Origin of the sequence: Pseudomonas sp. NFACC24-1, from assembly GCF_900115235.1 — a bacterium.
Lineage (GTDB): Bacteria > Pseudomonadota > Gammaproteobacteria > Pseudomonadales > Pseudomonadaceae > Aquipseudomonas > Aquipseudomonas fluorescens_AA.
Map to the genome: position 1 here is coordinate 57,672 of NZ_FOVS01000022.1, position 56,809 is coordinate 114,480.

Sequence of the window (56,809 nt, forward strand, 5' to 3'; positions counted from 1 at the left end):
CTGTCCCTGGACCTGCTGGAGCGCCTGTGCTTCGAGCCGCAGCTGACCGGCTGGAACGGCATCGGCTTCGTGATCCAGGCCTACCAGAAGCGTTGCCCGTACGTGATCGATTACGTCATCGACCTGGCCCGGCGCAGCCGCCACCGCCTGATGATTCGCCTGGTAAAAGGCGCGTACTGGGACAGCGAGATCAAGCGCGCCCAGGTCGAAGGACTGGAAGGCTATCCGGTCTACACCCGCAAGGTGTACACCGACGTGTCCTACATCGCCTGCGCGCGCAAACTGCTGTCGGTGCCGGAAGTCATCTACCCACAGTTCGCCACGCACAACGCCCATACCCTGTCGGCCATTTACCACATCGCCGGTCAGAACTATTACCCGGGCCAGTACGAATTCCAGTGCCTGCACGGCATGGGTGAACCGCTGTACGAACAAGTTGTAGGCAAGGTTTCCGAAGGCAAGCTGAACCGTCCGTGCCGTGTGTACGCCCCGGTCGGCACCCACGAAACACTGCTGGCCTACCTCGTACGCCGCTTGCTGGAAAACGGCGCGAACACCTCGTTCGTCAACCGCATCGCCGACCAGTCGATTTCCATTCAGGAACTGGTGGCCGATCCAGTGGCCAGCATCGAGCAGATGGCAACCCTGGAAGGCGGCTTCGGCCTGCCGCACCCGCGCATTCCGCTGCCGCGCGACTTGTACGGCAGCGACCGCGCCAACTCCAGCGGCATCGACCTGGCCAACGAGCATCGCCTGGCGTCGCTGTCCTGCGCCCTGCTGGCCACTGCCCATAACGACTGGAGAGCCGCGCCGATGCTCGGTTGCGCTGCCAGCGAAGAAACCCCGGCAGCGGTGCTGAACCCGTCTGATCACCGCGATGTGGTCGGCCATGTGCAGGAAGCCACGGTTGCCGACGTCGACAACGCCATTCAGTGCGCCCTCAACGCCGCACCGATCTGGCAGGCCACGCCACCGGCCGAGCGCGCCGCGATCCTCGAGCGTGCCGCCGACCTGATGGAAGGCGAGATCCAGCCACTGATGGGCCTGCTGGCCCGCGAAGCCGGCAAGACCTTCGCCAACGCTATCGCGGAAGTGCGTGAAGCCGTGGACTTCCTGCGGTATTACGCGGTGCAGGCACGCAACGATTTCACCAACGACGCCCACCGCCCTCTGGGCCCGGTGGTCTGCATCAGCCCGTGGAACTTCCCGCTGGCGATTTTCAGCGGCCAGGTCGCCGCCGCACTGGCCGCCGGCAACCCGGTTCTGGCCAAGCCCGCCGAGCAGACGCCGCTGGTGGCGGCCCAGGCGGTGCGCCTGATGCTCGAAGCCGGCATTCCGGAAGGCGTCCTGCAACTGCTGCCGGGCCGTGGCGAAACCGTTGGCGCCCGCCTGGTCGGCGACGATCGGGTCAAAGGCGTGATGTTCACCGGCTCCACCGAAGTCGCCCGCCTGCTGCAACGCAACATCGCCGGTCGCCTGGACAACCAGGGCCGGCCGATCCCGCTGATCGCCGAGACCGGCGGCCAGAACGCCATGATCGTCGACTCCTCGGCCCTGACCGAACAAGTGGTCATCGACGTCGTGTCCTCGGCCTTCGACAGTGCCGGCCAGCGTTGCTCGGCCCTGCGGGTCCTGTGCCTGCAGGAAGATTCCGCCGACCGCGTCATCGAAATGCTCAAGGGCGCCATGGCCGAATCGCGCCTCGGCAACCCGGAGCGCCTGTCGGTGGACATCGGCCCGGTGATCGACGCCGAAGCCAAGGCTGGCATCGAGAAACACATCCAGGCCATGCGCGACAAAGGTCGCACCGTCTACCAGATGGCGATCGCCGACAGCGACGAGTGCAAGCGCGGCACCTTCGTGATGCCGACCCTGATCGAGCTGGAAAGCTTCGACGAGCTGCAGCGGGAGATCTTCGGCCCGGTGCTGCACGTGGTGCGCTACAAGCGCAAGGAACTGGGTCAGTTGATCGACCAGATCAACGCCTCCGGCTACGGCCTGACCCTGGGCGTGCACACGCGCATCGACGAAACCATCGCCAAGGTCATCGACAACGTCCATGCCGGTAACGTCTACGTCAACCGCAACATTGTCGGCGCCGTGGTCGGTGTACAGCCGTTTGGTGGCGAAGGCCTGTCGGGCACCGGTCCCAAGGCCGGTGGCCCGCTGTACCTGTACCGCCTGCTGTCGACTCGTCCTACCGACGCGATCCAGCAGTCCTTCGTCCGTGGCGACGCCTTGGTTGCGCCGGACCTGCGCTTGCGCGATGCCATGAGCAAACCGCTGACCGCCCTGCAAGCCTGGGCCGACAGCCAGAAGCTCGCTGAACTGAGCGCCCTGTGCGTGCAGTTCGCGGCCCAATCGCAAAGCGGCATCACCCGCCAGTTGACCGGCCCGACCGGCGAACGCAACAGCTACGCCATCCTGCCGCGCGAGCACGTGCTGTGCCTGGCCGACGTGGAAGGCGACCTGCTGACGCAACTGGCGGCCGTACTGGCCGTGGGCGGCTCGGCCGTGTGGCCGGAAACCGACACCAGCAAGGCCTTGTTCACCCGCTTGCCGAAAGAGATTCAGGCACGCATCCAACGGGTTGCCGACTGGACCAAGGACGATGTGCTGTTCGACGCGGTCCTGCACCACGGCGACTCGGACCAATTGCGGGGCGTTTGCCAGCAAGTGGCCAAGCGTGCCGGCGCCATCATCGGGGTGCATGGTTTGTCCCAGGGCGAGACCAACATTGCGTTGGAGCGTTTGGTGATCGAGCGGGCCTTGAGCGTCAATACCGCGGCCGCAGGTGGTAACGCCAGCCTGATGACCATCGGCTAAACCCGCTGTAGACCAGGCACCTGCAATGGGTGCCTGGCAATCCAATCCCTGTGGGAGCGAGCTTGCTCGCGATAGCGGTGGTTCAGTCAGGAATGTTGTCGACTGGGACACTGCTATCGCGAGCAAGCTCGCTCCCACATTTTGATTAGCGTCACCCTCGCTCCTCCATCACTCAAATCAATCATCCTGTTCAGCCTCCATTGCCACGCCTAGACTCGGCCCATTCCAAAAAAAGGTAGGCCGCCATGTCCGAGACGCTGCTCAGTTCCCGCAATCTGGCTTTCGAGCTGTATGAAGTCCTCGATGCCGAGGGCCTGACCCAGCGCGAGCGGTTTGCTGAACACAATCGCGAAACCTTCGACGCAGCCCTCGGCACGGCCCGCAGCATCGCCGAAAAATTCTTCGCGCCCCACAACCGCAAGAACGATGAAAACGAACCACGCTACGAGAACGGCCAGGCGATCCTGATTCCCGAGGTAAAGCCGGCGGTGGATGCCTTTCTGGAGGCCGGCTTTCTCAATGCCGCGCGCAGCTTCGACGCCGGAGGCATGCAGTTGCCGACGCTGCTGTCCCAGGCTTGCTTCGCCCACTTCCAGTCGGCCAATGCCGCATCGACCTCTTACCCGTTCCTGACCATGGGCGCGGCGAACCTGATCGAAAGCTTCGGCAGCGATGAGCAGAAGCAACGTTTCCTGCAGCCGATGATCGACGGCCGTTTCTTCGGCACCATGGCCCTGACCGAACCCCATGCAGGTTCTTCGCTGTCGGATATTCGTACACGGGCAGAGCCTGCGTCCGATGGCACCTATCGACTCAAGGGCAACAAGATCTTCATCTCCGGCGGCGATCATCCCCTGTCGGAAAACATCGTGCACATGGTCCTGGCGAAATTGCCGGACGCGCCGCCGGGCGTGAAGGGCATTTCGCTGTTTATCGTGCCCAAGTTCCTGGTCAACGACGATGGCAGCCTCGGCCCGCGTAACGACGTGCTGCTGGCCGGGCTGTTCCACAAGATGGGCTGGCGCGGCACCACGTCGACCGCGTTGAACTTCGGCGACAACGGCGAATGCGTCGGTTACCTCGTAGGCAAGCCGCACCACGGCCTGAGCTACATGTTCCAGATGATGAACGAGGCGCGCATCGGCGTCGGCATGGGTGCGGTGATGCTGGGTTACGCCGGCTACCTGTATTCCCTTGAATACGCCCGCGAACGTCCGCAGGGCAGGGTGCCCGACAGCAAGGATCCGACCACCGCCCCGGTGGCGATCATCCAGCACGCCGACGTGCGCCGCATGCTCTTGACCCAAAAAGCCTACGTCGAGGGTTCGTTTGACCTGGGCTTGTACGCAGCACGGCTGTTCGACGACACCACCACCCTGGACAGCGAAGCCGAGCGTCGGCGCGCCCATGAACTGCTGGACCTGCTGACCCCCATCGTCAAATCCTGGCCCTCGGAGTTCTGCCTGAAAGCCAACGAACTGGCGATCCAGATCCTGGGCGGTCACGGCTACACCCGCGAATACCCGGTAGAGCAGTATTATCGCGACAACCGCCTGAACCCGATCCATGAAGGCACCCACGGCATCCAGTCCCTGGACCTGCTGGGGCGTAAGCTGGCGCAGAATGGCGGCGCCGGGCTCAAGCAGTTGATCCGCCTGGTGGCCGACACCACCGAACGGGCCCAGGCGCACCCATCATTGACGCCATTACGTCAGCCGCTGGAAGCGTTGGTGGCGCGCCTGCAAACCGTCACCCTGGGCCTGCTGACGGATCTGGCCCAGGGCAAGGTCAACAGCAGCCTCGCCAACTCGGCGCTGTACCTGAAAGTGTTTGGGCACATGGTGATCGGCTGGCGCTGGCTGGAACAGGCGATTCGTGCCGAGGAAGGACTGGCCAGGGGCAATGCCGCGGACAGCGGCTTCTATAAAGGCAAGCTGCAAGCGGCGCGCTACTTCCTGACCTGGGAAGTGCCGGGTTGTCACCATGAGCTGGCGATTCTCGAGGCGCGGGATGATACGTGCCTGGGGATGCGGGATGAGTGGTTCTGAGGCAAGACTCGTGGCGCGGCTGAGATCCAATCGCGAGCAGGCTCGCTCCCACAGTGGATCGGCGGTGGACACAACTCTGTGCCCACAGAAATATCCTGTGGGAGCGGGCTTGCTCGCGAAAGCGGCGGATCAGACCAATCAATTGTGACTGACATACCGCCTTCGCGAGCAAGCCCGCTCCCACATTAGATCACCACCAACCCTGGGTCCTAAAAGACTTCAGGCCTGCTGGATCGTCTTGGCAATCACCTCGACCGTGGCGCTGACTTGCTCTTGGTAACGGTCGAGTTCCGCCTGATGGCTCTTCTGCATTTCGATCTGTTGCGAACACAGGTTCATGGCCGCCAATACCAGCAGGCGGTCACCGATCAGCGTCGGGTATTTCCTTTTCGTGTCGGCCAGGGCGGCCTTGAGCATCGAAGCGGCGTCCAGCAGGGCCTGTTCCTGCCCGGCCGGCGCTTTGATTGAATAGTCTTCTCCCAGGATCGAGATGACCGTCACCCCATCGACGCCGTGCTTCATGCGCTGACAGGACCGGCGCTGGCGCGCTCGATCAGGGCCTGGATGCGGGCGGCGGTGGCGCCGTGCAGCTCTTCCTGTTCCATCAGGCTCAGTTGCAGGCTTTCGTTTTCATCCTTGGCCCGGGCAAGTTCGGCGCTCAGGGTTTCGTTCAGGCCGGTGAGGTGCAGGTTCTGTTGCACCAGGTCGTTGACCAGTTGCTCCAGTTGGCTGAGGGATGTTTCCAACATATTGATTTCCAGGCTTTTCCAAGGGGCGCGTACGATAAAGAAAAGTCACCGCCGATGCCACGCTTTACACGGTGGCGGTGCTTGGCTCGCGAGCTGTAGAGACTGCGATTCAAGCATCGGGTTCCTACCCTTCGTCGCGTGGCAGGCCTTGTCCTGCGACAAAAGCCCACAACGCCTCAAGACTTCAGGCCCATGACCGATAAGCCAGCTAACAGCAGTCTCAGCCCCGCACGGACGCCTCTATTTTCTTTCGGTATTTTCCATGTCCCTACGTAATATGAACATCGCGCCGCGGGCGTTCCTGGGGTTTGCCTTGATTGGCGCCCTGATGCTGGCCCTTGGGGTATTCGCCCTGACCCAGATGAGCAAAATCCGCGGGTCTGGCGAAATCATCGCCCAGAACAGCGTGCCCAGTATCAAGGCCCTGGATGAGTTCACCCAACTCACCCTGCGCCTGCGCGTCTTGTCCTATCGCTTGCTGGTCAACCGCGAGCCGGACATCCAGCAGAAAACCTACGATCTGCTGGAACAACGCGGCCAACAGATCCGCGTGGCCCAGGCCGCCTACGAAAAACTCATCAGCGCTCCGGAAGAACGGGCCGCCTACGATCAGTATGGGCAACTGCTCGGGCAGTACCGCCAGCTCGAAGAGCGCATGAAAACCCTGTCACGCAACAATCAGGTCGATGAACTGCGCACGTTGCTCAACACTGAACTGCTGAGCAACTCCGATGCCATCAATGTCGCAATCGGCCGCTTGCTGGAGATCAACAACCTGCAAGCCGAGGCGCTCAATAAGGGCGCGGCGCAACAATATTCAAGCGCTTTCATCTGGGTGGTCACCCTGCTGGTCATCGCCACCGGCCTGACCCTGCTGTTCGCCTGGCTGCTGACCAACAGCATCACCAAGCCGATCGCCAACGCGTTGGATGCCGCCGAAGAAATCGCCAAGGGCAACCTGACCCGGCCGATCACCGTGGACGGCAGCGACGAAGCCGGTCGCCTGCTGCGGGCGATGTCGACCATGCAGGAAAAACTGCGCGATACCTTGCAACGGATCTCCGGTTCGGCCACACAGCTGGCGTCGGCGGCCGAAGAGCTCAACGCCGTCACTGACGAAAGCGCCCGGGGCCTGACCCAGCAGAACAACGAAATCGAGCAGGCCGCGACAGCGGTCAACGAGATGACCAGCGCCGTGGAAGAGGTCGCACGCAACGCGGTCAGCACGTCGGAAGCGTCGAAGCACGCCACCACATCCGCTGGCGACGGCCGCGACCTGGTGCAGGAAACCGTCGGCGCCATCGAACGCATGAGCGCCGACGTACAAAGCACCGCCACGCTGATCGGTAACCTGGCCAATGAGTCCCGCGATATCGGCAAAGTGCTGGACGTGATCCGCGGCCTGGCCGACCAGACCAACCTGCTGGCTCTGAACGCCGCCATCGAAGCCGCCCGTGCCGGTGAGGCCGGTCGTGGTTTTGCCGTGGTGGCCGACGAAGTCCGCGCCCTGGCCCACCGTACCCAGCAGTCGACCAGCGAAATCGAACGCATGATCGGCAGCATCCAGAGCGGCACCGAACACGCCGTGGACTCGATGCGCAACAGCACCGAGCGCGCCGAGTCGACCCTGAACATCGCCCGCGGTGCCGGCCTGTCCCTGGACACCATCAACACGGCCATCGTCGAGATCAACGAACGCAACCTGGTGATCGCCAGCGCCGCCGAGGAACAGGCCCAGGTGGCCCGTGAAGTGGATCGCAACCTGGTGAACATCCGCGACCTGTCGGTGCAATCGGCCACCGGCGCCAACCAGACCAGTGCCGCCAGCGCCGAACTGTCGCGCCTGGCCGTGGACCTGAACAGCATGGTCGGGCGGTTCAGCCTTTAAGGCTTCACCTGCCTTTGAGGCGAGAGCGTCCTGTGGCGAGGGGATTTATCCCCGCTGGGCTGCGAAGCAGCCCCCAACCGTGCTGCCATGCAACCAGAAGGCGAGCGCTTCGCACTCGAACGGGGATAAATCCCCTCGCCACAAGGGCTATGTCCAATCCATTGCTGTTAATCAATAGTGAGGGGCTTGTTCAGCCCCCAATCCCAAACCTTTTTTGACAGCATCACATTTCAACAGGTTAGAATCGCTGGCACGCAGACTGCATGGTCAGTCTGTGCCCGCCCCTCAGTTTTCCCGGAGTAACGCCTTTGACTGCAACGACCATCAACAGCCTGTTCTTGATCGGCGCGTTGCTGGTAGGTGCGAGCATCCTGGTCAGTTCCCTTTCGTCCCGCCTGGGCATCCCGATCCTGGTGATCATCCTGGCCGTGGGCATGGTGGCCGGTGTCGACGGCGCCGGTATTCTTTTCGATAACTACGCCACGGCTTATCTGGTCGGCAACCTCGCCTTGGCCGTCATCCTGCTGGACGGCGGCTTGCGCACGCGGGTCTCGAGCTTCCGCGTGGCGCTGTGGCCGGCGTTGTCCCTGGCCACGGTCGGTGTGTTGATCACCACCGGGCTGACCGGGTTGGCGGCGGCCTGGCTGTTCAATCTGAACCTGATCCAGGGCCTGCTGATAGGTGCCATCGTCGGCTCGACCGATGCCGCGGCGGTGTTCTCGCTGCTGGGCGGCAAGGGCCTGAACGAGCGGGTCAGCGCCACCCTCGAGATCGAGTCCGGCAGCAACGACCCCATGGCGGTGTTCCTCACCGTCACCCTGATCGGCATGCTTGCCAGTGGCGAAACCGGCCTGCACTGGAGCCTGCTCGGGCACCTGCTGCGTGAGTTCGGCATCGGTTCGGTACTCGGCCTGGGCGGTGGCTGGCTGATGCTGCAGCTGGTCAATCGCATCAATCTGGCCAACGGCCTCTACCCGATCCTCGTCATCAGTGGCGGCCTGGCCGTGTTCGCCCTGACCAACGCCCTGCACGGCAGCGGTTTCCTGGCGGTGTACCTGTGCGGCCTGGTGATCGGCAACCGCCCGGTGCGCAGCCGCCACGGCATCCTGCACATGCTCGATGGCATGGCCTGGCTGGCCCAGATCGGCATGTTCCTGGTGCTGGGGCTGCTGGTCACGCCCCACGACCTGCTGCCAATCGCCCTGCCGGCCCTGGGCCTGGCGCTGTGGATGATCCTGTTTGCCCGTCCGTTGTCGGTCATAGTGGGCCTGCTGCCGTTCAAGGCGTTCCATGGTCGCGAGAAAGCCTTCATTTCCTGGGTCGGCCTGCGCGGCGCGGTGCCGATCATCCTGGCCGTGTTCCCGCTGATGGCCGGCCTGCCCCACGCCCAGCTCTATTTCAACCTGGCGTTCTTTATCGTGCTGGTCTCGCTGCTGGTACAGGGCACGAGCCTGCCATGGGTCGCCAAGTTGCTGCACGTGACCGTCCCGCCCGAACCGTCGCCGATTTCCCGGGCGGCGCTGGAAGTGCACGTCACCAGCGAGTGGGAGCTGTTCATCTATCGCCTGGGCGCGGAAAAGTGGTGCATCGGCTCGCCCCTGCGCGACCTGAAAATGCCCGAAGGCACCCGCATCGCCGCCCTGTTTCGTGGCCAGCAACTGCTCCATCCGTCGGGTAGTACGGTATTGGAAGTCGATGATTTGCTGTGTGTTATCGGCCATGAACACGATTTGCCGGCCCTTGGAAAACTGTTCAGCCAAGCGCCGCAACGGGGCCTGGATCTGCGCTTCTTCGGCGACTTCGTACTCGAAGGAGACGCCCAACTGGCCGCGGTTGCCGCGCTGTACGGGTTGAAGCTGGACGGCATTGATCCGGACATGTCCCTGGGCCGCTTCATCGCCCAGAAAGTGGGCGGCGCACCCGTGGTCGGTGACCAGGTGGAATGGAACAATACCCTGTGGACCGTCGCGGCCATGGACGGGAACAAGATCGGCAAAGTGGGCGTCAGATTCCCCGAAGGAAGTCGCCCGGGTCCCGGCTTGTTCCTCTAAACTGCTCCCACTCTCATTTGCTTGACCGGTCTCTATGCCTATCCTGCGCTCCTTTTTCGCCACCGCCCTGCTGGGCCTGAGTCTCTCCGTCTGCACGCTGCAAGCCGCTGATCTTCCCACCAGCGCTTCGGTGCAGGCCAGTCTGGACAAGATCGCCGACCGCAAACTGCCGGAAGCCGACCAGAAAGCCCTGCAGGCCGTCTTGCAGAGCACGCTGACCCAACTCAACAACAAGGCCGACTACGAACAGAAGCTGCAGGCGCTCAAGCAGCAACTGGCCACTGCGCCCAAGCAGAACATCGAGAACCAGCGCGAACTGGCGCGGCTCAAGGGCACCACGGTGGTGCCGGTGGCGCAACGCTATGCCAACCTGCCGATTCCCCAACTCGAGCAGATGCTCACGGATCGCTCCACCCAGCAGAGTGATCTGCAAAAAGCCCTGGCCGATGCCAACAGCCTGATCATCACCGCCCAAACCCGTCCCGAGCGGGCCCAGGCGGAAATTTCCAACAGCCAGACCCGCATCCAGCAGATCAATGCCACCCTCAAGGCCGGCAGGGACGCCGGCAAGACCCTGAGCGGCGAGCAGCGCGACCAGCTCAACGCCGAGTCGGCGGCGCTCAATGCGCTGATCCCACTGCGCCGCCAGGAACTGGCCGGCAATAGCCAACTGCAGGACCTGGGCAACGGCCAGCACGATCTGCTGATGGAAAAAATCGCCCGCATGGAGCAGGAAATCCAGGACCTGCAGAACCTGATCAACCAGAAGCGCCTGGCCCAATCCCAGGAGACGGTGACCCAGCAATCCATCGAAGCCCAGAAAGCTGGCGGCAGCAGCTTGCTGGCGACCGAAAGCGCGGCCAACCTGAAGCTCTCCGACTACCTGCTCAAAAGCACCGACCGCCTCAACGAGGTCACCCAGCAGAACCTGCAGACCAAGCAACTGCTGGACAGCGTGACCCAGACCGACGCGGCCCTGGACGAGCAGATCAGCGTGCTCAAGGGCAGCCTGCTGCTCTCCAAGATTCTCTACAAGCAGCGCCAGACCTTGCCGCGCCTGAAGCTCGACCAGAATCTGGCCGACCAGATCGCCGACATCCGCCTGTACCAGTTCGAAGTCAGCCAGCAGCGTGAACTGCTGAACAACCCCAGCGCCTACGTCGACAGCCTGCTGGCCTCCCAGCCCTCGGAACAAGTCACCCCGCAACTGCGCAAGACCTTGCTGGAACTGGCCCTGACCCGTGTTGACCTGCTGGAACGGCTGAACCGTGAGTTGAGCGCAGTGCTCAACGAATCCATCACCTTGCAGCTCAACCAGAAACAACTGCTCAGCACCGCTCAGAACCTGCGGGCGACCCTCGAAGAGCAGATGTTCTGGATCCCCAGCAATAAACCGCTGGATTTCGAATGGATGCGTGCCGTGCCGACACGCCTGGAAAAACAGATCGACTCGTTGCCCTGGGCCTCCAGCCTCAGCGAGCTGGCCGATGGCCTGACCCAGCGGCCACTGCTGTTCCTGCCCCTGGCGCTGCTGATCGGTGCGCTGCTGTGGCGGCGCAAGCATCTCTATGCCCGCCTGAACAAGGTTCACCAAGACGTGGGCCACTTCAAGCGCGACAGCCAGTGGCACACCCCTCAGGCGATCCTGATCAATATCCTGCTGGCCATGCCCGTGGCCCTGGGGCTGACTCTCTGCGGCTATGCCTTGCAGATCGACGCCCGCGGCCAGAACGCCAACCTCGGCGCGGCGCTGCTGCAGATCGGCCAGGCCTGGCTGGTGTTCTACACCGCCTATCGAGTGCTGGCGCCGGGTGGCGTGGCCGAATTGCATTTCCGCTGGGAGAAACCCCAGGTCGAATTCCTCCAGGGCTGGATCCGCCGGCTCGGGCTGGTGGTGCTGGCGTTGGTGGCTGTGGTGGCCGTGGCCGAGTTGCAACCCTCGACCCTGGCCGATGACGTGCTCGGCATGCCGGTGGTGCTGACCTGCTACGCGCTGATGGCGTGGTTACTCAGCCGTCTGTTGCTCAGCAGTCCGACCCACAAGAACACTTCGTTGTTCCGCAAGGCGGTCGGGGTGCTGTTCACCGCGCTGCCGATCGCGCTGTTCGTGGCGGTGTGCTTCGGCTACTACTACACCGCGCTGAAACTCAGCGATCGATTGATCAACACCCTGTACCTGCTGATGTTCTGGCTGGTGATCGAGGCGACCTTCGTCCGCGGCCTGTCGGTGGCGGCGCGGCGCCTGGCCTACCAGCGCGCCCTGGCCAAGCGCCAGGCGGCCAAGGAAGCCGGCGATGGCGAAGCGGTGGTCGAGGAGCCGACCCTGGACATCGAGAAGGTCAACGAACAGTCCCTGCGCCTGATCCGCCTGGCCCTGCTGGGTGGTTTCATCGCCGCGCTGTATTGGGTCTGGTCGGACTTGATCAGCGTGTTCTCGTACCTGGACAACATCACCCTCTACGAATACACCAGCGGCACTGGCGCCAACATGAGCATGGTGCCCATCAGCATCGGCGACATGCTCGGGGCGCTGATCATCATCGGCATCACCTTCGCCCTGGCGCGCAACCTGCCGGGCCTGCTGGAAGTGTTCGTGCTGTCGAAGCTGAACCTGGCCCAGGGCAGTGCCTATGCCACCACCACGCTGCTGTCCTATGTGATCGCCGGCGTCGGTTTCGTCACCACCCTGTCCACCCTGGGCGTGAGCTGGGACAAACTGCAATGGCTGGTGGCCGCGCTGTCGGTGGGCCTGGGCTTCGGCATGCAGGAGATCTTCGCCAACTTCATCTCCGGGATCATGATCCTGTTCGAGCGCCCGGTGCGCATCGGCGACACCATCACCATCGGCAACCTGTCGGGCACGGTGAGCAAGATCCGCATTCGTGCGACCACCATCACCGACTTCGACCGCAAGGACATCATCGTCCCGAACAAAACGTTCATCACCGGGCAACTGATCAACTGGTCGCTGACCGACACCGTCACCCGGGTAACCCTGAAACTGGGCGTGGACTATGGCTCGGACCTGGACCTGGTGCGCGAGTTGCTGCTCAAGGCCGCCCGCGAGAACCCACGGGTGCTGAAGGAGCCGGAGCCGATCGTGTACTTCCTGAACTTCGGTGAAAGCACCCTCGACCACGAGTTGCGCATGCACGTACGCGACCTCGGTGACCGCAACCCGGTGCTGGACGAAATCAATCGTTTCATCAATCGGGAATTCAAGAAGGAGCACATCAACATCTCCTTCCGACAGATGGAAATCTATCTGAAGAACATGCAAGGCCAGGAATACAAACTGGTGCCTGCCGAGCCCGACAAAAAGACCATCACGCCCGTGCCGTCGGCTGTCGCCAGCATCAAGCCGGTGCCTGAGCCACCGCAAGGCAAACTCGACTGATTGCGGGTTGCCTGCGGGCGTCCCGCCGGAGACGGCCATGAAAACCCTGGAAACCCTGACCTTCGATAACCGCTTCGCCCGCCTGGGCGACGGTTTCTCGACCCACGTGCTGCCCGAGCCCATCGACAACCCACGGCTGGTGGTCGCCAGCCCGGCGGCCATGGCGTTGCTGGACCTGGATCCGGCAGAGGCCGAGGCATCGCTGTTCGCCGAGATCTTTGGCGGCCACAAGCTCTGGGCCGAAACCGAGCCACGGGCGATGGTGTATTCCGGGCATCAGTTCGGTCACTACAACCCACAACTGGGCGACGGTCGAGGATTGCTGCTGGGCGAGGTGTACAACGAGGCCGGCGAGCACTGGGACCTGCACCTCAAGGGTGCCGGCCAGACGCCGTTTTCACGGATGGGCGACGGGCGCGCGGTGCTGCGTTCCTCGATCCGCGAATTCCTCGCCTCCGAAGCCCTGCACGCCCTCGGCATTCCTACCACCCGGGCCTTGTGCGTGATCGGCTCTGACACCCCCGTGTGGCGGGAAAAACAGGAGCGCGCCGCCATGGTGCTGCGCCTGGCCCCCAGCCATGTGCGCTTCGGGCATTTCGAATACTTCTACTACACCAAGAAACCCGAACTGCAGGCGGCCCTGGCCGAGCACGTGTTGAACCTGCATTTTGCCGAGTGCCGCGAGCAACCGGAACCGTACCTGGCGATGTTCCGCGAAATCGTCGAGCGCAACGCCGAGCTGATTGCCAAATGGCAAGCCTACGGTTTCTGCCATGGCGTGATGAACACCGACAACATGTCGATCCTGGGCATCACCTTTGACTTCGGACCGTTCGCCTTCCTCGACGACTTCGATGCCAACTTCATCTGCAACCACTCCGATGACCAGGGTCGCTACTCCTTCAGCAACCAGGTACCCATCGGCCAGTGGAACCTCAGCGCCCTGGCCCAGGCTCTGACACCCTTCATCAGTGTCGAAGCCCTGCGCGAAACCCTGGGGTTGTACTTGCCGCTGTACCAGGCCCATTACCTGGACCTGATGCGCCGCCGCCTCGGCCTGACCTGCGCCGAGGAAGATGACCAGAAGTTGCTGGAACGCCTGCTGCAATTGATGCAGAACAGCGGCGTCGACTACAGCCTGTTCTTTCGCCGACTGGGCGATCAATCCCCCGAGCAAGCCGTCGCGACCCTGCGCGATGACTTCGTCGACCTCAAGGGCTTCGATGCCTGGGGCGAGCTTTACGTCGCTCGGGTCAACCGCGAAGGCCCCGTCGATCAAGACCAGCGTCGCACCCGCATGCACGCCGTCAACCCGCTGTACGTGCTGCGCAACTACCTGGCGCAAAAAGCCATCGACGCCGCCGAGTCAGGTGACTACGACGAAGTCCGCCGCCTGCACACCGTGCTGAGCAAGCCGTTCGAGGAACAACCGGGCATGGACAGCTACGCGCAACGTCCGCCGGAGTGGGGCAAGCACCTGGAGATCAGTTGTTCGTCGTAACGCGGCGCCACGGCTGAAAATAAACCGCCCGCCCAACCCATCACTGTTCGGACCGCAGACATGACTACCCTGTGGCGAGGGGATTTATCCCCGCTGGGCTGCGCAGCAGACCCAAGACAAGCAACGCGGTGCAACAGATAAACCGCGCCAGCCGGGTTACGACTGCTTCGCAGCCGAGCGGGGATAAATCCCCTCGCCACAAAAGCAGGTCGGTATTTCACAGCGCTACACCGAACCATCAAATAAAGGTTTCCACCGATACACCGAAGCGCTCGGCCAACCAGCGGATCTGCCTCAAATTGAGCTGACGCTTACCGCTCAATACCTCCGATACCACCGACTGGGTACCAACGCCCGGCAAGTCGCTCTGGCTCATGCCATGTTCACGCATCAGGTAACGCAGCGCCTCGACACCGCTCGCCTTGGGCATTGGCCGGTGCTGCTGGTCCCATGCCTCGATCCATTCACCGATGATATCCACCAGACTCATCAGCGGATGGGCTTCTTCTTCGCCAACCAACTCCAACAATTCATCGAGTGCTGCGACCAACCGGTCGTAATCCTCTTCGCTCCTGGGCTTACGCAGCAGGGGCGACACAAACTCCCAATGGGCGGCGACTTGTTCGATCAGTGCACTCATCCCTCCTTGGCCTCCCAAATACGTTTCTCAGTGATCACATGCATGCAACGTCCTTATCGCATTTTGCTATGGGGAAGTTAAACACAAATCTGGCGCATCGCAAATTGCGATAGCGCCAGTTAGACAAATGGTTAGCTCTTGCTGGTTTCCAGCCTAGTCGCCGAAAGATTTAGGTCTCGGTAAGAAATGTGAGCAGATATGAGTCCTGCTCACCCAACCTTATCGTTCCCCTGCTCAGGCGTCTCGATCCCCGGCTCCGCCTCTTCAACCCTCTTCTCCTTGGGTTTGGCCGCTGGTTTTTCCTCGGGATAGCCGGGCATGCCGCGGGCGTCTTCGGGAGTCAGTTCGTCCCGGTCGTGGCGACGGTCGGTGGCGTAGGATGGGGCGGCGTTGGGGTCTTCGTCGCGGCCGGCGGTGCCGAGGACGAAGCCGTCGTCATTGGGGTTGTCCACTGCTTGGGGAGTGGCTGGGTCTTGAGGATGGCTCATGGGACCTCCTGAGTCTGCAAACAGATACGTGGTGTCTTTTTGAGGCCCTGACAGCTTTTCAGTGCGGCGCACCTGATGAATGGCAGCCTTGATAAACGTCCTTGGAAAAGCCTGGAGTGTGAGTCCCTGTGGGAGCGGGCTTGCTCGCGAATGCGGCGTATCAGACACATAGATGTTGACTGGCACACCGTCTTCGCGAGCAAGCCCGCTCCCACAAGGAGAATCCGCAGGCATGGCTGCCTCCACGCTACGCCATATCACTCTGGCTGAATTCCTCAGCCAGAAAATCAATCAGCGTACGCACCGACGGCAGCAACCCGCGTCGTGAGGCAAAGATCGCATGAACGATCCCGCACTTGGGCGTCCAGCCCGGCACCAGTTCCACCAGTCGACCGGCAGCTATGTCTTCGCGTACCACTACGGTGGGCAGGTGAGCGATGCCGATGCCTGCCAGCACGGCGTGACGCAGGGCCAGCAGGTCGTCGGTGACCATGCGCGGTTCATGGCGGATCAACGCGCGGCTGCCGTCCGGGCCGAACAATTCCCACTGGTATTCGCGCTGCGCCCCACCCCAATGCACGCTCGGCAGACCGTTGAGGTCCGCCGGCGAAGCGGGTGAAGACAAGCGCTCAAGGTAAGCCGGGCTGCCCACCAGGCACTGGGTGCTGTTGCTCAGCACCTTCATGACCATGTCGGTATTTTCCAGGGGCGGAAAGCGCACCCGCAAGGCTATATCGAACCCTTCATGAATCAAGTCGACCCGGCGGTTGGTGCTTTCGATGAACAACTCCACCCGCGGGTACTTGAGCATGTAGCGGGTCAGCATCGGCCCGACCCAGCTATTGAGCAATGCCGTCGGGCAACTGAGGCGCACCAGCCCCTGGGGCTCGGAACGGTTGCGCTCGATCACCTCGGCCGCGCTCTCGGCCTCGACCCGCATCGCCAGGCAGCGCTGGTAATAGGCCTGGCCGATCTCCGTCAACGTGCAATGGCGGCTGGTGCGATGGAGCAAGCGTACACCGAGCCGATCTTCCAGTTGGGCGATACGCCGGCTGAGCTTCGACTTGGGCATGTCCAACGCCCGTCCCGCGGCGGCGAAGCCACGGTGCTCCACGACCTGGGTGAAGTAGTACAGCGTGTTGAGGTCTTCGATGATCGTTCTCCAGATAGAACGCTAAGGCGGATTTTTGCAGTCTAGCGCATCAAAGGTGCCAGTTTTAATCTACACCCATCGAAACGCAACACGGATTGAAGCCGGAGCGCTTCGACCGGATGAGTCACTGATCAATCGCTACACCGACATTAAAAACCTTAACCACGCCGAAACCTTCGGCAAACAAAACTTAATGAGGGCTACGCCATGACCACTTCCTACAACCGTCTCGACAAAGATAACGCCGCCGTTCTGCTGGTTGACCACCAGGCCGGCCTGCTGTCCCTGGTCCGCGACATCGACCCGGACCGCTTCAAGAACAACGTGCTGGCCCTGGCCGACCTGGCGAAGTACTTCCAACTGCCGACCATCCTCACCACCAGCTTCGAAACCGGCCCCAACGGCCCGTTGATGCCGGAGCTCAAGACCCTGTTCCCGGACGCGCCATACGTCGCTCGTCCTGGCCAGATCAACGCCTGGGACAACGAAGATTTCGTCAAGGCGATCAAGGCCACCGGCAAGAAGCAACTGATCATCGCCGGCGTGGTCACCGAAGTCTGCGTAGCCTTCCCGGCACTGTCGGCCCTGGCCGAAGGTTTCGACGTGTTCGTGGTCACCGATGCATCCGGCACGTTCAACGAACTGACCCGTCAATCGGCCTGGGACCGCATGTCGTCCTCCGGTGCACAACTGATGACCTGGTTCGGCCTGGCCTGTGAACTGCACCGCGACTGGCGCAACGACGTGGAAGGTCTGGCGACCTTGTTCTCCAACCACATCCCGGACTATCGCAACCTGATGACCAGCTACAACACGCTGACCAACGCTAAGTAACAGCGACGTAGTACAAAATGTGGGAGCGGGCTTGCTCGCGAAGGCGGTGTATCAGTCGACATCTATGTGTCTGATACATCGCCTTCGCGAGCAAGCCCGCTCCCACAGGGTTTTGTGGTGGTTTATGTATAGTGCTCAATCTGTGCCAATGATTTTTCCGGGAGACTGACCTGATGCTGATCCCCTGCCCCCATTGCAACGGGCTCAACCGCATACCCGCCGAACGCCTGGGCGACCAGCCCAAGTGCGGGCGCTGCAAGGCCCAGGTGTTATTGAGCAAACCGTTCGAACTCAAGCAAGGCGACTACGCCAGCCAGATCAAGGGCGACCTGCCGTTGCTGGTGGATGTGTGGGCCGATTGGTGTGGGCCGTGCAAGTCCTTCGCCCCGGTGTTCGAACAGGCCGCCGCGCAGTTGACGGGCAAATGCCGGTTGGCCAAGCTCGACAGCGAGGCCAACCAGCAACTGTCGGCGCAGTTGGGGATCCGTTCGATTCCCAGCCTGATTCTGTTCAAGGACGGCCGGGAGGTGGCGCGCCAGAGTGGGGCGCTGCCGTTGCCGCAGTTGATGAGCTGGTTGCGCAGCCAGGGAATTTGAAACAAAACACTCATGTGGGAGCGAGCTTGCTCGCGATGGCGGTGTATCAGTCAATATTGCATCGACTGGCAGACCGCTATCGCGAGCAAGCTCGCTCCCACATTGGATTTGTACAGGCCTGCCAGTCAGGCACTTTCCAGCAATCCATGCAGTTCCACGAACTGCTGGGTCAGCTTGTGCCGCGGGTCAAGGTGGATCAGCGGCAGGCTGGCCTGGTGGGATTCGCGCATGCGCACCGAACTGCTCAAGTACACCGGCAATACCGGCAGGCCTTCGGCGATCAGTTCGTCGAGAATCTGCTGCGGCAGGCTGGCGCGGGCCTGGAACTGGTTGACCACGATGCCTTCGACTTCCAGGCCTTCGTTATGGTCCTCCTTGAGTTCTTCAATTTCCGCCAGCAGGCCGTACAAGGCCTGACGGGAGAAGCTGTCGCAGTCAAAGGGAATCAGCACCCGATCAGCGGCGATCAACGCTGAAACCGCATAGAAATTCAGCGCTGGCGGGGTGTCCAGGTAAATCCGGTCGTAATCCTCCTCCAGCTCTTCGAGCAATTTGCGCAGCTTGTTGATCTTGTGCTTCGCCTCGAGCTTGGGCTGCAGGTCCGTCAGCTCCGCCGTGGCGGTGATCACGTGCAGGTTGTCGAACGGCGTTTCGTAGATATCCACCTTGTTCTTTTTCGAGAAAGGCCCGGACGACAGGGTCTGCTTGAAGAAGTCGGCAATGCCCATGGGGATATCGTCGCCGGTCAGGCCAGTCAGGTATTGAGTGGAATTGGCCTGGGCATCCAGGTCCACCAACAGCGTGCGATAGCCCTCGCTGGCGCTGACAGCCGCCAGATTGCAGGCGATGCTGGACTTGCCTACGCCACCTTTCTGATTGAACACCACACGCCGCATGTCAAAACCTCCGTGTATCAAAGATTCCCGAGTGTAGTAGCCCGCGACACTGCTTAGCTACCTTCTGCGTAGAAGGACTACTGCAACAGTGGCATTTCCCACGACTCAAACGTCAATTGTGCCCGGATAAAGACTGAAACTACCGACAGACAAGCCCGTGACGATCGCGACAATGGTCCAAGCCAGGCATCGAGTGGACCGACTCGTACAGATTGCTGGGCAAAATGTAACCAGTATTTGCTACAAGCCAACCGCACCGGGATAATGCGCGCCACTTGGGTCGCAAGGCCATGCAGGGTAGGACGCGGGTCAAACCACTGAACCGTGACAATAAAAGCCCCGCAGGGGTGGGATGAGTTTTGATCAATTTCAATATCGCCCAATGGCGCGCGTGGGCCCCTGGGCTCGAAAGCGTGGACGACTGGCAGGCCTGGAGCCGACAGCCGGTTGTATTGCCGGCCAGCGATGCCGCCCCTGACGTATCGTTCCTGCCCGCCATGCAGCGTCGTCGCCTAAGCCGCCTGGCGCGGATGGCCTTCAGTGTCGGCTGGCCACTGGCCGAGGGCCAACGGGACCTACCGTTGGTCTTTATTTCCCGCCACGGCGAAACCCCGCGCACGTTTGAGATTCTCAAGGACCTGGCGGCCAACCAACCCTTGTCGCCAACCCAGTTCAGCCTGTCGGTGCACAACGCCGTAATCGGCCTGTGGTCGATCATGCGCGGCGAAACCAGCGAAATGACCGCCCTGGCCGCCACCGGCGACGGCTTGGAACACGGCATGCTGGAGGCCGCCGCCTTGTTGAATGAAGGCGTGCCGGCGGTGTTGCTGGTGATCACCGAAGAACAACCGCCGCAAGTCTACGCACCGTGGGTCGATGACGTGCCTTTCCCCTATGCCGTGGGCCTGCTGCTGACGCCGGGCGACGACTGGCAACTGGAGCTGTCCGCGCAGGCCGGCCAACGATCCGGCGGCGACTGGCCCCATGCCCTGGACCTGTTGCGTACCCTGCTGAACAACGAAACCACCTGCCAACATGCCTGGAAGAATCGTGTATGGACCTGGCAACGCAACCGGTGACCGGTAAACATCGCGACGCCTATTACTGGCGCCTGGTCGCGACCGCCGCAAGCTTCGCCCTGTTCGGGCTGGGCGGGCTGTGCCTGCGCTTGCTGGTATTTCCGTTGCTGGCCTGGCTGCCCGGTGATGCCCAGGCCCACCGACAAAGGGCTCGTCGCACCGTCGGGCGGTTGTTCTGGTTCTTTATCCGGTTCATGGCCCGTACCGGCGTGCTCACCTACCAGATCGATGGCGCCGAACGGCTCGGGCGCCCCGGGCAGATGATCATTGCCAATCACCCCTCGCTGATCGACGTGGTGTTCCTGATCGGGCTGGTGCCCAACGCCAACTGCGTGGTCAAGCAAAGCCTGTGGGACAATCCCTTTACCCGTGGGCCATTGCGTTCAACCCAGTACATCAGCAACGACGGCAGCATGGACATGCTCGATGCCGCCAGCGATACCCTGCAAGATGGCCAGACACTGATCGTGTTTCCCGAAGGGACGCGCACCCAGCCAGGCCAGGTGCCGGCCTTTCATCGGGGGGCCGCGGCCATCGCCCTGCGGGGTGCGAAAATCCTCACGCCCGTCACGATCAAGGTCAACCCCACGACCCTGACCAAGGCCGAACCCTGGTATCGCATCCCCCGGCGCCGCGTGCACTTCAGTTTTCACGTCGGGGCCGATATAGATCCACAGGCGTTCGCCGCGCTCGGCCCGCCGCCCCAGGCTTCGCGCAGGCTCAACGATTTCTTGCATCACTATTTCATCAAGGAGCTCGCCGAAGATGAGCGATCTGCACCGTGACATCAAACAGCTGATCATCGACGCCCTCGGCCTGGAGGATATTGGAGTCGACGACATCGGCGACCACCAGACCCTGTTCGGCGAAGGCCTGGGCCTGGACTCGGTGGATGCCCTGGAGCTAGGCCTGGCGATCCAGAAGGAGTACGGCATCAAGATCGACGCCGACGCCAAGGACACCCGTAACCATTTCAGCAACGTGGCAAGCCTTGCGGCCTTCGTCACTGCAAAACGCCCCTGAGACCGGACCATGCAAACTCGTGACGATATTTTCAACACCCTGCGCGATGCTCTGGTCGAGCTTTTCGAGCTGGACCCTGAGCGCGTGACGCTGGAATCGAACCTGTACCAGGACCTGGAAATCGACAGCATCGATGCGGTTGACCTGATCGACCACATCAAGCGCCAGACCGGCAAGAAAATCGCCGCCGAGGAATTCAAGTCGGTGCGCACCGTCAATGACGTGGTCGAGGCGGTCTATCGACTGGTTCAACCGGCCGCATGACCCGGCTGATTGGCCTCGGCCTGCTGCTGGCAGGCCTGCTGTATCCCTTTGCGGTGTATTTCGGCATGGAGCATTTCGCCCCGTGGCAGTTCGGGCTGCTGCTGGGTAGCCTGTGGCTGGCCCGGGCGTTGCTAGGCAAGGGCGGTGACGGCAGCCGCTGGATGGCGACCACGGCGATCGTGTTTTGCGTGTTGCTCGCGCTGTTCGACAGCCCGCTCCTGCTGCGCTGGTACCCGGTACTGATCAGCGGGTTCATGCTCGGGCTGTTTGCCCTGAGCCTGAAATACGGCCCGCCAATGATCGAACGCCTGGCCCGCTTGCGCGAACCGCAACTGCCGGCCAAGGCGGTGGTCTATACGCGTCAGGTCACGGTGGCCTGGAGTGTGTTTTTCCTGTGTAACGGTTTGCTCGCCGCCGCCCTGACCCTCTGGGCGCCGCTGAGCTGGTGGATGTTGTACACCGGCCTGATTTCCTACGGATTGATGGGGCTGCTGTTTGCCATTGAATGGCTCATACGACAACGAGTAAGAGGCCGCCCATGAATTGGATAACACTTGAGCGGATGTTGCTCAGGGCTCAGCCGGAACGCGCCGTCACGGTCGCTCCGGCGCTGGATCATTCGCAACTGCGGGACGCGGCGTTGCGCCTGGCGGGCGGCCTGCAAGCCCGGGGTGTGCGCCATGTGGCGGTGCATCTGGAAGATGCCGCCGACCTGGCCATCGCCCTGCTCGGTGCCTGGCACGCCGGGGTGCGCGTCCTGCTTCCCGCCGACCTGCAAGCGCAGACACGCCAGCGCTGGGCGGCGGCGGTGGACCTGTGGCTGACCGACCAGCCCGGCGACACCCATCCCGACGACTTGCGATGTGCGCCGATGGACGCCGCCGAGCTGGACCTCGATCACTGCTGGCTGAGCCTGTGCACCTCCGGCTCCAGCGGCGAACCCAAGCGCATCGAGAAAACCCTGCGGCAGTTGAGTAACGAAGTCCAGGCCCTGGAACAGTTGTGGGGCGCCGACCTGGGCCCGGCCTGCATGATCGGCAGCGTTGCCACCCAGCACATCTACGGGCTGCTGTTCCGAGTGCTGTGGCCGCTGTGTGCCGGGCGTCCGTTCATGCGCAGGCAATTGGCGTTCCCCGAAGACCTGCAACGCGCCAGCCGCGAGCAACCGGTGTTCGCCTGGGTCGCCAGCCCGGCGTTGCTCAAGCGCATGGGCGATAACCTCGATTGGCCGGCCCTGAGCAGCGTGCGCCGGGTGTTCTCCTCCGGCGGCGCCTTGCCAGTCGAGGCCGCGCAAAGCTTGCAGCGACGCCTGGGACAATGGCCGACGGAAATTTTCGGCAGCTCGGAAACCGGCGGTATCGCCTGGCGCCAGGGTGACCCATGGTGGCAGCCCTTTGCCGACGTCGAGCTGAACCAGGACAGCGACGGCGCCTTGCTGATCGCTTCGCCTTATCTGCCCGCCGGGCATGTGGAACACACCGCCGACGCGGCGCGAATCGCCGAAGATGGCCGCTTCGAGCTGCTCGGGCGACTGGACCGTATCGTCAAGCTCGAAGAGAAACGCATCTCCCTGCCCATGCTCGAACAGGCGCTGGTGGCCCACGACTGGGTCAGCGAAGCGCGGCTGGGGGTGGTGCAGGAGAATCGCGCCTCCCTCGGCGCGCTGCTGGTGTTGAGCGAGGCTGGCCTGCGGGTCTTGCGCAACCAGGGTCGGCGGGCCGTGACCGAGGGCCTGCGCCGGCACCTGAGCGAACATTGCGAAACCCTCGCCCTGCCACGGCGCTGGCGCTGGCTGCGGCAGTTGCCGCTCAACGCCCAGGGCAAGCTGCCCCAGGCCGAGGTCGAGGCGCTGCTGATGGCGCCACGCCCCAAAACCCCCGACGTGTTGGAGCAGGTCGAAACCGACGGTGAGTGGAGCCTGCAACTGGTCGTGCCGCCTGACCTTGCGTACTTCAGCGGCCACTTCCCCACCGCCCCGGTATTGCCCGGCGTGGTGCAGGTCGACTGGGCCTTGAGCCTGGGCCGCCAACTGCTGGACCTGCCGCCCCGGTTCGTCGGCATGGAGGTGCTGAAATTCCAGCAACTGGTGCGCCCCGGTGACGACATCCAACTGCACCTACGCTTCGACCGCGAGCGCGGCAAGCTGTACTTTGCCTACCGCAATGCCACGGCGGCCTGTTCCAGCGGGCGGATTGTGTTGGGGATGGCTGATGATTAATGCTCACACTGCCCTCCTGTGGCGAGGGGATTTATCCCCGCTCGAGTGCGAAGCGCTCGCCATCAGTCTGTGTCGTTGCACAGAATTTGGGGTCGCTGCGCAACCCAGCGGGGATAAATCCCCTCGCCACAGGGAGGCGGTGCACAGTGGCTCGTTGGAAGGCGGAAAATATGCATAACCCCTGCGCCGTCATCCCGGTCTACAACCACGAAACCGCCATCTCGGCGGTGGTCCAGGCGTTGCTCGCCAACGGCCTGCCCTGCGTGCTGGTGGATGACGCCAGCAACCCGGCATGTGCCGCCGTACTGGAACGGCTGGCCGAGGGCGAGCAGGTGCATCTGGTCAGGCTGGCCGTCAACCAGGGCAAGGGCGGCGCGGTCATGACCGGCTTGCGGGAAGCGTCGCGCCTGGGTTTCAGCCACGCCTTGCAAGTGGACGCCGACGGGCAGCACGACCTGGGCGACGTGAAGACCTTCATCGAGCAATCCCGTGCCCACCCGGACGCAGTGATCTGCGGCTATCCGCACTACGACGCCAGTGTGCCGAAAGGTCGCCTGTACGCGCGCTACCTGACCCACGTCATGGTCTGGATCAACAGCCTGTCCCTGCAAATCCGCGACTCGATGTGCGGCTTTCGGGTCTACCCCTTGGCACCGACCCTGGCGCTGATCGACTCGGCCAATATCGGCAAGCGCATGGATTTCGACTCGGACATCCTGGTGCGCCTGGCCTGGCGCAATCAGCCGATGCACTGGCTGCACACCCGGGTCCATTACCCTCAGGACGGGGTTTCGCATTTTCGCCTGTTCCACGACAACGTGCTGATTTCCAGCATGCACACCCGGCTGTTCTTCGGCATGCTGGTGCGCGCGCCCCTGATCCTCTGGCGACGGTGGCGGACATGAGCCTTCAGGCAGACAAGCAACATTGGGCCGACCGCCAGGAGCGCGGCAGTTTCTGGCTGATGAAACTCACCGCGCTCGCCGCCAAGGTGCTCGGCCGGCGCTTGCTGACCCCGGTGCTGTACGGCATCGTCCTGTACTTTTTCATTTTCGGCCGCAGCGCGCGCCAGGCGGCCTGGCAATACCAGCAACGCCTGGCCGACTGGAGCGCACGCCCCGAACTGCGCCCGACCCGCTGGCGGGTGTTCGGGCAATTCATGGCGTTCGCCGATTCCTTGCTCGACAAGCTCGACGTCTGGAACGGCAAGCTGAGCATCGACCAGATCGAAATCGTCGACCCGGCGCTGCTGCGCAATCACCTGCGCGATGCTCGCGGGCAAATGCTGGTGGGCGCGCACCTGGGCAACCTGGAGATGTGCCGGGCCCTGGCCGAACTGGGCGAGAAAGTGACCATGAACGTGCTGGTGCACACCAAGCACGCCGAGCAGTTCAACCGTTTGCTGGGCGAGGCCGGCGCCACGCACTTGCGGCTGATCCAGGTCAGTGAGCTGAACCCGGTGATCATGTTGCAACTGAGCGAGCGCCTGGAGCGCGGCGAATGGCTGGCGATTGCCGGCGACCGTGTACCGCTGCACGGCGGGCGCAGCGTGATCGTGGACTTCATGGGCCACCCGGCGGCATTCCCCCAAGGACCCTGGCTGCTGGCCGGCCTGCTGAAATGCCCGGTCAACCTGCTGATGTGCCTCAAGCATGAGGGGCGCTATCGCGTCACCCTCGAGCCCTTCGCCGAGGCCGTGGTGTGGAAACGCAACGACCGCGAGCAAGCGATCGCCCATTGGGCCGGCCACTATGCCGAGCGCCTGGCGCAGTACTGCCTCCAAGGCCCCCAACAGTGGTTCAACTTTTACCCTTTCTGGAAGACCGATGACGATGCCCACTCTTGAGCCGGTAACTTTCGGCGAACGCCCCCTGCGCATCGAAGATGTGCTGGCCCTGGCCAACCGTCAGGCCCCGACGCAGTTGCAGGATGACCCGGCGTTCCGCCAGCGCATCGCCAAGGGTGCGCAATTCCTCGACTCCTTGCTGGACAAGGAAGGCGTGATCTACGGCGTGACCACCGGCTACGGTGACTCTTGCGTGGTGGCGGTACCACTGCACCACGTCGAGGCCCTGCCGCGTCACCTGTACACGTTCCACGGCTGTGGCCTGGGCAAGCTGCTGGACGCCCAGGCCACCCGCGCAGTGCTGGCGGCGCGCTTGCAGTCGCTGTGCCACGGCGTGTCGGGGGTGCGGGTGGAACTGCTGGAACGGCTCCAGGCCTTCCTCGAACACGACATCTTGCCGTTGATCCCGGAAGAAGGCTCGGTGGGCGCCAGCGGTGACCTGACGCCGCTGTCCTATGTGGCGGCCACGTTGTCCGGCGAACGGGAAGTGATGTTCCGCGGCGAGCGGCGCCTGGCCGCCGACGTGCACCGTGAGTTGGGCTGGACCCCACTGGTGCTGCGGCCCAAGGAAGCCCTGGCGCTGATGAACGGCACCGCTGTGATGACCGGCCTGGCCTGCCTGGCCTTCGCCCGGGCCGACTACCTGCTGCAACTGGCGACCCGTATCACCGCGTTGAACGTCGTCGCCCTGCAAGGCAACCCGGAACATTTCGACGAGCGCCTGTTCGCCGCCAAGCCACACCCCGGCCAGATGCAAGTCGCCGCGTGGCTGCGCAAGGACCTGGCCATCGACGCGCCGACCGCGCCGCTGCATCGCCTGCAGGATCGCTATTCCCTGCGCTGCGCCCCCCACGTGCTCGGCGTATTGGCCGACAGCCTGAACTGGCTGCGCTCGTTCATCGAGACCGAACTCAACAGCGCCAACGACAATCCGATCATCGACGCCGAAGCCGAGCGCGTGCTGCACGGCGGGCATTTCTACGGCGGGCATATCGCCTTCGCCATGGACAGCCTGAAGAACCTGGTGGCCAACGTCGCCGACCTGCTCGACCGGCAACTTGCCTTGCTGGTGGACGAGCGCTACAACCACGGCCTGCCGAGCAACCTGTCCGGCGCGAGCGCCGAGCGGGCGATGCTCAACCACGGGTTCAAGGCCGTGCAGATCGGCACCAGCGCCTGGACCGCCGAGGCCCTGAAAAACACCATGCCGGCCAGCGTGTTCTCACGTTCCACCGAATGTCACAACCAAGACAAGGTGAGCATGGGCACCATCGCCGCCCGGGACGCGATCCGCGTGCTGGAACTGACCGAACAGGTCGCCGCCGCCACGTTGCTGGCGGCCAACCAGGGCGTATGGTTGCGCAGTCGCGGCGAAGACGCGCGGCCGTTGCCGCCGGCCCTGGCCGCCATGCACCAGCAACTGGCGGAGGATTTCGCCCCGGTCATCGAAGACCGCGCCCTGGAAGGCGAACTGCGCCTGTGCCTGCAACGCATCGCCGAACAACGTTGGAGGCTGCATGCGTAGCCAAGGCGTTCTGCACGTCGACACCCCCATTGTGGTGCCGTTTTTCGACGTCGATTCGATGAACGTGGTCTGGCACGGCCACTACGTCAAATACCTGGAAGTGGCCCGCTGTGCGCTGCTCGACCTGATCGGCCACAACTACAACGACATGCTCGAATCCGGCCATGCGTGGCCGGTCATCGACCTGCAACTGCGCTACGTGCGCAGCGCCGTGTTCGGCCAGGCCCTGACCGTGCGTGCCAGCCTGGTGGAGTGGGAAAACCGGCTGAAGATCAATTACCTGATCAGCGACGCAGCCACCGGCGAGCGCCTGACCCGCGCCAGTTCGGTACAAGTGGCGGTGGACATCGCCAGCCGCGAAATGCTGCTGGCCTCGCCCCGGGTCTTTGTCGAAGCCGTCGAAAGGAAACTGCCATGAAACGTTTGTCGATCTGGTTGCTGCTGTGTTGCCTGGCGCCGTTGGCCCAGGCCTTCGACCTGCAGCAGTTGAGCGACCAACTGGCCCGCCCGGAGGTGATCCACGGCCAGTTCATCCAGGAAAAACACCTGCGTGCCCTGCCCCAGCCGCTCACCAGCAAGGGCCGCTTCGTACTGGCGAAAAACCACGGCCTGCTGTGGCTGCTGCAAACCCCGCTGCAACAGGACTACCGCATTACCGCCCAGGGCATCGCCCGGCGGGATGGCAATGCCTGGCAGATGCTGCCGAACAAGAGCGCCGGCGCCGAGCAGAACCGCCTGTTCCTGACGGTATTGCAGGGCGACAGCAGTGGATTGCAACGGGATTTCGAACTGAGCCTGTCGGGCGAACCGCAGCAGTGGAAACTCACCCTGACCCCGCGCTCGGTGCTGCTCAAGCAGGTCTTCAACCAGATCAACATTGACGGCGGCGAACTGGTCCAGCGCATCGAACTGCTGGAAACCCAGGGCGACAGCACCGTGCTGCGCATGCAGGACGCCACCAGCGCGCAACCTTTGAGCGAAGCGGAGCAACATGATTTTGCCGAGTGAACGGATGCTGCCCCGGCTGTTCCTGATCCTGCTGCTGGCCGTGCTCGCGCTCGCCGGCTGGCAGTGGCGCAACGGCGCGCCGCTGTCGGCCAATCTCATGGAGCTGGTGCCGGGCACGTCGCCCGATGCCCTGGAACTGATCGCCGAACAGCGCATGCAGGAACCGCTCAACCGCGAGGTGCTGGTGCTGGTCGGGCATGCCGATCGCCAGCAAGCCATCGCCCTGGCGCAAACCCTCGGCGAGCGATGGCAAGCCAGCGGCCTGTTCGACAAGGTGCAGTGGACAATGCAGGCCGACTTGCCGGCGCTGCGTACGCAACTGCTCAACGGGCGCTTGGCAATGCTCTCGGCGGCGGACCGGCAGCAACTGATCGAACAGCCCCAGGCGTTCATCCAGCAACGGGTGCAGGCCCTGTTCGACCCGTTCAGCGGCTTCAGCCTGGTGCCGAACCAGGACGATTGGCTGGGCCTGACCGGGCGTATCCAGAACAGCCAGCCCCAACGCGGCGCGATCAAATTCGACATCGGCAGCGGGGCCCTGGTCGCCGATGCCGACGGTAAAAGTTGGGTGATGCTGCGGGCCCGTGCCCAGGGTACCGCCTTCGACATGAACCTGCCGCTGCAAGTGGCCGAGCTGCTGCAACGCAGCCGCGACCAGGCGAGCCAGGCCCAAGGGCAACTGCTGGCGGCCAGCGGCCTGCTGTACGCCGCCAGCGGCCAGCAACAGGCGTCGCGGGAAATCACCTGGGTCGGCGGTGGCGCGACGGTCGGCATTCTACTGCTGCTGTTGCTGGCCTTCCGACGCTTGCGGGTGTGGCTGGCGTTCGTGCCGGTGCTGGTGGGCATGCTGTTCGGCGCGGTGGCGTGCGTGGCCTTGTTCGGACGCATGCATGTGATGACCCTGGTATTGGGGTCCAGCCTGATCGGCGTCGCGGTGGATTACCCCCTGCACTACCTGTCCAAGAGCTGGAGCCTCAAGCCATGGCGCAGTTGGCCGGCCTTGCGCCTGACCCTGCCGGGGCTGAGCCTGAGCCTGGCGACCACCTGCATTGGCTACCTGGCCCTGGCCTGGACGCCGTTCCCGGCCCTGACCCAGATCGCGATATTTTCCGCCGCCGGGCTGGTGGGTGCCTACTTGACCGCCGTGTGCCTGTTGCCAGCGCTGCTCAACGGTGCGGATTTGCGTCCGGCCCAGTGGCCGCTGCGGCTGTGCGAAGGCCTGCTCCAGATCCGCCAGGCGTTGTTGGCACGGGTGCCGACGCCAGTGCTGCTGGTGTTGCTGCTGAGCTTCTGCGCGGGCGGCCTCTGGCACCTGACCACGAAAAACGACATCCGCCAGTGGATCGGCACGCCTCAGCACCTCACCGACGAAGCCCGCGACATCGCGCGCATCACCGGCTTCCAGCCCACCAGCCAGTTCTTCCTGATCCGCGCCGACAATCAGTCTCAACTGCTGGAGCGCCAGACCGCCCTCAACGAGCGGCTGGATCAGTTGATCGCCCTGGAAAAACTCCAGGGCTACCTGTCGCTGAACCAACTGGTGAGCCCACCCGCCGAACAGCAGAAGGTGCGTGAGGCCCTGGCCCGCTTGCCAGCTGTCTGGCAGCCGTTGCTGGACCTGGGCGTGCCGGTCGCCGCGCTGCAAGCGGAACTGGCGCAATTGCAGGCCTTGCCGGTGACCGACATCGATGCCGCGCTGGCCGGGCCCCTGGCCGAGCCGTACCGCACGCTCTGGCTCGGCCCCACCGCCCAAGGCGTGGCCGCGATGATCAGCCTGCAAGGCTTGAACGATGCCGCGCTGCTGCGGGTGCAAGCCGTGGACCTGCCGGGGGTACAACTGGTGGATCGCTTGGGCGACCTGAACCGAGTCTTCGCCGCCACGCAGGTCAGCGCCGCCGAGTTGAAACTGGCCTCCTGCGTGCTGATCGTGCTGGTGCTGATCTGGCCGTTCGGGGTCGGTGCGGCCTTGCGCATCGTCGCCCTGCCACTGCTGGCCGCGCTGTGCAGCCTGGCGAGCCTTGGCTGGCTGGGGCAGCCACTGACGCTGTTCAGCCTGTTCGGCCTGCTGCTGGTGACGGCCATCGGCGTCGATTACGCGATCCTGATGCGCGAGCAGATTGGTGGCGCAGCGGTGAGCCTGCTAGGCACTTTCCTGGCAGCGATCACCACCTGGCTGTCGTTCGGCTTGCTGGCGCTGTCCAGCACACCGGCAGTGAGTAATTTTGGCCTGGCGGTGAGCCTGGGGCTGGCTTTCAGCTTCATGCTGGCGCCGTGGGCCGGGCGTCACGAACACCCCGCATCCGCTCAAGAAGACCAACGATGATTACGGATATTCAAGGAATCCCAATGCCTGTCACTGAAACGGAATATCGCCAGGTCGTCATCATCGGTGCCGGTCCCTCCGGGGCCATCGCCGCCGCGCTGCTCAAGCGCAAGGGCCACGATGTGCTGGTCATCGAACGCCAGCATTTCCCACGGTTCTCCATCGGTGAAAGCCTGTTGTCCCATTGCCTGGATTTCGTTGAAGAAGCCGGCATGCTCGACGCGGTGAATGCCGCCGGGTTCCAGCGCAAGAACGGCGCCGCGTTCGCCTGGGGCGAGCGCTACAGCGCCTTCGACTTCGGCGATACCTTCAGCAACGGCAAGCCCACCACTTTCCAGGTGCAACGGGCCGACTTCGACAAATTGCTGGCCGACCAGGCCGCCCTGCAAGGCGTGGAAATCCGCTACGGCCAAGCGATTGCCAGTGCCGATTTCACCCTCGCCAAACCACGACTGGGCGTGCAGCGTGAAGACGGCAGCGAGTACTGCGTCGAGGCTGACTTCGTGCTCGATGCCAGCGGCTACGGTCGCGTCCTGCCGCGCCTGCTGGACCTTGAGGCGCCGTCGAACTTCCCGCTGCGCCAGGCGGTGTTCACGCACATCGAGGATCGCATCGACGCTCCGGCGTTCGACCGGGAAAAGATCCTCATCACCACCCACCCGAGCAAACGTGACGTGTGGTTCTGGACCATTCCGTTCAGCGGCGGGCGCTGCTCGGTGGGCGTGGTAGCAGCGGCGGAACATTTCGCCGGCCGCACCGACGACCTCGATGCCTGCCTGCGTGGTTTCATCGACGAAACCCCAAGCCTGGCCGGCGTACTGCAAAATGCGGAGTGGGACACCCCGGCGCGGACCATCGGCGGCTACTCGGCCAACGTCAAGACCCTGCACGGCCCTGGCTTTGCCCTGTTGGGCAACGCCGCGGAATTCCTCGACCCGGTGTTCTCCTCCGGCGTGACCATTGCCATGCGTTCGGCGAGCATGGCCGCCGATGTACTCCACCGCCAGCTCCAAGGTGAAAGCGTCGATTGGCAAAGCGAGTTTGCCGAGCCGCTCAAGCGCGGCGTCGACACCTTCCGCTGCTATGTCGAAGGCTGGTACGCCGGTACCTTCCAGGACGTGATTTTCTACACCGAAGGCTCGGACGACATCCGGCGCATGATCAGTTCGATCCTGGCTGGCTACGCCTGGGATCAACGCAACCCGTTTGTCAGTGAACCCAAGCGGCGCCTGCGCATGCTCTCGGAAATCTGCGCAAGCCCGGCGCCGAGTCAGCAACCATGAGCTACCTGAGCGACAACTACGTCGAAGAAACCCGCTTCGGCTTCTGGTTCCTGCGCAGCCACACCTGGCAGCACCACGTGTTGCGCGTGGCGATCAACGACCTGCGCAGCCTGTTCAGCACCGCGCTGCCGGCCAACCCGGTGCTGCTGGACGCCGGCTGCGGCCAGGGCAAATCATTCCAGTACCTGCGCCAGGTGTTCGCGCCACAACGCCTGATCGGCGTGGATGCCGACCCTCACAGCCTGGACCTGAGCCGGGAGGAAGCCGCGCGCCAAGGCATGAGCGTGGAACTGATCGGCAGCGACTGCGCGACCTTGGCGGTGCCCGACGCCAGCGTCGACCTGCTGTTCTGCCACCAGACGTTCCATCACCTGGTGGAGCAGGAAAAAGCCCTCGCCGAGTTCTACCGCGTACTCAAGCCCGGCGGCTATTTGATGTTCGCCGAATCCACCGAAGCCTACATCGATACCTGGGTGATCCGCTGGCTGTTCCGTCACCCCATGCACGTGCAGAAAAGTGCCGCGCAGTACCTGCAGATGATCCGCGATCAAGGGTTCCGGTTCGAAGACCGCAACGTCTCCTACCCGTACCTGTGGTGGAGCCGTGCCAGGGATTTCGGCCTGCTGGAGCGCTTTGGCCTGCGCCGGCCCAAGCCATTTGGCGAGCGTGAGGAAACCCTGGTCAATGTGGTGGCGCGCAAGCCTGGCGAAGGGGCTGCCGGATGATCCGTGGCCTGCTGATCGCCTGTGTGTTGCTGCTCAGCGCCTGCGCCAGCCAGGCGCCGCTGCCCGCCCGCACACCGACCCTGGCGTTGCCGATGCAGCTGCACATCGAGCGGACCCTGGCCGGCCAACGCCAGGACTGGCTACTGGTGATCCAGCGCGAAGACACCGGCATCCGTTGGTCGATGATGGACCCGCTGGGCATTCCCGTGGCCCGCCAGCGCCTGGTCGACGGCCAGTGGCAGGCCGACGGCCTGCTGCCACCCAATGCCGAGGCCCGGGAGTTGTTCGCCGCGCTGTTGTTTGCCCTGACCCCCGACGCCGAACTGTCCGGCAACTATCCGGCGGCCCGGCGACAGGCGTCGCAACGGACCCTCGATAATCGCTGGCAGGTGCGCTACACGCAGCCGCTGGATTTCGAAATGAGCCTGCCCCAAGGCCCCCGCTACCGCATCACACCGTTGACCGAGAACGCCCCATGACCGCCTACCTGAATGCCCTCGGGGTGATCTGCGCCCTGGGCCGCGACAAGCACACTGTCGCGCGCAACCTGTTTGCCGGCGACTGCTCGGGCGTGCGCTGCGAGGATGGCTGGGTGGCCGAACGGGCCTTGCCGGTCGCCGCGGTACCAGGCGAACTCGCGCCCATCCCCCCTGCCCTGGCGGCACAACGCAGCCGCAATAATCAACTGCTGTTGGAAGCGGGGCTGCAGATTCGCGCGGAGATCGACCAGGCCATCCAGGCCTACGGGCGCGCTCGCATCGGCATCGTCCTGGGCACCAGCACGTCGGGCATCGATGAGGCCAGCCAGGGCATTGCCCACTACCTGCGCGAGCAGCGCTTCCCCGACGGCTACGACTACCAGCAACAGGAACTCAGCGCGCCGGCCAACTTTCTTTCCGACTGGCTCGGCCTGAGCGGCCCGTCCTACGTGATTTCCACGGCCTGTACCTCCAGCGCCCGCGCCTTGATGAGCGCCCGGCGCCTGTTGGACCTGGGCCTGTGCGATGCAGTGCTGTGCGGTGGCGTGGACAGCCTGTGCAAACTGACCCTCAACGGTTTTTCCGCGTTGGAAGCGGTGTCGAACGAACGCTGCAATCCGTTCTCGGTGAACCGCAGCGGCATCAACATTGGCGAAGCGGCGGTGCTGTTTCTCATGAGCAAGACGCCAGGCGAGGGAACACCGATAGCCTTGCTCGGCGACGGCGCCAGTTCCGATGCCCACCATATCTCCGCGCCCGAACCCAGCGGTCGCGGCGCGCGCCAGGCCATGGAAAAAGCCCTGCGCTGCGCCGGCCTCGACGCCCGCCAGATCGACTACCTGAACCTGCATGGCACCGCCACGCAACACAACGACGCCATGGAAAGCCAGGCCGTGGCCGCGCTGTTCCCGGCGGGCGTGCCCTGCTCGTCCACCAAACCCATGACCGGCCATACCCTCGGCGCGGCCGGGGCACTGGAAGCGGCGTTCTGCTGGCTGGCCCTGAGCACACAAAACACTGCCCAGGCCCTGCCGCCGCACATCTGGGACGGCCAGGCCGATCCGGCCCTGCCAGCGCTGAACTGGGTCACCACCAGCACCCGCCTGAACCCGTTCACCCCGCGCCGCCTGATGAGCAATTCATTTGCCTTCGGCGGCAACAACGTCAGCCTGATTATCGGAGACGCCCCATGATTGACTGGCCGCTCGCCGAACTGCTGCCCCATGCCGGCGACATGATCCTCATCGACCGGATCCTGTCGTTCGATGACGAACAGATCCACACCCACGCCACCGTCAAGCCCGGCGGTTTGTTCAACCGCGACGACGGCGCTCTGCCGGCCTGGGTCGGCATCGAGCTGATGGCCCAGAGTGTCGCGGCCTTTGCCGGTTGCCATGCACGCCAACGGGGTGATGCCGTGGCCCTGGGCTTTTTGCTCGGCACCCGCAAGTTCGAATGCAACGTCGAGTGTTTTCCCGTCGGCGTCGAGCTGACCATCCACGGCGTGCGCTCCCTGGAAGACGACAACGGCATGGGCGTGTTCGAATGCCACATCCACGCCCCCGGCATCCATGCCACGGCCCGGCTCAATGTATTCCGTCCGCCCCAGGCTGCCCATTACCTTCATGAACCGTCCGCAACAGGAACCCCGCCATGACTGAATCCGTACTGGTCACCGGCTCCAGCCGTGGCATCGGCCGCGCCATCGCCCTGCGTCTGGCCCAGGCCGGGCACGACATCGTGCTGCACTGCCGCAGCGGCCGCGCCGAGGCCGAGGCGGTCCAGGCACAAATCCAGGCCCTGGGCCGCAACGTCCGGGTGCTGCAATTCGACGTGGCCGACCGCGCCGCCTGCAAGGCCATTCTCGAAGCCGACGTCGAAACCCACGGCGCCTATTACGGCGTGGTGCTCAATGCCGGCCTGACCCGCGATGGCGCCTTCCCGGCCCTGAGCGAAGACGACTGGGATGTGGTGATGCGCACCAACCTCGACGGTTTCTACAACGTACTGCACCCGGTGATGATGCCGATGATCCGTCGTCGCGCCGCCGGAAGGATCGTCTGCATCACTTCGGTTTCCGGGCTGATCGGCAATCGCGGCCAGGTCAACTACAGCGCTTCGAAGGCCGGTTTGATCGGCGCGGCCAAGGCGTTGGCAATCGAGCTGGGCAAGCGCAAGATCACCGTCAATTGCGTCGCGCCGGGGTTGATCGACACCGCCATGCTCGATGAAAACGTACCCGTGGAAGAACTGATGAAAATGATCCCCGCCCAGCGCATGGGCACCCCGGAAGAAGTGGCCGGCGCGGTGAACTTCCTGATGTCCGCCGAAGCCGGCTACATCACCCGGCAGGTCCTGGCCGTCAACGGAGGCTTGTGCTGATGAAGCGCGTCGTCGTCACCGGCATGGCCGGCATCACCTCGGTGGGCAGCGACTGGCCAACCATCGCCGCCAATTTCGCCGCCAACCGCAGCGGCATCCGGCGCATGGATGAGTGGGATCGTTTCAGCGAACTGAACACGCGCCTGGCCGGCCCCATCGACGACTTCCAGGTCCCGGCCCACTGGACCCGCAAGCAATTGCGCAGCATGGGGCGGGTCTCGCGCCTGGCCGTCGCGGCGGCGGAACAGGCCCTGGCCGACGCTGGCCTGCTGGGCGACGAATCGATCAAGGACGGGCGTATGGGCGTGTCCTGCGGTTCATCCACTGGCAGCACCGACGAGATCAAGGCGTTCGGCAACATGCTGCTCAACAGCGTGGCCGAAGGCCTGAATGCCAACTCCTATGTGCGCATGATGCCCCACACCACGGCGGCCAACATCAGCATCTTCTTCGGGCTGACCGGACGCCTGATCCCCACTTCCAGCGCCTGCACCAGCGGCAGCCACGGCATCGGCTATGCCTACGAAGCCATCAAGTTCGGGCGCCTGCCGTTGATGCTGGCCGGCGGTGCGGAAGAACTGTGCCCGACCGAAGCGATGGTCTTCGATGCGCTCTACGCCACCAGCCTGAAAAACGATGCGCCGCAAACCAGCCCGCGTCCCTACGACAAAGGCCGCGATGGCCTGGTGATCGGCGAAGGCGCCGGCATGCTCGTGCTTGAGGAACTGGAACACGCCCTGGCCCGTGGCGCACGGATTCATGCCGAGATCGTTGGCTTCGGCAGCAACGCCGACGGCCAGCACGCCACCCGCCCCGAACTGGTCACCATGCGCCGGGCCATGGAACTGGCCCTGGAAGATGCCGGCCTCGAACCCTCGGCCATCGGCTACGTCAATGGCCATGGCACCGCCACCGAACAGGGCGACATTGCCGAAACCCTGGCCACCAGCAGCCTGTTTGGCGAGCACATGCCCATCAGCTCGCAGAAGAGCTTCCTCGGCCACACCCTGGGTGCCTGCGGAGCGCTGGAATCCTGGTTCAGCATCGAAATGCTGAATAGCGATCTGTACGTGCACACCTTCAACCTCGATGAGGTCGACCCTCAATGCGGCCAGCTCGACTACCTGCGCAGCGAGTTCAGGTCGATGAGCAACGAATACGTGATGAACAACAACTTCGCCTTTGGTGGGGTCAACACCTCGCTGATCTTCCGCCGCTGGCGCTGAATCGGATTCAAAACCCATTACCCCTACGTCAAGGAGACCATGATGTCGTTGAAGAAAATCGCCGTGACCGCCGCCCTGCTGCTCAGCACCCTGCCAAGCCTCAGCCAGGCCCGTGATACCGCGCTGTTCCTGCCGTTCGACAAGGTCGTCGCCGAAGCCATCCGCACCGGCAAGATCGACGGCAGCGTGAAGTTCTACCTGGCCGGCAACAAACCGGCTGGCAACGTCACCGTGGTCAGCCCCGGCGCCGTGACCAACAAGAAAACCAACGCCTTCAACAAGTCCGATGAAGTGGCCTGCGAATGGGTGCTGCAATCAGCCCTGATCAGCCTGCACCAGGCCGCCAAGAACGCCGGCGCCAACGCCGTCACCAACATCGTCAGCTTCTACAAGAGCAACGAACGCAAAGACCCCACCACCTACGAATGCCACGCCGGCGCGATCATGGCCGGTGTTGCGTTGAAAGGGGATTTGGCGAAGGTGCAATAAAAAGCGCCTTTGGGGCCATTCGGGAAGCCTGGCAATTGATGCCAGGCCATCCAACAACCCTCATGCGGGAGCGAGCTTGCTCGCGATAGCGGTGGGTCAGTACCTGAGATGCTGGCTGTGCTGCCGTCATCGCGAGCAAGCTCGCTCCCACTGGGTTGGGTGCCGTACCCGGATATTGCGAACACCACAGTTCCACTGTGGGAGCGAGCTTGCTCCCGCTGGGCTGCGCAGCAGCCCCTCGTTCATGGGATGTCTTCCTTCATCCCATTCGAGTGCAGGCGATGAACATCCGCCCGTTTAAGAGCAGGCAGGAAATCCTCCGCCATCGGCACGCCTTCACGCACGATGATCAGGAAACGTTTCTGAAGCGTATTGATGATTTCGTCACCATTGCTCAAGCGACTGCCGACCAGCGCGATATTGCTATTGGCTTCCCCCGCGCCGGTGATGATCCGTGCCGTGCTGCCATCGGCATACACCACCTGGTCGCCTTTCTGCGCGGCGCACACTTTCCAGCCATTATCCAAAGTGAACGTCAACGAAGATGACACCTGCTGGATCGTTCCGCCGTAACGCGTCTGGCTGCCCTCGGTGGCCACTCGATAAATAGCGATGGGCGGATGCGCTTGGACGAATGCTTTTTGTCGATTGACGAATGCCGCGACTTCTTCGCCGTAACCCTCCAGGTGGCGTTGCTCCAAGTACAAGTCATCCAAGTGACGGAGAGATTCACGGGAGATTTCGTTGGTGTAGAGGGCATCCAAAGATGAGTGCATTTCCAGGGGCCTTATTCATGGGCTTCAGGCTGCGCCCCTTGCCGCTGGGAAGGAGCATTGAGCCGGACGATTCGGAATGATGAATAAGACGTCGCAGCACAGGTGAATGGCAATCCCAACGGCGTGGTACCTGAAACGAATAGGAAGTGTCTCAACTAGAAATGCGCGTTTTCCTACAGCCGAAAGGCACTTTCGTTTCTTTGGCAAAGCAGCCCTCACCCTGATTCAAGGATGACGCGAACAACAACCTGGCATTTTCCAAGCACAAATTGGCTACTCCACTACTCACCATCGGCGGGGACCACTCGAGAGGAACAAACGCAGGCGACTCGCGAAGCTATTTTGGCATTCCTCACAATCACTCAATGATCCGTCAGCGCTCACGTCATAGCGCTCATTGATGGTGCTTACCCTATCGCCCCTCCCCGCATGCGGTACCTATATACCACCCACCCGAACTTTTCCTGAATAGGTTGTACTGCCAACATTCCTCCAGGAAGAAAAGCAGTGGAACACACCTCCCTTACAACGTCCCATGACTTGCCGTTCGCCGACAGCGCCGCGCTGCCGGATGCCCCGCTGATCAGCCAGCTCAAGGCGTCGCAGCAACAGATGATCCGCCTGAACGACGCCATCCCACGGCCTTCCAATGTGATGAGGCAACACCTGGATTATTGGTTCAGGAGAACCTTCCCGGCCTTGGCGGGCAGCATGACGGTACACGAACTGTCCGTGCGCACGCTGCGAGAAGAGACGATCGCGCCTGTGCAGCGCACAGGCGATGAGCCGGCAACCGGTAAGACGGTGACGGACATCCGCTTGCTCGAAACCCTTTTGCTGCAAGTCGTCGCTGGCAGGATCGATCCGCGGGCGTTCTTCCGCGACCTGGACGACATCGAGATTGTCACCCATCGGGACGGCACCGCCGCGGCGCCCGTCGCCCTGAACGAGCGCGCGGTGAAAACTGAAATCAAGCGGCTGATCAGCGCCACGCCGGCGCTTTATGAACGACTGCTCACCCGTGCATTGGATGAGTTCTGGAACAAGCCGGCCGACTTCAGCCAGGACCGCAACGTCGGCGACTGGCTGACGGACGAACTCGCCAGGCAACTAAAAGCCCAGGCCGACCTGCATCGGCTGGACACGACATTGAGCCCGCAAATGCACCAGACGCTGACCGACTATGCGTTGTCGGCGCCGGACGCAGCGTCTCGTGCACAGTTGGCGGACCGGGTCAGACCCGGGGTGTTCAGCCTGGGGATCACACCCCGCCGGTGGAGCTTCAGCGTACCGGTGTCGGGCGCCGTGGCCTTGTCGCGGTATGACAACACCAGCGATTCGGGAAATGCCGTGCTGTACCGCCCGGGCCAGCCGTTGCAACTGTACGACACCCTCGTGGCGCTCAAGGCCGGCCTGGCGCAAGACGGCAACGCTGGGGATGAAGTCGACATCGCGCCTGTCACCGAGCACTTCCTCGCTCGCCTGGTCACGGAACTGCGGACAGGGCAGAAAACCGCCGTGCGCGATGCCGTGCTGGACGGTCCCGCGGCATCGGAAGAAATCACCGCCTGGATGAACAGGGTCGATGCGGCGGCGGACATCGGCCACAAGCTGGACCTGGCGAACGCCATGGAGGAGCGCGAACTGCGGCTAAACCTCAAGAGACTCAATGACTGGCTGCACGGCAACCCGCACGTTACCGCCAGCGATCGCCTGGCATGGTGGGCGGCGACGCGGGCCCTGCACAACGCCCTGACGGATCAGCCCCCGCCGCCGGACCCGGTGACGCTGGCCACCATGGACGCTCTTCGGGACCGGACCCGTCAGTTGCTCGCCGATGTCATCAAGGCGAAATACCCGCCGGTCGACCCTGAGGACGTGTCCCTGAGCATCAGAAGAACCGTGGTCGATCCCCACGCACCAACGGGTAGCTCGCCGTTCGGCTCCGGGATCTCGCAAGGCAGCGTGAGGGGAGTCGTCGATGACCGTCGCTCCCTGACGCAGTGGGCGATGTCCAACCTGACCCAGGACGAACGCCAGGCCCCTCACCCGACCGTGGAAGGGCCGCTGAGCTTCGCGCAAATTGTGGACGTCATTGAAAGGGCGAACATCGGCGCCCGGCTTCCGGTCGAGCTGCAACGCGTGGCCCGGGAACGACAGGCGCAGTGGATGGCCCTCAAAGCGCAACAGATGCGCGCCCAAGTGTGGGCCGCGCATATTTCGGGAGACTTGCGGCACGACCGGGACAATACCGGCTTGAAACTGGTACTGGCCGCACTGGACGGCCCGACCGCAGCGGTGCGCGACAAGGTCAACGGGCACGAGGTGGTGGTCCGCCAACTGCAATGGGGCGACAACGTGCTGAGGGAAGTGCTGGCGTTTGGGGTGAGGGCGACGGCGAGCCGCCCCTCGTTGACGCTTTACACACCAGGCGCCCCCGACGGCAAGACATTCAGGGACGTGGATGCGCCAAGCGCGCGGGCGTTGGAAACAACCTTGGTGCAAACACTCACAGCCACGTCGCAGATGATCCGTTGGCTCATTTCGCACCTGCCGCTGCTCGAACAGGCCAAGCAACTTGCCAGCATGGTACCGACCTCGGAGAACCTGACGCCCGAGGAAAAAATCAAGAAAGTCACACAGTCTGTCTTCGCGTGGGCCAAGGACAGGGCACAGGATGATTTCGCGAAGACCATCGCTTCGCCCATCGTCGAGGGGGATGTGTTCAAAGCGCTGCATGAGACGCAAATCGCCCATGGGATCAAGACGGTGGACATGTTGACGGTGACCCATGCCGAGCGCGACAGCACCTACGCCCAAGAGGGACGCCGCAGCGCCGTCATGTTGCTGACGGGGGCGATGTCGATGTTCCCGGCAGGCCGGCTGGGCGGCCTGCTGGGACGGGCGATCCTGCCGACCATGGCCGGCGGTGCCGCGGTGTCGGCGATAGACGATGAGAACGGCAGCCTGCAGCAGTGGACCCTTGATTTTATCGGCGGGCTGGGAGAAGTCATCGCCGAGGCGGGGCAGGACTTGATCATGGCCCGCGCCGGGCGCCGTCGCAGACAAGCACGCCCGGCGCTATCGGCGCTCCCCCCCATGACGGACCCGGAGCTGGAGCCGTACCTGCTCAAAGGGTTCGACGGCCACGGGTTGATCCACGAGGGTCGTCACCGGTACCGGGATGCAAGCGGGCAAGGCTACCTGATGCTGGGGAACGGCTATTACAAGACCGCGGTCCAGGCAGGCGAGCAAATCATCTACGCACCCAACAACCGCTCCAACCAACGGACCGTCATTTGGGAAAATGATCGTTGGCGGGTTGAAGAACGTCAGCGCCTACGCGGAGGCGGCGCGCTCCAGAGCCTGTTCAGACGAGCCCCGCAGACGCCGCGAGAACGCAATTTCAATGCATTGGTGGAAGGGGTGCTGGTCAACAATCGCTACCCCACCCTCGAAGCCGTCAACACGGCAAAGGAGATTTTCCACACCATGCCCGACGCGCTGCTCGAACGCCTACTGGACGAAAGCATGGCCGACATAGGCGCCCTCGACCTCAACGCCTATCTCTCGAAAATAAGGGACCTGACCCAGGGCCGGGGCAATCTGTCCCGGCATCAGGCCGCCCACGACGATCTGCTGGACAAGATGAACACTTGGCGAATCGTGACCCTTAGCTATAAAGACATCGAAGCCAACGCGCCTGACGTCGAACTGAGCGAAACACAAAAAATAAAAATATATGACACGATCATTTCGCACAAAAACGTGTTCTTTACCGAAGATCGAATCCAGGTGCACACCACCATCATCACCGACAACCTGACCGGCGCAGTCTTCATGACCTTCACGCCTCATAAAGGCCGAAAAAGAGTGGCCATGGACAAGATATCCAAAGACACCCGGGCCATGTTGCACGCCGTGGAAGCCAAATTGAATGCCAAGGCCCAGGCGTTATATCCGGGGGATGGCCCGCAAGAGCAGGCCGCCCGAGGAAACTACATGGTTTCGGAGGATTACTACAACGAGATGATCGCTGCGCTTCGGGAAGAGAAGCAGCGCATGCACAAGCCTGGCCTGTTGACGGAAATAAGGAACAATCGAGTGCCTTATCTCATTGTCAACAAAGGCAAGGCACAGCGAAATACCATGCTGCTCACCGGCGAAGACATTACAAACTTCACCAGTTCGCTCGCAAACTATGAACCCTTCGACATCGAAATCGTTACACAGGCCAAGTCCAACAAAGTGACAGGGACACCCCCACCCACCGCCCCCATGGTTTTACCCGCCCCGGAACTTGTGCCGGATAAATTCCAGACCCGCACCAGCCCATTGGCCGAAACACAGATGTCATACGCCAGCTTTTCCAAGGAGGCTGAAGCCAAGGTCGGGGAAATCCTGGCAGATATCCGCGCCGGCAGGATAACCACCAAGCGAATCTATCGGTACTACTGGTACACCATGGCCCAACTGTCCCCCGGCGGTGGCAAAGGCGCATGGCGCGCCGCGTTCGAACGCAAGGGCGACACCTGGATACTCCAGGGCTTTTATGATTACCACGGCAATAAGCCCGCGACGGTCTGGGAAGGATAGGTCGATCGAATCGAGGTCGAGTGGTTGGGGATCAACAGCCAGTGCCTTGCGTCAATAAATCCACAAACGCCTTCGCCATCGGCGAACGCTGGTCCTTGCGCTGAACCAGCCACACGGCCGAGACCGCCGCCGGATCGAGCAGCGGTCGATAGACCACCCCATCGATACGCATGCGTTGGTAGGACGCCGGCAATACCGATACGCCCAGCCCTGCCGCGACCAGGCCGATGATGGTCATGGCTTCGCCGGCTTCCTGGGCGAAGTGCGGGCTGAAGCCGGCGTCGCGGGCCAGGCTCAGCAGTTGCGCGTAGAGGCCACTGCCGTAGCTGCGCGGGAAAAACACGAACGGTTCCTGAGCCAACGCCGAGAGGAACAGGCCCTTTTCATCGCCCTGGGCCAGGGGATGCTTGGCGCTGAGCACGGCCACCAGGGGTTCGCGGCTGAGTTCGATTTCCCTCAGGGCGTCGGGCAGCGGCAAGGGCCGCATGATGCCGACCTCGATCGCCTCATCCAGCAATGCGTCGGCCACTTGGGTGCTGCTCATTTCCCGCAGGTTCAGGTGCACCGCCGGGAAGCGCTGACGGAACGAGAAGATCGCCTGGGGAATGGTGGAGTTGAACGGCGCCGACGAAGTGAAACCGATTTTCAGCTCACCCAGCTCCCCCAGTTGGGCACGGCGGGCCACGTCGGCGGCCTTGTCGACCTGGGCCAACACCCGTCGCGCTTCTTCAAGGAACAGCCGCCCGGCCTCGCTCAATTCGACTCGACGATTGGTGCGCTCGAACAACCGTGCGCCAATCTCCTGTTCCAGTGCCTGGATCTGCTGGCTCAACGGCGGCTGGGAGATGCCCAGGGCCAGCGCGGCGCGGCCGAAATGCAGCTCTTCGGCAACGGCGATGAAGTAACGCAAGTGACGCAGTTCCATGGGCCATCCAATAGGTCGTCAAACGTCTTAAACAGGTCGAATAATATATTGGATAGAAATATTAGCCAGCTATATGCTTTTTTCATTGCCTGCCTGATCGTGTCCTTGCGAGGTCCACCGTGAAAACTGCTGTCGCTCCATTGGCCCATGAAATTCCGCCGCGTGCGCAGGACGATGTCGTCGCCGAACTCCAGGACCTCTACATCGAGAAAGGCACGCCGATGTTCATGCGCACCGTGCTGGCACTGTTCTGCGGTGGCTTTGCGACCTTTGCCCTGCTGTATTGCGTGCAACCGATGATGCCGCTGCTGTCCAGGGAGTTTTCCATCAACGCAGCGCAGAGCAGCCTGATCCTGTCGGTGGCGACCGGCCTGCTCGCCATCGGCCTGTTGATCACCGGCCCGATTTCCGACCGCATCGGCCGCAAATCGGTGATGGTGACGGCGCTGTTCGCCGCGTCGGTGTGCACGATCGCCAGCGCCATGATGCCGACCTGGCAAGGCGTCCTGCTGCTGCGCGCCTTGGTCGGGCTGTCGTTGAGCGGGTTGGCGGCGGTTGCGATGACGTATCTGAGCGAAGAAATTCATCCCAAGCACATCGGCCTGGCGATGGGGTTGTATATCGCTGGCAACGCCATCGGCGGCATGTGCGGGCGCCTGATCACCGGGGTCTTGATCGACTTCGTCAGTTGGCACACCGCGATGCTGGTGATTGGCGGCCTGGCGTTGATCGCGGCGGCGGTGTTCTGGCGGATTCTTCCCGAGTCACGCAACTTCCGTCCCCGTTCGCTGCACCCGCGCAGTCTGCTGGACGGTTTCACCCTGCACTTTCGCGACGCCGGGTTGCCACTGCTGTTTCTCGAAGCCTTCGTGCTGATGGGCGCGTTCGTGACGCTGTTCAACTACATCGGCTACCGCCTGCTGGCCGAGCCTTATCATCTGGACCAGGCCTTTGTCGGGTTGCTGTCGGTGGTGTACCTGTCGGGCATCTACAGCTCGGCCAAAGTCGGCGCACTGGCGGACAGACTCGGTCGCCGCAAAATGCTCTGGGCGACCATCGCGCTGATGCTGGCCGGCCTCGTGCTGACCATAGCCACCCCGCTGTGGCTGGTGGTCCCGGGCATGTTGGTGTTCACCTTCGGTTTCTTCGGCGCCCATTCGGTTGCCAGCAGTTGGATCGGCCGCCGCGCCCTCAGGGCCAAGGGCCAGGCTTCGTCGCTTTATCTGTTCAGCTACTACGCCGGATCCAGCGTGGCGGGCACGGCCGGCGGCGTGGCCTGGCACCTGGGCGGCTGGAACGGGATCGGCCTGTTCATCGGTGGCTTGCTGGTGATTGCGTTGTGGGTGGCGGTGAAGCTGGCGAAATTGCCGTTGTTGCCGGGGAATATGTAGGCGCTGTCGAGCGCAACGAGGCTGCGATCTCGTCCCAGGCAATTGAGTCCGGAGCGAAAGGATCAAAATCAAAAGATCGCAGCCTTCGGCAGCTCCTACAGGGCGCAGCCGAGTCATTGGCGCAAAACCACTCGCGCGCCCAACACACCATTCTCCACTTCCAACGTCAGCGACCGCAGCACCGATCCCTCTCGCTCCTGTTGATCCAACCAATGCAGCAACGCACTCGCCTCACCACTGACGGCGAGTCGCACCGAGTCGCCGTCGACCTCCATTTGCGCCATGTCCAACCCCGCCGCTGTCGCACTTTCATTGACGCGCACCGACAAGGGCCGCGTGGCGACAGTCATATCCCGGGTGGGTTCGGCACGCTGGATCCGGGCGTTCAGTTCGGCCTGTTGCTGGTACTGGCGTTCGGCAACTTCCCGTCGTTGCCAGGTCGGTTGCCAAATCGCGGTGTAGGCCAGCGCCACCGACAACACCCCGGCAAGCCCCAGCAACAGCCCTTGTTCTCGGCGCGACAGGCTTCCCCACGTCTGTTTCAAGACCCGCCATCGATCGACGTTCATCAACTGTTCTCCAGTGTGAGGATGGCCTGCACCCGATTGCTCTGTTTGCTCGCGCTGCCCAGGGTGACGGGCAAGCCGTTTTGCTGCCCGCGTTCACGCAGTTGTTCAAGCTCGACGAAACTGTTCGCCGTCAACTGGATCTTCCAGCCTTCGCCTTCACGAAAATCGATGCGCTGCACCTCGACGTTGCTGGCGCCAATGACCTGCTCGGTCAGACGGGTCAGGCGCGCGACCTGAGTGTCGTGGCTTTGCCCGCGCCGACTCTGCAATGCCTGGAACTGCGCCGCCAGGTCGACGATCCGCTCCTGCCCGGGGTACAGTGACCTGAACCGCTGCTCACTGTGGGCATACAAAAGCCGGGTTTCGCGCTCAAGAAAACGTACGCGGGCGTCGCCGAAGGCCCAGGTGAGCACCAACATGCCCAGTGCCACCGCCGAAACGCCACGCCATGGCAGCGGTCGACGACGTCGACGGAACTCACCTTGCAACAGGTCGATGGGGCGTCCATCCGCACTCAGCAGCCATTCATCGATGCCCGGGCAATCGCGCTCTTCGTCCAGCCAGTGAATGTCCTCGGGCAAGCCGGGCTTGAGCGCCGCCAGGGCTCGCGCCGACAACGCCAGCCGCGCTGGCAGCCCTGCGCCCAACAACCAACGCCCGAACCAACGCACGCCCAATGCCTGCTCATCGGCAAGCAGGTCGGCGTCGACATGCACCGCCCGCGTATCGATGCCTTGCTCGACGAGCAGCGCCAGAAGCGCCTGGAACCGGGCGCGTTCCGTCACCATCAGCGGATAGCGGTGCTGACGGTCCCGCGGGCCGACGCTGATGTGCAGCGCCTCCAGGTTTTCACTCAGTTGTTCTTCGATGGCGAATGCCAGCGCCTGGGGCCGGGGCTGGCGTCGAGAGGGCCACGGATCGCTGCGCAACCAACTGCACATTTCCATCGGCAACAGCACATCGACGGGCCGGCCGCTCAACTCGCCGGCCGCCTCGTGCAACGGCAGGCGACGACGCTCGCCGCTGGGCGACCACACGCAGCACGGCCAGTTGGCACAAGGCGCGGACAGGCCCTCGGCGGTCAGGTAAAGCCAGGTTTTCATCAAGGAAGCTCACTGGGACTGAAGGGTAAGAAACGTCGCTGGCGAACCGTCCAGCGCCCGCTGACAGCATCACGCTCGATATCCGAGGCCAGGCGCAGACGGCTGTCGGCATGGATCACGCTCACGGTGATTCGAAACCAGCGACTGCCCACCCCCAACCCATGGCTGTTGAGGCCCGCGCCGGATAGCAACGGGTCGTTGGTAAACGCCTGCACGCTGGTGTATGGCGCCTGGAGCCGCTGGTTGACCAACGCCTGGGCGGCACCCGCCTCCATGCCATCGAGGGTCATCAGCACGCGCTGCGGGGCGGTATTGATGTTCATCCGCGCGTCCTTTGGCAGCAACGCCACCCAGGGCTCCAGGCGCCGTAGCGTCGGGCCGTCGATGCCCGGCAGCAGGCGCAGTTGACTCAACTCCTGTATCGGTCCGACCTGGGGCAACGACAGCGGCGGCAGATCCAGCAAGGCCAGCAAGCGGGTCCAGCGACCGAGGGTGACCTGATCGATTTGCCCCAGGGCCAGCAGCCCATTGAGATTCAGGCGCCCGGACAAATCCTCGATACCGATGTGCAGCTCGGCACCGTCCATTTCCATGACAGGCCCGAGCCGGGCCCAATCCTGGCTCAGGTCAACGGGCCCGGATGGCGTTATCCCACTGCCTTCCAACACCACCCGCGCCCAGTCTTCCCCAGCCAATCCCAATTGCCGCAACTGGACCTGTTGCAGTTGCTGCGCGCTGCTGTGCAACAGCAGGCGATGGCTGCGCAACAGCCCACCGACCAGCAGCAATGCCAGGCTCAACACCAGCAGCACGCTGATCAGCGCCACGCCGCGTTGGCGCTTCATGGCAACGCTTCCGGCAACAGCAGCACCCGGCGGATCTGTTCGAAACGCCCCGCAGACACGATCAACTCCAACGCCAGCGGCGCGGTACCATTCACGGTTTCAGCGCGCCAGCCCCGTTGCCGGTCGAACACGCGCCAGCTCAGGCTGCGGACGTCGTCGAGCAATATCTGTCGCTGCACAAGCGTCATGCCTTCACCGACACTCTCACGCCATAACGCGCCGCCCTTGAGCTGATAGTTCACTGTTTGCCGTTCGCTGCGAGGCTGGTCCAGTGGGTTGCGCCAATGGCTGCGCTGCAACTGCAAATGCCCGGGCGCGAGCACGACCGAGTCGGCAACCGCCTGCCACACATCCCGTTCGATCACGCCGACAGCACGCTGCAAGGCCCTGATGTCGCGCTCATGTTGACCGACTCCCTGCTGGGTCCGCACGACCCCATCGAACAACCGCCAACTGGCCAGGCCGAGCAAGGCAAAAATGGCGATGGCGATGACCAGCTCCAACAAGGTGAAACCCGCTTGCTTATTCATGATGGCTGCGGATCCAACCGGTGGTGCGGTGTGCGACGGCCGCACTGTCATCGCGGCTGACCTGGATCTCGACCTGCAACAGGCGCCCATCGCGGGCCGGGGCGATGCGCTGCTGCAAGACCCAATCGCGGCGATCCAAGTGCCGATTCAGTCGCTGTTGTCCGGGCGACGTGACCATTTCCAGGCGCAGTTCGCTCAGTTGATTGTCCGCCAGCCAGGCGCCGAACAGACGCTCCTCAAGCCCGGCGCTTTGCTTGAGCACGAACTGGCTGGCCGAAAGTACGGCCGCCGCCAGCGTCGCGAAAATCGCCAGGGCGATCATGACTTCCAACAGCGTGAAACCCTGGCAACCGGCGGCCTGCCTGCGCGCATTACTCATCGATCAGCGGCTCCCCCAGGCCATCGCTCGATACCCGGGCAACCGCCTGTCCAGCGACGTTGATGAACAGCCTGAACGGACTGATCTCGTCACTGCTGAGCATCAGCAACTGGGGTGAGCCTTGAACGGCATCGAGCGACAGGACATGACCGTCCAGCTCCAACCCGAGCGTCAAGCCCTCGGGCAATCGATGCGGCACCGACACGGTCGTCCAACCCTGGACGTCGAGTCGCAACGCCTGATAACCGCCGGGCTGCACGTGCACACCATATTCCTGCCCGTCCAGCACCGCCCGCTCGCGCAACTGCTGCACCAGCGCAATGAAGTCCCGGGCTTGCTGGCGGGCTTCACGCGCCGGGCCCGGCCCGGTGGCGAAGCGGACCATGCCCGCCAGGACGCCGATCAAGACGATGACGACCATCAGCTCCAACAAGGTGAAGCCCCGGCAACGACGCGGCATGTTCACTCGGCCCAATTGCCGATGTCGGCCGCCACCCCTTCACCACCCGACACGCCATCGGCGCCCAGGGAGTAGAGGTCATAGCCGCCATCGAGGGATTTGTGCCCAGGGTTGAGGTACTGGTAGGGCGTGCCCCAAGGGTCGACCGGCAAGCTTTTCAGATAACCCTGGGGGTTCCAGTTCCTGGCCGCAGGGGTACCGGACGGGCGTTTGCTCAACGCCTCCAGGCCTTGTTGGGTCGAGGGGTACTGGAAGTTGTCGAGGCGATACATTTCCAGGGCCGTGGCGATCGCCTGGATATCAGTGCGGGCGGCCGTGACCTTGGCCTGGTCGGGTCGGCTCATGAACTGCGGCACGACGATGGCGCCCAGCACGCCAATGATGACCACCACCACCATGATTTCGATCAGGGTAAAACCGCGTTGTTGATGGCGTGGGGGTCGGTTGCTTTGGAATTTCATCGGTCAGTTCACCAATTGGTTGAGGCTCAGGATCGGGAGGAGGATGGCCATGACGATCAGCAGCACGACGCCGCCCATCAGCACCAACATGGCCGGTTCGAAAAGGCTCACCACCAGCGCGATGCGCGCCGCGAGGCTGGCCTCCTGTTGTTCGGCGGCCCGGGCCAGCATGTTGTCGAGTTCGCCGGCCCGTTCGCCGCTGGCGATCATGTGCAGCATCAGCGGCGGAATATCACCGCCCTGCTCCAGGCCACGGGTCAGGGTCCCGCCTTCACGTACCGAACGGGCGACATCGGCCATGCGGGCGCGGATCATCAGGTTGCCGATCACCTGGGCGGCGATGTGCAAGGCCTCCACCAGCGGTACCGAGCTTTTGCTCAGGATCGCCAAGGTGCTGGCGAATCGCGCCGCTTCCATCGCCCGCAGCACCTCGCCCAGCAGCGGCAGCCGCAGCAACAAGCGGTGCCAGCGCAGGCGCCACGCCGGTTGGCGCAAGCTCCAGCGCCACAACCCGAACAGCCCGGCCAAGGCACCGAGCAGCACCAGGCCATGGCGGCGCAAGCCATCGCTCACGGCGATCAGCGCCTGGGTCAGCCAGGGCAACGGCTGACCGCTGTCGATGAAAATCTTCACCACATCCGGCACCACATAACCCAGCAGGAACGCGACAATCGCGACACAGGCCAGCATCAGGATCAGTGGGTACACCAACGCCAGTTGAATGCGCTGGCGCGAGGCCTGACGCGCCTGGGTGTAACTCGCCAGCTGTTCCAACACCTGCCCCAAGTGACCCGACTGTTCCCCCGCCGCGACCGTGGCGCAGAACAGTTCGGGGAACGCTTGAGGGAAGGCCCTCAGTGCCGTCGCCAACGCGTGACCTTCCATCACCCGGCTGCGCACCGCCGCCAGCAGGTGGGCAACGCGGCGTTTCTGGCTCTGTTGCGCCACCGCTCCCAGGGATTCCTCAAGGGGTAGGCCGGCCTGGATCAAGGTGGACAGCTGCAACGTCAGCAACGCCAGATCCGCCGGCCCCAAACGCCCCCCGGCATGGCGCCCGCCCAGGACTCGCGGCTCCTTGGCTTCGGCCAATTCGCTGGGCAGCAAGCCGCGTTCGCGCAACAACTGTCGAGCATGCCGGGGGCTGTCGGCTTCCACGCGGCCCTTGCAGCGTCGGCCCTGGGGGTTTTCGGCCTGATAATCGAAGGTCGGCATGGCGCTAATCCTCCTGGGTAATGCGCAGTAATTCGTCGACGCTGGTCAGGCCTTCCAGCACGCGCTGGCGACCGTCCTGGAACAGGCTGCGGGAGGTCTTGCGGGCCTCGGCGGCGAGCGCCTGCTCGGTGGCGCCCTGGTGAATCAGCTGCGACAGCGCAGCGTTGACATGCACCAGCTCATAGATGCCGAAGCGCCCGCGATAGCCTTTCTGGCATTGTTCGCAGCCCTGGGCCTTGAACAGCCTGGGCGCGGCATCGGCGTCGAGGCCCAAGCGCCGACACGTGGCGGCGTCGGCCACATAAGGGGCTTTGCAGGAAGGACACAGACAGCGCAACAAACGCTGGGCGACGATGCCGGCCAGGGACGACGCCAGCAGATACGCATCCACGCCCATGTCCACCAGCCGTGTGACCGCACCGACGGCGGTGTTGGTGTGCAGGGTCGAGAGCACCAGGTGCCCGGTCAGCGACGCCTGGACGGCGATTTCGGCGGTCTCGCGGTCGCGTATTTCGCCGACCATCACCACGTCCGGGTCCTGACGCAAAATGGCCCGCAAGCCACGGGCGAAGGTCATGTCGACTTTCGGGTTGACCGGCATCTGGCCGATGCCCGGCAAGTGATATTCGATGGGGTCTTCGACCGTGAGGATGTTGCGGCTCTGGTCGTTGAGGCTACTCAGCGCCGCATACAGGCTGGTGGTCTTCCCCGACCCCGTGGGCCCGGTGACCAACACGATGCCGTGGGGCTTGCCGAGCAACTGGCGCAGGCTCGCCAAGGTGTCGTCGGGCAGGCCCAGGCGTTGCAGATCCAGACGCCCGGCCTGCTTGTCGAGCAAGCGCAACACCACCCGCTCGCCATGGGCCGAAGGCAGGGTCGAGACCCGCACATCGACCTCGTGCCCGGCCAGGCGCAACGCCATCCGGCCGTCCTGGGGCACGCGTTTTTCGGCAATGTCCAGGCGCGCCATGACCTTGATCCGCGACACCAGCAGGTTCGCCAGTTCCCGGCGCGGGCGCAGCATTTCCTGCAACTGCCCGTCGATGCGCATGCGCACCGACAGGTATTGCTCGAACGTTTCCAGGTGCACATCCGAAGCGTGCTCGCGGACCGCCTCGCTGAGCAGCGCATTGATCAGGCGAATGATCGGCGCATCACCCTGCTGCTCCAACAGGTCGGTGGTCTGCGGCATCTGGTCGGCCAGGCTGAGCAGGTCCAGTTCCTCGTCCAGGCCTTGGGCCACCTGCTCGGCAGCGCTTTGGCCCTGGCGATAGACGCTGGCCAGGCGCGCGGCGAACTGCGCCGGCGCCAGGACCTGGATAGGTAGATCCCGCCCACACAGGCGCCGGACTTCAGCCACGGCAGTCAGGGGCGTGTCGCTGCGCATCGCCAGGCTCAAGGTCGGCCCCGCGCCTTCCAGCAGCACGCCCAGGCGCCTGGCGAAACCAAAGGGCAACGGCTCGCTCACAGGTCCTCCGGCTGCGATGGACGCAAGTCAAGCGCCGGCTCCTGCGCAGACGATTCGAACAACTGGCGGGCGTCCCGGGGCAACAGCAGCGAATTGTTTTTCCGCGAGCCCGGTTTGCTCAACTCCCGGAGCGCGTCGTAGCGTTGCCGGCTCACATCGGCCAGGTCCTCGCTGCTGCGCACGATGGTCGGGCGCAGGAACACCATCAAGTTGCTTTTGGTCTGGGTGTCGCGGTTCCAGCGAAACAACGCGCCCAGGTAGGGAATACTGCGCAGCAGTGGCACACCGCTTTGCTGGCTGCGGACACTGTCGCGGATCAGGCCGCCGATCACGATGATCTCGCCATCGTCCGCCAGGATCGTGCTCTTCAAGGCGCGCTTGTTGGTGATCAGGTCCGAGGAGTCCACACCGGAGACCGACGGCGCGATGTCCGACACCTCCTGCTCGACTTCAAGGCGCAAGGTCGAGCCTTCGTTGATGTATGGCTTGACCTTGAGGCTGATACCCACATCCTTGCGCTCCACAGTGGTGAACGGATTGTCCGCGCCGTTGCCGCTGGTGGCGTAGGAACCCGTCTTGAACGGAACGTTCTGGCCCACGATGATTTCCGCTTCCTGGTTATCCAGGGTCAGCAGGCTGGGGGTGGACAGCAGGTTGCTGTGGGCATTGCTCGCCAGCGCCGAGACCAGCGCACTGAAGCGATCGCCGCCCAGCCGCAGGAAGGCGCTTTCCTTGGTTTTATCCAGCTTGTTGAAGTCCAGGCCGATGATCGGGATGTCGGTTCCCGGGAAGTTGATGCTCCCTGTCGCGCTACCGCTCTTGAGTCCCCACTGCACCCCCAGCGCTTCGGAAATATCTCCGCTCACCTCGACGATGGCCGCATGAATGAGCACCTGGGCCCGGGGTTGGTCCAGCTCCCGGACGATGTTCTCGATGATGCGGACCTGGGCCGGCTCGGCGATCAGGACCAAGGCATTCTGGCTTTCATCGGCCTTGATCCTGAAGGGGCTGGTACCCGCGGTTTCCCGTTGGCCAGCGAGGGCCGGCGTGTTTTTCCTATCCTGGCCGACACCTTCCAGCACCTCGGCCAACTGTTTGGCATCGCTGTGACGCAGACGGATGACCCGGGCGTTGTCCTGGGAGGCGGCTGCCGGCACGTCAAGGGTCCGGGCCAGGTCGACCAGGCGTTGACGCACCGCTGGCGCGCCGATGATCACCAGCCGGTTGCTGCGGGCATCGGCGATCACCACCCCCGCCGTATCCCCCTCGCGCTTGCCGCCGGAGGCTTCCACGAGTGGGGCGATGTCCCCGGCCTGGGCGTGCTTCAAGCGCACCACCACGTGATTGCGGTTGCGTCCTGAATCCAATCGTTGCACCACGCCGGCGATGCGCTGGACGTTGGCGGCGGTGTCGGTGACCACCAGGGCGTTGGACGATACCGAAGGACCGACGTAACCATTGGCCGAGACCAAGGGGCGGATTAGCCCGGCGACATCGGCGGCGATGCTCGATTGCAGGTCGAGAACCCGGGTGACGAACTGCGACGGTGTGGCGCTTTGTTCGTCGGCGACACCGGCACGCGTCTTGGCATCGCTGACCGGCGTGATCAGGATCCGCTCGCCTTCGTCGATCACGGTGAAGTTATGGGCATCGAGTACCGAATAGAACAACCGCCGCACCCCTTCGCGGTCCAGGGCCTCACGGGACATGACCGTGATACGCCCCGACACCCGAGGATCGAGCACCACGGTCTTGCCCAGGATCGCGGAAAACTCTTCGACCACATCGCGCAGTTCCGCGTTGTTCATCGCCAGTTGCCACTGGGCCTCTTCGGCCTGCAACAAACCGCCGGGCGTCAGCAGGCAAGACGCGGCGAAGCAGAACAGGACGCGCGAAACACGCTCCCGGATAAAGCTGTTCATGAATTCGATCACTCTGATTGCCCGGCCACCGGGCGTAGGTATTGCGAGGAATGCGGCGCGGCATGGCCCCCGTCTTCGAGGCTCAGCCGGCGCAGCAGGGGCTTGGCTGCGGGTTGCAGGGCCAAGCGCTCTTCACGTCCGTTGCGCCACAACGTCACATGGCTGGTCTCGACCCGGCGCAGCACGCTGCCACCCGGCAAACGCTCGCCCACTTGGTAAATGCGCGGGCCGGCGGCGTCCGCCAGCAAGGCCCGCGACAAACCTTGGCCAGCGACAAAACTGGCTTGCAACGTGATCGCTTCAGCGCTGGGGGCATGGGCACCTTCGGGCGTCAGGCCGAATACCGTCGCGACGGCTTGTGCGTTGGGCAGGACAGGCGCCGGAGCGGTCGGCGAGCCGCCAACCACTGGCACATCACGGGCCACTGCCTGGCGATAACGCCACTCGTGCCCGGCCAGCAACACTCCATACAACAGCGGTACGAGCATCAGGATTGTCGTGGGCAAACGACTGCCAACCTTGAAAGAAACACTCACTTTTGCGCCCGCCGGATCATCGCGCCCGAGGGCTTGGCGAAGGTCATTCGCCGCACCACCCTGCGTCCGGAGCACTCATGCCAGGCCACTGCGCAAAGATGCAGCGCCACGAGCACGGAAAGCACCACGCAAGCCGAGGTATGGATCGTGCTGGCCCGTTCGATCAGCGCCGGATCGCTCAGCGGCTGGGGGAAGTGAACGAGTCCGAAGACACTGATCGCGCTTTTCATCATCAGGACGCCGGTCACCAGGACGACAGCAATGACCAGGTAGATCACGGCGTGTACCGCAAAGGCCAGCTTCTTGATTGGCGCAGGCGCTGTTCCATGGGACTCCAACGCGCAGACAAACAGGCAGGCTCGCCATACGAACAGCGGAATGAACAACGTCGTCAGCGACACATTGAATGACCCGATCCAGTGTTCGGTCGCAGCCGACACCGGGTTGTAAGCCACATAAAACCCGGACACCAAGGTCCACAGGATAATGACCGCCGACAGCCAGTGCAGCAGCACACGTGGCCGGGAATAATTGGAATGCATCACGCGCCCTCCTTCGAAGGCTCCAGGCAATCCCTGCGGATCGCCCGAAGCCGTGCCTATCAGGACTTACAGCTTGTCCCAGGCGCTTTGCCAGGAGGCACCGATACCCGGCTCGAAGCCGTTGGCGGTCGGGGAGTATTGCTTGCAGTAGCCGGACGCTGGGAACGGCTTGCACTCGAATACTTCGTCAGTCTTGGGTTGCAGCACCTTGGTGCCGGCGGTGTAGTCGCTGAGACCTTTAGGAAACTCGAAGTCGTACTCGATGCCCACGCCGTCACCGGTCAGGGTGACGCTCCGGGTATCCTGGCGAGTGCTGCGTCCGTCTTCGGTGGTACCCACCAGCGTCAAGGTGTGGGCACCCGGCGCACTGCGTACATCAATGCTCAGGCCGGTATTGCCTTCAGCCACAGTCTGGCTCACCGTACCGACCTGCTTGTTGTTTTCATCGAACAGCGTGGCCTGCAGGTTCATCCTGCGGTTGGTCTGTGCTGCGAACGCCATGCTGACCCGGCCTTTGTCCAGTACATATTCCGGCTGCAGGGAAGCGACCTCCATGCTGGCGCCAGGGTCTTCCTTCATGTCCAGTTGCACTTCATAGCGCTTGACGCCGCTTTCGTCCTGGGCATACAGCTTGTTGGTACCCTTGATCGGCGTGATATTGCCCTCGTCGTCACGGATACCGGCACGAATCAAAGGATGGGCCTTGTTGATGGCCTCGGCCAGTTTGAACGACCAGTTCTCGGGCTTGCCTTCGTCGGCGTTGTCGATGCTGATCTCTACGCTGTATTCGGCATTTTCACCGGTGGCGGAGAATGCCCGGGCCTTGACCTTGTCCCCCGCCAGCAGTGGAGCCGACGGTGCGATGCTGCCCACCGGCGACCAGCCGCCCGGCAAGGCGGCTTCGGCGAGGATGTTCACATCCGCCGGATTGTAGAATGCGTTGGCGGAGTCCCCGACCGTCCAGACCGCCAGGATGACGTGATGACCCGACTTGCTGTCGGGAATCACACAATTGTGCTCGGCACCACTTACCGGCACTTGATTACCGCCGTCTACCGTACAAAACGGTGCACTGTCGAACGATGCGCGCTCGAGCGGCTTGTTTGGGTTCCACCCCTCACGGGTAATGAAATATTCGTGTTTGGTCGCCAGATGTGGGGCGATGTATCGCCATTGGAACGCAATGTTGCGATCGCGGATTTCAGTCAGTTGCCAGCGAGTGGACGACTGCGCATCCAGGGCGGAAAACAGCGGGTTACTGCCGCTGGCAATCTGGCCGTCGATCGGGCCTTGCAGCGGGGCGCCGCCTGCTCCGTTCGGGAAGCCCTTGAACGTTTCACCGGTACTATGAGGTTCGTATTGCGCACCACCGCAGTTTTTGTTTTCACCTTTCTGGCATAAAAATGCCCGCGAAGGCGGCACTTCGAGGTATCCGTGGGCGAATACACCCTGGGATGTCAGCATGGCCGACAACAGAACTAACGACGATGCGCACCCCGTTAATACGCCATTCTTGTTGAAGTTGTTTTTCATATAAGTTCCAGACTATCCATCGAGATTGAAAGACGTTTTACCGTCATCTTGCAAGGCCCGCCGGATCGCTCAGTGCACGGCCTGCAAGCACCGGAACCTTATAGAAAGTTTAAGCCCCCCTATGTAGGAAAAATCTCTCAAAATAGAAGGAATGATCTGTTAATCTATTTCCCTTACATAGAAAGAGAAACTTCTTATAAATGGCAATAACTATTAAACGCTGACAAACAGTAACACCTGGCCAACTACGATCAGGCGTTAAATTGAAAGTTATAGGGCAGACAATCGGCATAGGGGACGGCCTTCATAGGCCGTTCCCCTGCCACACCACCCGGCATGCGGGTCCGCACCGGGCGGTTCGAGAGATTGAGGTCAGGAGAGACGCGGTAAACCCGTTCTGTCGAACCACGCTATATCGAGCACTCGGTTGAGTTCAAGAGCGCTATTGCGCCACCAGCAGCGAGAGCTTCCCGCCACTTTGCGAGCAGTAGCCTCACTTGCACCCAACCTGCGTAGCTCTCGATAGATCGTTGAACTACGCCGCCATTGCTTGAGCTGGATTGCTCGTAGTCGGTGTCGTATCCATTCATCTAACTCTCGCCAGATTCTGGGAGTTTGCGACAA

At 63.1% G+C, this 56,809-nt stretch carries 52 protein-coding genes (1 of these 52 running past the window's edge); 30 read left to right on the plus strand and 22 right to left on the minus strand.

The annotated features are described in order from the left end of the window. Window positions 1-2,826, plus strand: the 3' portion of a protein-coding gene (putA, locus tag BM317_RS19950) for a trifunctional transcriptional regulator/proline dehydrogenase/L-glutamate gamma-semialdehyde dehydrogenase (RefSeq protein ID WP_092475852.1). It extends 1,128 nt beyond the left edge of the window; 2,826 of the gene's 3,954 nt are visible here — the last part of the coding sequence; its start codon lies beyond the left edge, outside the window; its stop codon occupies window positions 2,824-2,826. A 245-nt stretch (window positions 2,827-3,071) separates the two neighbouring features. Next, window positions 3,072-4,874 carry an acyl-CoA dehydrogenase gene (locus BM317_RS19955; protein ID WP_092173512.1) on the plus strand — a complete coding sequence of 601 codons (1,803 nt, stop codon included), beginning with the start codon at window positions 3,072-3,074 and terminating at the stop codon, window positions 4,872-4,874. Window positions 4,875-5,093: 219 nt separating this feature from the next. On the opposite strand, the gene BM317_RS19960 is transcribed toward BM317_RS19955, so the two are convergent. Next, entirely contained in the window at window positions 5,094-5,396 is a 303-nt protein-coding gene (locus BM317_RS19960; protein WP_092475855.1) for a cell division protein ZapA, read from the minus strand. Next, a complete protein-coding gene (locus tag BM317_RS19965; RefSeq protein ID WP_053117769.1) occupies window positions 5,393-5,623 on the minus strand; it encodes a hypothetical protein in 231 nt (76 codons plus the stop codon). The genes BM317_RS19960 and BM317_RS19965 overlap by 4 nt, the downstream gene beginning before the upstream one ends. A 262-nt stretch (window positions 5,624-5,885) precedes the next feature. On the opposite strand from BM317_RS19965, the gene BM317_RS19970 reads away from it, so the two are divergent. The 4 genes from BM317_RS19970 (at window position 5,886) to selO (ending at window position 14,460) form a co-directional block, all read left to right on the plus strand. Next, window positions 5,886-7,511 carry a methyl-accepting chemotaxis protein gene (locus tag BM317_RS19970; protein WP_092475859.1) on the plus strand — a complete coding sequence of 542 codons (1,626 nt, stop codon included), beginning with the start codon at window positions 5,886-5,888 and terminating at the stop codon, window positions 7,509-7,511. A gap of 308 nt (window positions 7,512-7,819) precedes the next feature. Then, the gene (locus tag BM317_RS19975; protein WP_092173525.1) at window positions 7,820-9,562 is read left to right on the plus strand and encodes a potassium/proton antiporter; all 1,743 of its coding nucleotides are present in this window, start codon (window positions 7,820-7,822) and stop codon (window positions 9,560-9,562) included. Between the two features lie 34 nt (window positions 9,563-9,596). Further along, window positions 9,597-12,959 carry a mechanosensitive channel MscK gene (gene mscK, locus BM317_RS19980; RefSeq protein WP_092475862.1) on the plus strand — a complete coding sequence of 1,121 codons (3,363 nt, stop codon included), beginning with the start codon at window positions 9,597-9,599 and terminating at the stop codon, window positions 12,957-12,959. A gap of 37 nt (window positions 12,960-12,996) precedes the next feature. Then, on the plus strand, window positions 12,997-14,460 hold the full coding sequence (gene selO, locus BM317_RS19985; protein WP_092173533.1) for a protein adenylyltransferase SelO: 1,464 nt from the start codon (window positions 12,997-12,999) through the stop codon (window positions 14,458-14,460). Window positions 14,461-14,698: 238 nt separating this feature from the next. On the opposite strand, the gene BM317_RS19990 is transcribed toward selO, so the two are convergent. The 3 genes from BM317_RS19990 to BM317_RS20000 all read right to left on the minus strand — a co-directional run bounded on the left by BM317_RS19990 (window position 14,699) and on the right by BM317_RS20000 (window position 16,741). After that, window positions 14,699-15,100: a helix-turn-helix domain-containing protein gene (locus tag BM317_RS19990; RefSeq protein WP_092173537.1), complete on the minus strand. Its 402-nt coding sequence runs from the start codon at window positions 15,098-15,100 to the stop codon at window positions 14,699-14,701. Between the two features lie 209 nt (window positions 15,101-15,309). Next, window positions 15,310-15,588, minus strand: coding sequence for a hypothetical protein (locus BM317_RS19995; RefSeq protein WP_092475865.1), 279 nt, complete (start codon window positions 15,586-15,588; stop codon window positions 15,310-15,312). A 247-nt stretch (window positions 15,589-15,835) separates the two neighbouring features. Beyond that, window positions 15,836-16,741 (minus strand): LysR family transcriptional regulator, encoded by a 906-nt coding sequence (locus BM317_RS20000; protein ID WP_218189436.1) that lies wholly within the window; start codon window positions 16,739-16,741, stop codon window positions 15,836-15,838. 207 nt (window positions 16,742-16,948) lie between these two features. Between BM317_RS20000 and ycaC the strand changes: the two genes are divergently transcribed. Together ycaC and trxC are read left to right on the plus strand one after the other, a co-directional pair. Next, entirely contained in the window at window positions 16,949-17,575 is a 627-nt protein-coding gene (gene ycaC, locus BM317_RS20005; RefSeq protein ID WP_092475868.1) for an isochorismate family cysteine hydrolase YcaC, read from the plus strand. Window positions 17,576-17,748: 173 nt separating this feature from the next. Continuing rightward, window positions 17,749-18,171 carry a thioredoxin TrxC gene (gene trxC / locus BM317_RS20010; RefSeq protein ID WP_025211468.1) on the plus strand — a complete coding sequence of 141 codons (423 nt, stop codon included), beginning with the start codon at window positions 17,749-17,751 and terminating at the stop codon, window positions 18,169-18,171. A gap of 125 nt (window positions 18,172-18,296) precedes the next feature. Here the strand turns inward: trxC and BM317_RS20015 are convergent, their stop codons facing one another. Further along, a complete protein-coding gene (locus BM317_RS20015) occupies window positions 18,297-19,067 on the minus strand; it encodes a ParA family protein (RefSeq protein WP_092173555.1) in 771 nt (256 codons plus the stop codon). A gap of 359 nt (window positions 19,068-19,426) precedes the next feature. Between BM317_RS20015 and BM317_RS20020 the strand changes: the two genes are divergently transcribed. The 20 genes from BM317_RS20020 to BM317_RS20115 all read left to right on the plus strand — a co-directional run bounded on the left by BM317_RS20020 (window position 19,427) and on the right by BM317_RS20115 (window position 36,937). After that, complete coding sequence (locus BM317_RS20020; RefSeq protein ID WP_092173560.1) at window positions 19,427-20,146, plus strand: beta-ketoacyl synthase chain length factor; 720 nt, start codon at window positions 19,427-19,429, stop codon at window positions 20,144-20,146. Continuing rightward, window positions 20,122-20,931: a lysophospholipid acyltransferase family protein gene (locus BM317_RS20025; RefSeq protein WP_060739510.1), complete on the plus strand. Its 810-nt coding sequence runs from the start codon at window positions 20,122-20,124 to the stop codon at window positions 20,929-20,931. Before BM317_RS20020 ends, BM317_RS20025 begins: the two co-directional genes overlap by 25 nt. Next, entirely contained in the window at window positions 20,912-21,169 is a 258-nt protein-coding gene (locus tag BM317_RS20030; protein ID WP_060739511.1) for a phosphopantetheine-binding protein, read from the plus strand. Before BM317_RS20025 ends, BM317_RS20030 begins: the two co-directional genes overlap by 20 nt. Before the next feature lie 9 nt (window positions 21,170-21,178). Continuing rightward, complete coding sequence (locus BM317_RS20035) at window positions 21,179-21,433, plus strand: acyl carrier protein (RefSeq protein ID WP_030140951.1); 255 nt, start codon at window positions 21,179-21,181, stop codon at window positions 21,431-21,433. Further along, complete coding sequence (locus BM317_RS20040; RefSeq protein WP_072407257.1) at window positions 21,430-21,975, plus strand: COG4648 family protein; 546 nt, start codon at window positions 21,430-21,432, stop codon at window positions 21,973-21,975. The genes BM317_RS20035 and BM317_RS20040 overlap by 4 nt, the downstream gene beginning before the upstream one ends. Further along, window positions 21,972-23,651 (plus strand): ApeI family dehydratase, encoded by a 1,680-nt coding sequence (locus BM317_RS20045; RefSeq protein WP_092475871.1) that lies wholly within the window; start codon window positions 21,972-21,974, stop codon window positions 23,649-23,651. Before BM317_RS20040 ends, BM317_RS20045 begins: the two co-directional genes overlap by 4 nt. A gap of 170 nt (window positions 23,652-23,821) precedes the next feature. Next, window positions 23,822-24,556 carry a glycosyltransferase family 2 protein gene (locus tag BM317_RS20050; RefSeq protein ID WP_092173568.1) on the plus strand — a complete coding sequence of 245 codons (735 nt, stop codon included), beginning with the start codon at window positions 23,822-23,824 and terminating at the stop codon, window positions 24,554-24,556. After that, window positions 24,553-25,497, plus strand: coding sequence for an LpxL/LpxP family acyltransferase (locus tag BM317_RS20055; protein WP_092173571.1), 945 nt, complete (start codon window positions 24,553-24,555; stop codon window positions 25,495-25,497). The genes BM317_RS20050 and BM317_RS20055 overlap by 4 nt, the downstream gene beginning before the upstream one ends. Then, the gene (hutH, locus tag BM317_RS20060) at window positions 25,478-27,022 is read left to right on the plus strand and encodes an HAL/PAL/TAL family ammonia-lyase (RefSeq protein WP_092173575.1); all 1,545 of its coding nucleotides are present in this window, start codon (window positions 25,478-25,480) and stop codon (window positions 27,020-27,022) included. The genes BM317_RS20055 and hutH overlap by 20 nt, the downstream gene beginning before the upstream one ends. Continuing rightward, window positions 27,015-27,440, plus strand: coding sequence for an acyl-CoA thioesterase (locus BM317_RS20065; protein WP_092173580.1), 426 nt, complete (start codon window positions 27,015-27,017; stop codon window positions 27,438-27,440). Before hutH ends, BM317_RS20065 begins: the two co-directional genes overlap by 8 nt. Then, the gene (locus tag BM317_RS20070; RefSeq protein ID WP_092475875.1) at window positions 27,437-28,030 is read left to right on the plus strand and encodes an outer membrane lipoprotein carrier protein LolA; all 594 of its coding nucleotides are present in this window, start codon (window positions 27,437-27,439) and stop codon (window positions 28,028-28,030) included. The genes BM317_RS20065 and BM317_RS20070 overlap by 4 nt, the downstream gene beginning before the upstream one ends. Beyond that, window positions 28,014-30,353, plus strand: a complete 2,340-nt coding sequence (locus BM317_RS20075; protein ID WP_092475878.1) for an MMPL family transporter — start codon at window positions 28,014-28,016, stop codon at window positions 30,351-30,353. Before BM317_RS20070 ends, BM317_RS20075 begins: the two co-directional genes overlap by 17 nt. 23 nt (window positions 30,354-30,376) lie before the next feature. Beyond that, window positions 30,377-31,636 (plus strand): NAD(P)/FAD-dependent oxidoreductase, encoded by a 1,260-nt coding sequence (locus BM317_RS20080; protein ID WP_092173592.1) that lies wholly within the window; start codon window positions 30,377-30,379, stop codon window positions 31,634-31,636. Continuing rightward, the gene (locus tag BM317_RS20085; RefSeq protein ID WP_092475881.1) at window positions 31,633-32,361 is read left to right on the plus strand and encodes a class I SAM-dependent methyltransferase; all 729 of its coding nucleotides are present in this window, start codon (window positions 31,633-31,635) and stop codon (window positions 32,359-32,361) included. Before BM317_RS20080 ends, BM317_RS20085 begins: the two co-directional genes overlap by 4 nt. Continuing rightward, complete coding sequence (locus BM317_RS20090; RefSeq protein WP_060739522.1) at window positions 32,358-32,840, plus strand: DUF3261 domain-containing protein; 483 nt, start codon at window positions 32,358-32,360, stop codon at window positions 32,838-32,840. The genes BM317_RS20085 and BM317_RS20090 overlap by 4 nt, the downstream gene beginning before the upstream one ends. Beyond that, window positions 32,837-34,033 carry a beta-ketoacyl-[acyl-carrier-protein] synthase family protein gene (locus BM317_RS20095; RefSeq protein ID WP_092173604.1) on the plus strand — a complete coding sequence of 399 codons (1,197 nt, stop codon included), beginning with the start codon at window positions 32,837-32,839 and terminating at the stop codon, window positions 34,031-34,033. Before BM317_RS20090 ends, BM317_RS20095 begins: the two co-directional genes overlap by 4 nt. Next, window positions 34,030-34,497: a hotdog family protein gene (locus BM317_RS20100; RefSeq protein WP_092173609.1), complete on the plus strand. Its 468-nt coding sequence runs from the start codon at window positions 34,030-34,032 to the stop codon at window positions 34,495-34,497. The genes BM317_RS20095 and BM317_RS20100 overlap by 4 nt, the downstream gene beginning before the upstream one ends. Beyond that, a complete protein-coding gene (locus BM317_RS20105) occupies window positions 34,494-35,222 on the plus strand; it encodes a 3-ketoacyl-ACP reductase FabG2 (protein WP_092173613.1) in 729 nt (242 codons plus the stop codon). Before BM317_RS20100 ends, BM317_RS20105 begins: the two co-directional genes overlap by 4 nt. Further along, window positions 35,222-36,448 carry a beta-ketoacyl-ACP synthase gene (locus BM317_RS20110; RefSeq protein ID WP_092173616.1) on the plus strand — a complete coding sequence of 409 codons (1,227 nt, stop codon included), beginning with the start codon at window positions 35,222-35,224 and terminating at the stop codon, window positions 36,446-36,448. Before BM317_RS20105 ends, BM317_RS20110 begins: the two co-directional genes overlap by 1 nt. A 42-nt stretch (window positions 36,449-36,490) precedes the next feature. Beyond that, window positions 36,491-36,937: a hypothetical protein gene (locus BM317_RS20115; protein WP_003197008.1), complete on the plus strand. Its 447-nt coding sequence runs from the start codon at window positions 36,491-36,493 to the stop codon at window positions 36,935-36,937. Between the two features lie 242 nt (window positions 36,938-37,179). On the opposite strand, the gene BM317_RS20120 is transcribed toward BM317_RS20115, so the two are convergent. After that, window positions 37,180-37,713 (minus strand): PAAR domain-containing protein, encoded by a 534-nt coding sequence (locus tag BM317_RS20120; protein WP_092173621.1) that lies wholly within the window; start codon window positions 37,711-37,713, stop codon window positions 37,180-37,182. A 507-nt stretch (window positions 37,714-38,220) separates the two neighbouring features. On the opposite strand from BM317_RS20120, the gene BM317_RS20125 reads away from it, so the two are divergent. Then, window positions 38,221-42,309 (plus strand): dermonecrotic toxin domain-containing protein, encoded by a 4,089-nt coding sequence (locus BM317_RS20125; RefSeq protein ID WP_092475886.1) that lies wholly within the window; start codon window positions 38,221-38,223, stop codon window positions 42,307-42,309. A gap of 31 nt (window positions 42,310-42,340) precedes the next feature. Here BM317_RS20125 and BM317_RS20130 read toward each other — a convergent pair whose 3' ends face one another. After that, entirely contained in the window at window positions 42,341-43,234 is an 894-nt protein-coding gene (locus BM317_RS20130) for a LysR family transcriptional regulator (RefSeq protein WP_092173630.1), read from the minus strand. A 119-nt stretch (window positions 43,235-43,353) separates the two neighbouring features. On the opposite strand from BM317_RS20130, the gene BM317_RS20135 reads away from it, so the two are divergent. Then, window positions 43,354-44,625, plus strand: a complete 1,272-nt coding sequence (locus BM317_RS20135) for an MFS transporter (RefSeq protein WP_092475889.1) — start codon at window positions 43,354-43,356, stop codon at window positions 44,623-44,625. Between the two features lie 113 nt (window positions 44,626-44,738). Here BM317_RS20135 and gspM read toward each other — a convergent pair whose 3' ends face one another. From gspM to BM317_RS31220, 14 genes are all read right to left on the minus strand, one after another. Continuing rightward, on the minus strand, window positions 44,739-45,194 hold the full coding sequence (gene gspM, locus BM317_RS20140; protein ID WP_092475892.1) for a type II secretion system protein GspM: 456 nt from the start codon (window positions 45,192-45,194) through the stop codon (window positions 44,739-44,741). Further along, window positions 45,194-46,297, minus strand: coding sequence for a type II secretion system protein GspL (gene gspL, locus BM317_RS20145; RefSeq protein ID WP_092475895.1), 1,104 nt, complete (start codon window positions 46,295-46,297; stop codon window positions 45,194-45,196). The genes gspM and gspL overlap by 1 nt, the downstream gene beginning before the upstream one ends. After that, window positions 46,297-47,142, minus strand: a complete 846-nt coding sequence (locus tag BM317_RS20150; RefSeq protein ID WP_092475898.1) for a type II secretion system protein GspK — start codon at window positions 47,140-47,142, stop codon at window positions 46,297-46,299. Before BM317_RS20150 ends, gspL begins: the two co-directional genes overlap by 1 nt. Then, window positions 47,139-47,672, minus strand: a complete 534-nt coding sequence (locus BM317_RS20155; protein WP_092475902.1) for a type II secretion system protein GspJ — start codon at window positions 47,670-47,672, stop codon at window positions 47,139-47,141. The genes BM317_RS20150 and BM317_RS20155 overlap by 4 nt, the downstream gene beginning before the upstream one ends. After that, window positions 47,665-48,051 carry a type II secretion system minor pseudopilin GspI gene (gene gspI, locus BM317_RS20160; protein WP_092475904.1) on the minus strand — a complete coding sequence of 129 codons (387 nt, stop codon included), beginning with the start codon at window positions 48,049-48,051 and terminating at the stop codon, window positions 47,665-47,667. The genes BM317_RS20155 and gspI overlap by 8 nt, the downstream gene beginning before the upstream one ends. Continuing rightward, window positions 48,044-48,511, minus strand: a complete 468-nt coding sequence (gene gspH / locus BM317_RS20165) for a type II secretion system minor pseudopilin GspH (protein ID WP_092475907.1) — start codon at window positions 48,509-48,511, stop codon at window positions 48,044-48,046. Before gspH ends, gspI begins: the two co-directional genes overlap by 8 nt. A 2-nt stretch (window positions 48,512-48,513) precedes the next feature. Then, complete coding sequence (gene gspG / locus BM317_RS20170) at window positions 48,514-48,972, minus strand: type II secretion system major pseudopilin GspG (protein WP_092475910.1); 459 nt, start codon at window positions 48,970-48,972, stop codon at window positions 48,514-48,516. A gap of 3 nt (window positions 48,973-48,975) precedes the next feature. Then, window positions 48,976-50,184 (minus strand): type II secretion system inner membrane protein GspF, encoded by a 1,209-nt coding sequence (gene gspF, locus BM317_RS20175; RefSeq protein ID WP_092173666.1) that lies wholly within the window; start codon window positions 50,182-50,184, stop codon window positions 48,976-48,978. A 4-nt stretch (window positions 50,185-50,188) separates the two neighbouring features. Continuing rightward, the gene (gene gspE, locus BM317_RS20180; RefSeq protein ID WP_092475913.1) at window positions 50,189-51,652 is read right to left on the minus strand and encodes a type II secretion system ATPase GspE; all 1,464 of its coding nucleotides are present in this window, start codon (window positions 51,650-51,652) and stop codon (window positions 50,189-50,191) included. Continuing rightward, on the minus strand, window positions 51,649-53,574 hold the full coding sequence (gspD, locus tag BM317_RS20185) for a type II secretion system secretin GspD (protein WP_170866268.1): 1,926 nt from the start codon (window positions 53,572-53,574) through the stop codon (window positions 51,649-51,651). The genes gspE and gspD overlap by 4 nt, the downstream gene beginning before the upstream one ends. A gap of 8 nt (window positions 53,575-53,582) precedes the next feature. Continuing rightward, on the minus strand, window positions 53,583-54,110 hold the full coding sequence (locus tag BM317_RS20190; RefSeq protein ID WP_092475919.1) for a type II secretion system protein N: 528 nt from the start codon (window positions 54,108-54,110) through the stop codon (window positions 53,583-53,585). Next, on the minus strand, window positions 54,107-54,652 hold the full coding sequence (locus BM317_RS20195; RefSeq protein ID WP_092173682.1) for a cytochrome b: 546 nt from the start codon (window positions 54,650-54,652) through the stop codon (window positions 54,107-54,109). The genes BM317_RS20190 and BM317_RS20195 overlap by 4 nt, the downstream gene beginning before the upstream one ends. 66 nt (window positions 54,653-54,718) lie before the next feature. Further along, window positions 54,719-56,185 carry an N-acetylglucosamine-binding protein GbpA gene (gbpA, locus tag BM317_RS20200; protein ID WP_092173687.1) on the minus strand — a complete coding sequence of 489 codons (1,467 nt, stop codon included), beginning with the start codon at window positions 56,183-56,185 and terminating at the stop codon, window positions 54,719-54,721. Between the two features lie 372 nt (window positions 56,186-56,557). Beyond that, the coding region (locus BM317_RS31220) for a group II intron maturase-specific domain-containing protein (RefSeq protein ID WP_305883214.1) at window positions 56,558-56,809 on the minus strand (252 nt) is incomplete at its 5' end.

Bases quoted from the DNA above. Each gene is read 5' to 3' on its own strand.
- BM317_RS19955 (WP_092173512.1), top strand. From the start codon at position 3,072: ATGTCCGAGACGCTGCTCAGTTCCCGCAATCTGGCTTTCGAGCTGTAT.
- BM317_RS19960 (WP_092475855.1), bottom strand. From the start codon at position 5,396: ATGAAGCACGGCGTCGATGGGGTGACGGTCATCTCGATCCTGGGAGAA.
- BM317_RS19965 (WP_053117769.1), bottom strand. From the start codon at position 5,623: ATGTTGGAAACATCCCTCAGCCAACTGGAGCAACTGGTCAACGACCTG.
- BM317_RS19970 (WP_092475859.1), top strand. From the start codon at position 5,886: ATGTCCCTACGTAATATGAACATCGCGCCGCGGGCGTTCCTGGGGTTT.
- mscK (WP_092475862.1), top strand. From the start codon at position 9,597: ATGCCTATCCTGCGCTCCTTTTTCGCCACCGCCCTGCTGGGCCTGAGT.
- selO (WP_092173533.1), top strand. From the start codon at position 12,997: ATGAAAACCCTGGAAACCCTGACCTTCGATAACCGCTTCGCCCGCCTG.
- BM317_RS19990 (WP_092173537.1), bottom strand. From the start codon at position 15,100: ATGAGTGCACTGATCGAACAAGTCGCCGCCCATTGGGAGTTTGTGTCG.
- BM317_RS19995 (WP_092475865.1), bottom strand. From the start codon at position 15,588: ATGAGCCATCCTCAAGACCCAGCCACTCCCCAAGCAGTGGACAACCCC.
- ycaC (WP_092475868.1), top strand. From the start codon at position 16,949: ATGACCACTTCCTACAACCGTCTCGACAAAGATAACGCCGCCGTTCTG.
- trxC (WP_025211468.1), top strand. From the start codon at position 17,749: ATGCTGATCCCCTGCCCCCATTGCAACGGGCTCAACCGCATACCCGCC.
- BM317_RS20015 (WP_092173555.1), bottom strand. From the start codon at position 19,067: ATGCGGCGTGTGGTGTTCAATCAGAAAGGTGGCGTAGGCAAGTCCAGC.
- BM317_RS20025 (WP_060739510.1), top strand. From the start codon at position 20,122: ATGGACCTGGCAACGCAACCGGTGACCGGTAAACATCGCGACGCCTAT.
- BM317_RS20030 (WP_060739511.1), top strand. From the start codon at position 20,912: ATGAGCGATCTGCACCGTGACATCAAACAGCTGATCATCGACGCCCTC.
- BM317_RS20035 (WP_030140951.1), top strand. From the start codon at position 21,179: ATGCAAACTCGTGACGATATTTTCAACACCCTGCGCGATGCTCTGGTC.
- BM317_RS20040 (WP_072407257.1), top strand. From the start codon at position 21,430: ATGACCCGGCTGATTGGCCTCGGCCTGCTGCTGGCAGGCCTGCTGTAT.
- BM317_RS20045 (WP_092475871.1), top strand. From the start codon at position 21,972: ATGAATTGGATAACACTTGAGCGGATGTTGCTCAGGGCTCAGCCGGAA.
- BM317_RS20050 (WP_092173568.1), top strand. From the start codon at position 23,822: ATGCATAACCCCTGCGCCGTCATCCCGGTCTACAACCACGAAACCGCC.
- BM317_RS20055 (WP_092173571.1), top strand. From the start codon at position 24,553: ATGAGCCTTCAGGCAGACAAGCAACATTGGGCCGACCGCCAGGAGCGC.
- hutH (WP_092173575.1), top strand. From the start codon at position 25,478: ATGACGATGCCCACTCTTGAGCCGGTAACTTTCGGCGAACGCCCCCTG.
- BM317_RS20065 (WP_092173580.1), top strand. From the start codon at position 27,015: ATGCGTAGCCAAGGCGTTCTGCACGTCGACACCCCCATTGTGGTGCCG.
- BM317_RS20070 (WP_092475875.1), top strand. From the start codon at position 27,437: ATGAAACGTTTGTCGATCTGGTTGCTGCTGTGTTGCCTGGCGCCGTTG.
- BM317_RS20075 (WP_092475878.1), top strand. From the start codon at position 28,014: ATGATTTTGCCGAGTGAACGGATGCTGCCCCGGCTGTTCCTGATCCTG.
- BM317_RS20080 (WP_092173592.1), top strand. From the start codon at position 30,377: ATGCCTGTCACTGAAACGGAATATCGCCAGGTCGTCATCATCGGTGCC.
- BM317_RS20085 (WP_092475881.1), top strand. From the start codon at position 31,633: ATGAGCTACCTGAGCGACAACTACGTCGAAGAAACCCGCTTCGGCTTC.
- BM317_RS20090 (WP_060739522.1), top strand. From the start codon at position 32,358: ATGATCCGTGGCCTGCTGATCGCCTGTGTGTTGCTGCTCAGCGCCTGC.
- BM317_RS20095 (WP_092173604.1), top strand. From the start codon at position 32,837: ATGACCGCCTACCTGAATGCCCTCGGGGTGATCTGCGCCCTGGGCCGC.
- BM317_RS20100 (WP_092173609.1), top strand. From the start codon at position 34,030: ATGATTGACTGGCCGCTCGCCGAACTGCTGCCCCATGCCGGCGACATG.
- BM317_RS20105 (WP_092173613.1), top strand. From the start codon at position 34,494: ATGACTGAATCCGTACTGGTCACCGGCTCCAGCCGTGGCATCGGCCGC.
- BM317_RS20110 (WP_092173616.1), top strand. From the start codon at position 35,222: ATGAAGCGCGTCGTCGTCACCGGCATGGCCGGCATCACCTCGGTGGGC.
- BM317_RS20115 (WP_003197008.1), top strand. From the start codon at position 36,491: ATGTCGTTGAAGAAAATCGCCGTGACCGCCGCCCTGCTGCTCAGCACC.
- BM317_RS20120 (WP_092173621.1), bottom strand. From the start codon at position 37,713: ATGCACTCATCTTTGGATGCCCTCTACACCAACGAAATCTCCCGTGAA.
- BM317_RS20130 (WP_092173630.1), bottom strand. From the start codon at position 43,234: ATGGAACTGCGTCACTTGCGTTACTTCATCGCCGTTGCCGAAGAGCTG.
- gspM (WP_092475892.1), bottom strand. From the start codon at position 45,194: ATGAACGTCGATCGATGGCGGGTCTTGAAACAGACGTGGGGAAGCCTG.
- gspL (WP_092475895.1), bottom strand. From the start codon at position 46,297: ATGAAAACCTGGCTTTACCTGACCGCCGAGGGCCTGTCCGCGCCTTGT.
- BM317_RS20150 (WP_092475898.1), bottom strand. From the start codon at position 47,142: ATGAAGCGCCAACGCGGCGTGGCGCTGATCAGCGTGCTGCTGGTGTTG.
- BM317_RS20155 (WP_092475902.1), bottom strand. From the start codon at position 47,672: ATGAATAAGCAAGCGGGTTTCACCTTGTTGGAGCTGGTCATCGCCATC.
- gspI (WP_092475904.1), bottom strand. From the start codon at position 48,051: ATGAGTAATGCGCGCAGGCAGGCCGCCGGTTGCCAGGGTTTCACGCTG.
- gspH (WP_092475907.1), bottom strand. From the start codon at position 48,511: ATGCCGCGTCGTTGCCGGGGCTTCACCTTGTTGGAGCTGATGGTCGTC.
- gspG (WP_092475910.1), bottom strand. From the start codon at position 48,972: ATGAAATTCCAAAGCAACCGACCCCCACGCCATCAACAACGCGGTTTT.
- gspF (WP_092173666.1), bottom strand. From the start codon at position 50,184: ATGCCGACCTTCGATTATCAGGCCGAAAACCCCCAGGGCCGACGCTGC.
- gspD (WP_170866268.1), bottom strand. From the start codon at position 53,574: ATGAACAGCTTTATCCGGGAGCGTGTTTCGCGCGTCCTGTTCTGCTTC.
- BM317_RS20195 (WP_092173682.1), bottom strand. From the start codon at position 54,652: ATGCATTCCAATTATTCCCGGCCACGTGTGCTGCTGCACTGGCTGTCG.
- gbpA (WP_092173687.1), bottom strand. From the start codon at position 56,185: ATGAAAAACAACTTCAACAAGAATGGCGTATTAACGGGGTGCGCATCG.